The following is a 44,941-nucleotide window of genomic DNA, read 5'->3' on the forward strand; positions in this document are numbered from 1 at the left end:
GGGTGAACGAGATCCGCACGCCCTCACCTGCCGCCCATCCCAGCCCCTGTTCGATCTCCGGGGTGTGCCGGTGCCCGCCGCCGACGCCGTACGGGGACATCCCCCCCATCGTCTCGGCACCGAGCAGGTGAGGTTTCAGGGCCTTGCCCGCGCCCGAGGTCCCGGACGCGGACACGATCACGATGTCCTGGGGAGACACCAGTCCCGCCGCCAGCGCGGGTGCCAGCGCGAGCAGCGATCCCGTGGGGTAGCAGCCAGGGACGGCGATCCGGGTGGCGCCGGGCAGGTTCTCTCGCTGCTTGCGGCCGTTCGGGTCCACGAGCAGCTCGGGCAGCCCGTAGGGCCACGTGCCGGCGTGGTCTGAGCCGTAGAACGCTCCCCACGCTTCGGCGGACTCGAGCCGGTGGTCCGCCCCGGCGTCGATCACGACCGTGCCTGCGGGCAGCTGCTCGGCCAGCGCCGCGGACTGACCGTGGGGCAGGGCCAGGAATACGACGTCGTGGCCCGTGAGGTTCTGCGCGGTGGACTCGACGACGTCCCTGTCCGCGAGCGCGTGCAGGTGCGGCTGGAGCGCCCCGAGCTTCTGCCCGGCGGAGGAGTGGGCCGCCACGGTGGCGATCTCGATGTCCGGGTGCCCGCACAGCAGACGGAGCACCTCTCCCCCTGCGTAGCCGGTGGCGCCTGAGACTGCAGCGGTGTAGGTCATGGGCTCCACCATACCGTATTCCTATGCACTCCATTCAATATTTATGCATAACGCGTTCCAAATCTCTGCGCGGGTGACCGCCCGCCCCGCCGACCGCCCCGACGTGCACTGCCTTGTGCCGGGAGGTGCCGTAGCGCGAGACTGACGGGGACGCCGTCGTGCCCCTCTGCGAGCACGGCACCCCGCTGCGAGGAGGAACTGACAGTGAGCGAGACCACGATGCAGGCGATCGTCGCGCACGAGCCCGGTGGCCCGGAGGTGCTGCGCCCGGCCGAGGTGCCCGTCCCCGAGCCCGGCCCCCGGGAGGTCCTCGTGCGGACCGAGGCCACCGGTGTGAACTTCATCGAGACCTACCAGCGCTCCGGCGTGTACCCCGTGGACTTCCCGTTCACGGCAGGCTCAGAGGGCACCGGCGAGGTCGTGGCTGTGGGCTCAGAGGTCACCACCGTGCGGACCGGTCAGCGCGTGGCAACCTCCGAGGCCACCCGCACGTACGCGCAGTTCTTCACGGTGGAGGAGGACAAGGCGCTACCCGTGCCGGACGGCATGGACCCTCAGACCGCCGGTGCGCTGCCCCTGCAGGGACTCACGGCGCACTACCTGGTGCGGTCCACGTTCCCTGTGCAGCCCGGGCAGACCGCCGTGGTCACGGCGGCCTCCGGCGGTGTGGGCGGGCTGGCCATCCAGCTGCTCAAGCGCATCGGCGCCACCGTGATCGCGCTGACCTCCACTCCGGATAAGGCCGCGACGGCCAAGCGCCTCGGCGCGGACCACGTGCTCGGCTACGAGGGCTTCGCCGAGCGTGTGCGCGAGCTCACGGACGGCCTGGGCGCGGACGTGGTCTATGACTCTGTGGGCCGTACGACCTTCGACGAATCCCTCGCGGCCACCCGCGTGCGCGGGACCACCGTACTCTTCGGGGGCTCCTCCGGCCAGGTGCCCCCGCTGGACCTGCAGCGGCTCAACAGCTCCGGGGCGCTCTACGTGACCCGCCCGTCCCTGGCTTACTACACGCGGGACCGGGACGAGCGCACGTGGCGCTGGGGCGAGCTCATGGAGGCCGTGACCTCCGGGGGCCTCGAGGTCCGGGTGGGCGCCACGTACCCGCTCGACGACGCCGCCACCGCGCACCACGACCTCGAATCCCGCGGCACGCAGGGGAAGCTCCTGCTACTGCCGTGAGATGACACCGCCCCGTGGGTCCGGGAACCCACGGGGCTGTGCACCACCGGCTTGTGCCGGAGCGGAGATCCAGGTGTACTGACCGAGGACGTTGATCAAATGCGAGAACGGCGGCTGGTTCCCGCAGGCCGTGTGCGGACGGTGCTGGTTGTACTGGTGGCGCCAGTCGGACAGTGCGTCGCGGCGTTCTCGCTCGCTGGTGTAGCAACGGGCGTAGGCCACCCGTCGGCCATGGTGCGGTGGAAGCGCTCCACCTTGCCGTTGGTCTGTGGTCGGCACGGCCGCGTCCGCTTCGGGGTGATCGACAAGGCCTCCCAGGTGTCACGCCACAGGTGCGATCGGTAGGCGCCTCCGTTGTCCGACAGCACCCGTTCGATGGTGACGCCGTGTTTGCCGAACCAATGGACGGCTCGGTGCACGACGACGACGGCAGTGACGGCGGTCTCGTCATCGTGGACCTCGGTGTACGCGACGCGGGAGTGGTCGTCGATGACGGTGTGGACGAACACGTAACCGAGCTTCGGGTTGCGCCACTTGGTCTTCGGCTTCCCAGGGGTCGCCGCACGATTGCGTTTTTCTTGGCGTCGGCCGACGTAGCGCCATCCACCGCCGTCGGGGATGTTCCCGAGCTTCTTCACGTCCACGTGCGGCAAGGAGCCGGGCTGGGGGTGCTCGTAGCGCCTGATCGACTCACCAGTGGCGCGGTCGATGTAGGCCGACCGGTTGAGGCGTGCGGTGGTGAGGATGCGGTGCACGCTGGACGCGGCGACGCCGAGGCGGGCTGCGAGCTGAACTGGCCCTTCCCGCATTCGGATTCGCAGGCTGACGCATCGCTTCTTGACAGGCTTCGGCGTCTTGTTCGGCGACGTCCTCGGGCGCGACGACCGGTCGTGCATGGACTCCCCGGCCCGGTAGCGGTCGGCCCACCGCTTCACCGTTGGCCACGACACCTGGAAGCGGGCGGCGACCTCACTGATCGGCCGCCCGTCGACGACGACGAGCCGGGCCACCTTGAGCCGGTGTCGGGGTGTGAGAGCTGCGTTGGCGTGTGACATGGAAGTCCTTGTGCGTGCTCGACAGGAGGGCCGCCAGATGAGCCGACGGCCCTCCTGCCCGTTCTGATTCGTCGTCAGGCGTTGGCCCGTCGCGAAGCGAATACCTCCCTGGCGACGAACGTCGCGTTGAGTGCGCGAGGGAAGCCGGCGTAGACCGAGCTGTGGAGCAGGGCTTCGACGATCTCCTCTTCTGTGAGGCCGACGTTCAGTGCGGCGCCCATGTGGACCCGCAGTTGCGGCTCGCAGCCACCCAGCGCGGTCAAGGCCCCGATAGTGACGAGCTGACGGCTGCGCGGGTCGAGCCCGGGCCGGTCGTAAATGTCACCGAAGGCGAAAGCCGCGACGTGGTGCCCCAGGGCGGGGCTGATGTCAGCGAGGGAATCGATAACGGCTTCGCCCTGGTGGCCGTCGATGCGCGAGAGGACGTCTTGGCCGTGCTGGCGGCGAGCAAGGTTCTCATCGGAGTTGATGTCGTGCTGGGGGTCGTCATGGCTGGGGGCCTTCCTGGTAGGCGGCGAGCTTGTACTCGGTCGCGGCGAGGGCGAGTTGGAGTTGGGTGATCTGGGAACGCAGGGTGTCGCGGTGCTCAAGGAGGAGGTCGAGTCGGTCTGGAATTGTGTCTGCGCCGGCGTTGACGAGGTCGATGTATCGACGCAGGTCGGCGATGGACATGCCTGATGCGCGCATCCGGGTCAGGAAAACGAGGCGCCGTACGGTCGGGGCGTCGAACCGGCGATGCCCCGCGTGGTCCCTAGGGATGACCACCAGGCCGATGCGCTCGTAGTAGCGCAGGGTGTGAGGGCTGACGCCTAAGTGCTCGGCGGCCGCAGCAATGCCCCAGTCCTCTTCGGAATCGGCTCGGGTGAGTTCTCTAAGCGCGTCGACGTTCACGCCACCGGGCGGATCAACGGCGAGTCGCAGGGCATCTGCCAGGGCCCGGTCATTCGTCATGACCTGCACGCTAGGGGTTCGAGCACGCTCAAAGACAAGCCGCGACGTCGATCAACGTGTCCGGTCAGTACACTTTGTTAATGGTCCATCTTCTAAATGGTTGGGCGGCTGGCTTTTTCAGGATCTCGGTGCTGGTTCTGGTCCACACGCACGGGTGGCAGCGATCGTTCCAGCCGGTGACGAAGGCCCGGATCCGCTTGTTCAGCTCGGGCACCGAAACGACGTCGGCCCGATGCTGGGCCTGGCGTTCGATGAGCCCGAACCACGCCTCATGTCGACGACGGACGAATACTGGGCAAATGCGATGTTGGCACATCAACCAAGTTCGACCACGAGGCCGAGTTCGGCGTGAAGCGCATCTGGAACCGAGGGTTCTCCGCCAGCCAGGCTCTTACCTCGGGGGCCTTGTGCGCGGCGTAGTTGTCCATCACCAGGTGCAGATTCCCTGGGGGTAGGCTCGGACAACCTGCTTGAGGAAGGCCAGGAACTCCTGGCGCTGGTGCCCAGGCTTGCACGCCGCGGTGACGTGGCTGGTGGCGATCTCCAGGGCCGCAAACAGGGTGGAGGTCCCGTGTCGGTTGTAGCCGTGGATGCGCGTCGCCGGCCGGGCTGCATCGGCGAACCTGGTGCCGTGCGCTCAAGGGCCTGGATGTGTTGGTTTTCGTCCAGGGATAGCACCACCGCGTTCTCGGGTGGGGCCAGGTAGAAACCGCCCACGTCGACGACCTTGGCCACCAGCTCGGGATCGGTGGAGAACTTGAAGATGCCCGCCCGCCACGGGGCCACCCCATACTCTTGCCGGATATTGGCCACGGTGTTGTGGTCGATACCCAACCGCCCCGCGAGCATGTGCGAGGGCCAGGGGCGACGCTGAACTTCTTCGGCGGCACTCTGAGCGTGGCGGTGACATTCGCGCGGTGGTCGATCCGCCGGGGCCGGCCCGACCGGTCGTGGTCGGCCAGCCCGGCGATATCGGCCTACCCGTAGCAGGCCCGCCAGGCAATCACCGTGTTGCCGGTGGCCCCACCCTTTCGGCGATCTCGGTGTTGGAGACACCCTGGACGGTCAGCAGCACGATGCGCGCCCGCTGGGCCAGACCCCCGCACAAAGGTGGGGTGCACCAACCGGGTCAGCTTTTCGCCGCCGCCATCCCCCGTTGGCAGCGGGGCCGCAGGATGGTTTGCCATATCCCAGAATCCCACCCCCCCCACGCGCTCAGGCAGTTCGAAGATGGGCTACCAACAAGCGAAGACTGTCAGAGTCTGGTGGATCGTTGATGGTTTATGTTAGTTTGATCCGCAACACTATGTTCGAAAATGTTCGGTCTGGATCGATTCACTTTACAGGGCAAGGAGACTCGCATGGAGCTCTCAAGACGCACCGTCCTTAGGGGAGGTCTCGGTGTGGGTGCCAGCCTGGCGCTCGGCGCCTGCGGCCGCACCTCACCCGACGCTGCGGCTGGCGAGCCTGTACGCCTGACCTACTGGTCTTGGCTGAAGGGTCTCGACAAGGTCACCGATATCTGGAACGCCAAGAATCCTCACGTCCAGGTGGAGACCGTGTGGATCAAGAGCGGCAACCAGGGCGGCTACCAAAAGCTGTTTTCCGCGCTTGCCTCCGGCGGCGGTCCCGACCTCGCACATGTCGAGCTCCGGCAGGCATCGGCCTTCATGATGGTGGACGGCCTAGTCGATATGACCCAGTACGGCGCCGACGCCGTGACCGATCGATTCGAGGCTTCAGTTCTCAACCAAGTGACGTTCAACGGCGGCGTGTACGGGCTGCCGCAGGACTCCGGGCCCACCGCGTTTTTCTACCGGACCGACGTCATGGAGGCAATCGGCGCCGAGCCGCCCGCGACGTGGGAAGACTGGGCGGCCGTGGCCCGCGAGTACCGCGCCGCCGACCGATACCTAGAGTGCTTCCCCATCGCGGACGGTGGCTACTTCTGTGCCTACGCCATGCAGGCCGGTGCCAACTGGTTCCAAATCGATGGCGACTCGTGGGTCATCGACATGACAGACGACGCGACGCTTGAAGTCGCCGCTTTCTTCGACCGGGCCATTGACGAGAACCTCGTCAACGTCTCGATCAGCCCGTTCTCCCCCGGCTGGTTCGCCGCAGCCGGGACCGGACAGCTCGGGGCCATCACCTCCGCGTCCTGGGCCGACGAGCTCATCAAGGGCGTCGGCGGCACGGAGGGATTGTGGCGGGTAGCCCCGATGCCCCGCTGGACCGGCGGTTTCGGCTCCGCGCAGCTGGGCGGCTCGACGGTTGCGACGATGTCGAGCTCCCGGCATCCGCAGGAGGCGACCGACTTCGCCATGTGGATGACCACTGACCCGGAGGCGATCGACGCCCAGATCCTCCACTGCGGCATCGGCTGGTCGCCCGTCTCTGACTACATCGGCACCCCGAGGCTTCAGCAGTCGGAGTTCTTCGGTGGACAGAACTACAACACCGAGGTCTTCGTGCCGGCGGCCCAGCAGCAGAACCCGAACTGGAGCTGGGCCCCCACGGCCCAGCAGGTCTTCAACGTCCTGTCCGACGGGTTCCGGTCAAAGCTCACCGACGGCGTGCCGCTGGTCGACTCCTGCCGCGCCGCGCAGGACGCGGCCGTGCGGATGCTCAAGAACAAGGGTCTGAATGTGAGGACGGCATGAACACACAACGTCGGGCACCGTGGATCCTCATCGGCCCCTTCCTGCTCCTCTTCCTCCTGACGTTCGTCGCACCCATCGCCTACGCGGTGGTCCAGAGCTTCACGAGGGTGGATCGCGCAGGGCTCTTCGGCGAGCAGGGCACGAGCACCGTCTTCGCCGGTCTGTCCAACTACGTCCAGGCTTTCGCGGGCACCGAATTCCTCGCATCGATCGGTCGGATGCTCCTCTTCGGTGTCGTACAGGTGACGATGATGATCCTCGCGGCGACCGTGCTGGCCTTGCTGCTGGAGTCCACCTCGGCGCGGTGGCCCCAGTTCTTCCGGGCGGCGTACTTCATGCCCTACGGCGTGCCCGGGGTGATCGCGTCAGTACTCTGGTCCTTCCTCTACGTTCCGGGTCTCAGCCCGTTCATTGACGTCGCCGCCCTCGTCGGCATCGAACTCGACTTCCTCGGGCCGAACGTCGTCCTGTGGTCCATCGCGAACATCGTCACCTGGGCCTACACGGGTTATAACATGCTCATCATCATCGCCCAGCTCAAGGCCATCCCCGATGAGATCTACGAGGCCGCGCGCGTCGACGGCGCGGGCCCGTGGCGCATCGCCCGGGCGATCCAGGTTCCCCTCATTCGACCGGCGCTGATGCTGACCACCATCTTCTCCATCATCGGCACCCTCCAGCTCTTCGCCGAACCGCAGATCCTACAGACCGTTTCTCCGGCGGTCGGCAGCGAGTACACCCCCAACCTCGCCGCCTACAACTCGGCCTTCAACTACAACGACTACAACGTCGCCGCCGCCCAGGCCGTGACGATCGCGGTCGCAGCGTTCGTGCTGTCCTATGCCTTCCTGTACTTCAGCAACCGTAGGAGCAATGATGACTGACCTCTCGGCCACTACCACTGGCGCACCGGTCACCGGCCGCGACCGGGCCAACGTCTCCGGCGCCCCTCGCGCCAGGCGCCGCGGGGCAGGCCGCGGCGCCGCCTCGACCATCGTCGTCACCGGCCTTCTCACGGTCGTCGCCCTCTATTTCCTCGTGCCCGTCTACTGGGTCGTGGTCGCGGCGACGAAGAGCACCGAGGATCTCTTCGCCACGCACGGATTCCTGCTCGCGCCGACCTTCAACCTGTGGGGAAACCTCGCCCAGGTTCTCACCTACGACGGTGGGATCTTCGTGCGGTGGTTCACCAATAGCCTGCTCTATGCAGGAGTCGGCGGACTCATCGCCACCTACTTCGCAGCCGCCGGCGGCTACGCCCTGGCGAAGTACCGCTTCCGCGGACGCGAGGCGATCTTCGGACTCATCCTCGGTGGGGTCCTCGTGCCCGGCACCGCGACGGCCTTGCCGCTGTTCCTGCTCTTCAGCGAGCTCGGCCTCGCCAACACGTACTGGAGCGTCCTGCTGCCCTCCCTCGTCTCGCCGTTCGGCATCTTCCTGTGCCGGATCTTCGCCCAATCCACCGTTCCGGACTCGCTCATGGAGGCGGCCCGCCTCGACGGGGCAGGAGAGATGCGCATCTTCCACACCATCGGCCTGCGGACCATGGTCCCGGCCATGGTCACGGTGTTCCTCTTCCAGCTCGTCGGCATCTGGAACAACTACTTCCTGCCCCTGGTGATGCTCTCCGACGACGAGCTTTACCCGATCACCCTTGGCCTGAGCAACTGGAACAGCCAGACTCAGCGACTCCCGGAGTTCTACGAGCTCACCACCGGCGGGGTGCTGCTCTCGATCATCCCGCTGCTCGTCGCGATGATCGTCCTCCAGCGCTTCTGGCGCGGCGGCATGACGGCCGGCGCCGTCAAGGAGTAGTGAATCCGTCCCCCGTCGTCGCCCATCCCAGAACGCACGCGCGCCCACCGCCCTGAGAAGGAACAGAGACCCATGCCTGCCCCGACCTACCTCACCGACCACTCCCCGGGCCACGGCGCGCTCTCTCCGCGCTCCCGGCTCGACTCGGACGCCCCCGTGCTCGACCTCACCGGAACATGGCGCTTCCGGCTCTCGCCCGTCGCCGACCCGGGAACTGAGCCTTGGGAGGGCGACGACGCCGCCTGGGACACTATCGCGGTACCCGGCCACTGGGTCCTCCAGGGCGACGGCGGGTACGGCCGCCCGATCTACACCAACGTCAACTACCCCTTCCCCATCGACCCACCGTTCGTGCCCGACGAGAACCCGACCGGAGACTACCGGCGCACCTTTACGCTCCCGGGCGACGGCGCCTGGTCGGGCGCTGAACGGATCCTGCTGCGCCTGGACGGGGTGGAGTCGGCGTACCGACTGTGGGTCAACGGCACAGAGGTCGGCGTGGGCAAGGGCAGCCGTCTCGTCCACGAGTTCGACATCACCGCTCATCTACAACCGGGCGAGAACCAGCTCGCCGTCCGGGTCCACCAGTGGTCCGACGCCTCCTACCTGGAGGACCAGGACCAGTGGTGGTTGCCCGGGATCTTCCGCGACGTCATGCTCCTCGCCCGCCCCGCCGGGGGGATCGACGATGTCTGGGTGCGTGCCGACTACGATCATGTGACGGGCCACGGCGCGTTGGACCTTGAGCTCGCCGCCGCACCCGAGGCGTTCCCTGTCGCTGTCACCGTCCCCGACCTCGGGATTGAGCACCGGTGGGACGGCCCGGCCGACGTCGCCCCGATCCCCGTCGGTGACGTGGAGCCCTGGAGCGCCGAGGTACCCCGCCGCTACGAAGTCGTCCTCGCCGCCCGTGGGGAGACGGTCACCGTACGCACCGGCTTCCGGACTGTGCGCATCGTCGGCGACCAGTTCCTGGTCAACGGCCGCCAGGTGATCTTTCGCGGTGTCAACCGCCACGAGATTGAGGCCACGAGGGGTCGGGTCTTCGACCCGGAGCACGCCCGGGCCGACCTGGAGTTGATGAAGCGGTACAACGTCAACGCGATCCGCACGAGCCACTACCCGCCGCACCCGGGCGTGCTCGATCTCGCCGACGAGCTCGGCTTCTGGGTGATGGACGAGTGTGACCTCGAGACCCACGGCTTCGAGGAGGTCGGCTGGCGGGAGAACCCCAGCGACGACCCTCGCTGGCGCCACGCCTACCTCGACCGGATCGCCCGCACCGTCGAGCGGGACAAGAATCACCCCAGCATCGTCATGTGGTCGCTGGGGAACGAGGCCGGCACCGGGCAGAACCTCGCCGCCATGTCTGCCTGGGTGCACCGCCGCGACCCGGGCCGCCCCGTGCACTACGAGGGCGACCAGACCGGGGAGTACACCGACGTCTACTCGCGCATGTACCCCGCCCTGGAGGAGATCGACGCCATCGGTGGGGAGCACGGGCGGCTCATGGCGTGCAGTCCCGCGCAGGGGGCGCGGCTGCGACGTCGTCCCTTCGTCATGTGCGAGTACATCCACGCCATGGGCAACGGGCCGGGCGCGATCGCTGAGTACGACGAGCGCATCCGCGCCTACCCCCGCGTCCACGGCGGATTCGTGTGGGAGTGGCGCGACCACGGCCTGCTGACCACCACCGGGAACGGCACCCCGTTCTACGCCTACGGCGGCGACTTCGGGGAGGTCATCCACGACGGCAACTTCATCACCGACGGGATGATCCTCTCCGACGGCACGCCCTCCCCCGGTCTGGCCGAGTACGCCGCCGTCGTCGCCCCTGTCCGTCTCACGCTGACGGGCGACGCGGACGCCGTCCTCGTGACGAACGACCGGCACACTGCAGACACCACCGACCTCACCTTCCGGTGGGCGGTCGAGGTCGACGGCGAGACAATGGCCTCAGACAACCTCGACGTCCCGCCGGTATCAGCGGGCTCCACCGCACACATCGTCCTGCCCGGCCCGGTCAGGACGGCACTTTCCCGGGTGGGCGGCCAGGGAAGCGAGGTCTGGCTGCGGCTCGTCGCAGCGCTGGCCCGCCCCGCGGCGTGGGGGCCGGCCGGACACGTGATCAGTGCTTGTCAGGTCGATCTCACCGCTTCCCGGTTCACGTGGCGTTCGCCCCGCCCGGCGGCACCGCCCGCCACGGGCAGCACCGCACCCCGGCAGGCCGGCGGGGAGATCACTCTCGGCCCAGCCCGCTTCGACGCGCGCACCGGGCGGCTCACCCGGCTCGGCGGGATGGCGGTCGACGGGCCGACGCCCGAGCTGTGGCGGGCGCCGACCGACAACGACCGCGGCTCGGGTCAGGGCAGCCTCGAGGAGGCCTCGCCCGAGGAGACCGGCGGCCTCGGCGTGCCCGGACCGTCCTCCGCCGAGCGCTGGACGCGGCGCGGTTTGGATCGGCTGGTCCACCGAACCCACGAGGTCCAGGTCCTCGACGACCGACTCATCGTGCGCATCCGCAGCGGCGCCGCCGCAACATCCATGGGCATCGAGACGAACCTGACGTACCTGGCGGACGGCGACGTGCTCGTCATGCGTGTCGACATCGCCCCGCGTGGACCCTGGGAAGGGACCTGGCCCCGGGTCGGCGTGCGACTGGGCCTGCCCGGGACCCTCGACCACGCCCGGTGGTTCGGCCCTGGGCCCGAGGAGTCCTACGCCGACGTGGCCGTGGCGGCACTCGTCGCCGTGCACGAGCGCACCATCGACAAGCTCGCAGTGCGCTACGCCCGGCCGCAGGAGACGGGACACCGCCCCAACGTACGCTGGTTGCACCTGTCCGGCGGCGAGGGGCCCAACCTTGAGCTGCAGTCCTTTAACCAACTCGGCGGCGGGCAGGTCGGACGCCCTGGGTTCACAGCCTCCCGGCACACCGCCCAGGAACTGGCAGCCGCCGCCCACCCGCACGAGCTGCCCCTGAGCGAACGCGTCCACCTCTACCTCGACGCCGCCCAGCACGGCATCGGCTCGCGGGCCTGCGGACCGGACGTGCTCCCACAGCACCAGCTGTGGCCCGCGACGCACTCCTTCGTCGTCGGACTGCGTGTGCGATAGGCAACTTACTCCGACTCGAGCAGGAGGAGACCGGAATGCGTGGTCTCGTCTCTGTCAGCACAGGGCAGGTGGGATGCCCGGCGAATCGGCCGAGTAGGACGGAAGCACACCGTGTGCACACGCGGCATGGATCACGTTGCGGTTGCTGGGTCAGGATCCACGCCCCGCAGCCTTCAAGCGCGGCGAGGATCCCACTCGGCACCTATTCTGTCTTCGGTCGGACCAGGACACTAGAAAGCCTCCAGCGCCCAGGACAGTGAGTGCTCAACCCCGGGGTCGAGGACGACCAAGTCTTCGCCGGAGTTGAAAGCGTCTGGCGGGCAGTCCATCGGTTCGACAGCCAAACCGCCACGTGGGTTGTCCCGGAGGTGGTCCCCGGTGTAGATCTGCACCCACTTGGCGCGAGGGTCCCAGCTGAGCAGTGCTCCGTGACCGTCGCACGCCGTGAGGCGGGCGATACATCTTCCGCGCGACGAGACGGCCACGCCAGTAAAGGCATTGTCGATGGGCATCTGTTCGATGCCGCGCCCGGAGCGGAAGTCGAAAGGCCCTTCGGCGGTGGGGGTAAGCGCCGTCGGGAGCATACGCTGAGAAGAGACGCTCAAGTAATGATCCGCTTCCAGTTCGAGCGTCCAATCATTGACGCACCCAGACCCAGCCACCAGGTATGGGTGTGGACAAGAACCATATGGTGCTGCCGTCTGCCCCTCATTAACGCCGCGAATCTCGGCGTGCAAGCCGTCCCGACTTACCATGTATCGGGCTTCCACCCGTACGGAAAAGGGATACCCTGCGTCCGAGCCCAGTCGCAAAGCGAGTACAACTTCACTCTTACTGTTGGACAAGACCTCCCAGTCCCGGAAGACCCCGAGTCCGTGCAACGCTGTCCCTTTTTCGGGCTCATTGACAGGAACCTGATAATGCCGACCGCCGAACCGGTACTGGCCGTCAGCCAATCTGTTCGGCCAGGGGGCACACACGACGCCTCTGTAGTCTACATTGGCGACGCCCGGAGTATGGGCGACTATGAGAGGTCTGCCTTCGTACTCGAGCGAACAAAGCGTAGCTGAAAAGGTGTCGACAACCGCCGTGTAGCCGCCAGCAACCAGCATGAACGATGTCATGAGTCTCTCCTAGAATCTGTTAGGCACCGCTAATAGCATTGAATTAGAAGCCAAAGGAGCTACATGTCTAGCCGCATCGTTCGACTTAATGAGGAAAAAGCTGAAACGTCAACGTTCAGACTGGTTCCTGAGAAGAATAATGTCTGAGCATTCCCGCCATTGACCGCAAAAAATGAGGGACGATCTTCCACCGCAGACACCGCCGATGCCTGCAAGACTGCCCAGGGATTCAACCGCATGGCCAGGTTTCTTCAGGCCTCCAACCATTACGATGACGCGCAGAGTAAACGCGGAGAGGATCATCAATGCAGCCGTTGACCTGATGAGGTCTGGCAACGCGCCAACGGGCAGAAGTGCAGATCGGTCCTGTGGGAAGTGCAGGACGGTGGCTTCGCAGAGTTCGGACTGTCATAGGCAATGTGGGCGATCTACCGGTGCGCGGCGCGGGCGCCGGCGACCATGTTCTCGAGCGTGTGGCGCATCCTCCAGTCGAGGTCGCGGGCGGCCAGTGTTCCGTCGGCGACGATCCGGGCCGGGTCGCCGGGGCGGCGGTCGCACAACTCGGGCGTGAAGTCGATGCCGGTGATGCGGGCGGTGGTCTCCATGATCTCCCGCACGGAGACACCCGTCCCGGAGCCGAGGTTGTAGACCGGCTCCAGGGTGCGGCCGACTCGAGAGCCCGGCCCGCGGCCACGTGTGCTGCGGCGAGATCGCCGACGTGGACGTAGTTGCGGACGCAGGTGCCGTCTGGGGTGTCGTAGTCCGTGGCGAAGATCTTCGGTCGGCGGCCCTCGGCCAGTGCGGTCAGGACGAGGGGGAAGAGGTTGTGGGGACTGGTGTCGTGGAGCTCCAGCGTCCCGGAACTGACTACGTTGAAGTACCGCAGCGAGGTGTGACGCAACCCCCGGGCCCGTCTCTGGTCACGGATCAGCCACTCCCCGATGAGCTTGCTCTCCCCGCAGGGCGACTCCGGGAGAGTGGGAGTGCCCTCCGTGACGAGGCCGGCCCGGGGCCTGCCGTACACGGCGGCCGACGAGGAGAAGACCATGTTCCGCACCCCGACCCTCTCCATGGCGGTGAGCAGGTGAGCGGTCCCCGTGACGTTCTGCTCGTAGATCAGCAACGGGTTCCTGACGGACTCCCCGGCATACTTGTACCCGGCCAGGTGCACGACACCGCTGACGTCGTGGTCGCGAAGCGCTTGCGTCACGGTGCCGGTGTCCAGGACGTCGGCGTGGACGAACGGGATCGGGCCGGGCACGAACGCGCGGTGGCCGCTGACGAGCGAGTCGAGGGCCACGACGGCGATGCCGGCGTCGTCGAACGCCCTGAGGACGTGGGACCCGATGTACCGGCGCCGCCGGTCACCAACCAGATCACAGCCGCTGCGCGCCGTCCGCCGGGAGGACCGTGAAGATGTCGGGGGTCTTCAGGCTGCCGAAGCCGCGCAGGACGGCGTTGCGGACCTGCTCCTCCCGGTCCGCGGGGACGAGGGCGATGGCGGAGCCGCCGAAGCCTCCCCCGGTCATCCGGGCCCCGAGTGCTCCGGCGGCCAGGGCCGTGTCGACGGCGAGGTTCAGCTCGGGGCAGGAGACCTCGTAGTCCTCGCGCAGGGAGGCGTGGGAGGCCGTGAGCAGGCCCCCGACCCCGGCCACGTCGCCGTCGCGCAGGAGCTGTACCGCCTGCAGGACCCGGCGGTTCTCGGAGAGCACGTGCCGCACCCGACGGGCCACTTCCTGGTCCAGGGCGGCCAGGTCGGCGTCGGCGGGGATGTCGCGCAGGGAGGCCACCCCGAGGGCGGCGGCGGCGCGCTCACAGGCGGTACGGCGGGCGGCGTAGCCGCCATCGGCGTGGGAGTGGGCGACCTTCGTGTCGATCACCAGGACTCGCAGCCCGTGCTCGGCCACCGGCAGGGGCACGAGCTCGGACTCCAGGGAGCGGCAGTCCAGGAACAGGGCGGAGCCGGCCCGGCCCATCAGCGAGGCCGACTGGTCCATGATCCCGGTGGGCGCGCCGACGAACTCGTTCTCGGCCCGCTGGGTCAGCCGCGCCATGGCCGGGGCGTCGAGGCCCAGGCCCAGCAGGTCGTTGAGCGCCACGATCGTGGCGACCTCCACCGCGTGGGAGGAGGACAGCCCCGCCCCGACCGGCACGGTGGAGTCCAGCAGCAGCTCGAAGCCGGGGACTTCCACCCCGTCCAGGGTGCCCAGGGCGTGCACCACCCCGGCGGGGTAGGCGCCCCAGTCACCGACGGCGCCTGGTGTGAGCCCGGGGACCGTGAACCGTGCGCGGGAGAGCCGCTCCCCCTCGGGGGCGTAGGTGGAGGCCAACTCCACCGTCTCGTGATCAGGCTCCGCGGCCCGGCGCAGCCGCACGGCGACCATCGCCGTGCGGTCGATGGCGAAGGGGAGCACGAACCCGTCGTTGTAGTCGGTGTGCTCCCCGATGAGGTTCACCCTCCCGGGGGCCCGCCACACCCCGTCCGGGGCGTGGCCGTACACCTCGGTGAAGCGGCGGGCGTGCTCCTCGGCCCGGATGTGTTCGTGGTGATCGATCTGCTCATCGGTCATCGTGCGGTCCCCCTCAGGCGTGCGGCGGTCTGTTCGGCGGTGACGTCGTTGATGAACGCGCCCATGGCGGCCTCGGAACCGGCGAGGAACTTCAGTTTGTCCTCGGCCCGGCGCGGGCTGGTCAGCTGCAGGTGCAGCCACCCGGCCTCGCGGTCGGCCGCGTTCACGGGGGTCTGGTGCCAGGCGGCGATGTAGGGGGTCGGCGTGTCGTAGAGCCGGTCCACCCGTTGCACCAGATCGCGGTAGAGGACCGTCAGCTCATCGCGCTCGGCCCCGGTGAGGGCAGCCAGGTCCGGGACCTGGCGGTGCGGGACCAGATGGATCTCCAGGGGCCAGCGCGCGGCGTAGGGGACGTAGGCGGAGAAGTGCTCGCCCTCGATCACCATGCGGTCCCCCGCCGCGGCCTCGTCGGCGAGGATCTCGCCCATCAGGGCCCGGCCCGTGGCGGCCAGGTGCGCGCGGGAGCGGGCGGCCAGCCGGGCGGCATGCGGAGCCGGATAGGGATAGGCGTAGATCTGCCCGTGCGGGTGGTGCAGGGTCACCCCGATCTGCTCCCCACGGTTCTCGAAGGGGAAGACCTGGCGGATCCCGACCATTGCCGAGAGCGCCTCGGTGCGCTGGGCCCAGGCCTCCACCACGGTGCGCGCCCGTTCGAAGGGCAGGGACGCGAAGGAGCCCTGGTGCTCGGGTGTGAAAACCACCACCTCGCACCGCCCCACGGCCGGGGACGGGACACCCCACAGGGACCGCTCCCCCGCGTCCTGCGGGTCCGGCAGCACCCCCAGCTGCGGACCCAGGGAGGGGAAGCGGTTCTCGAAGACGACGACGTCGAAGTCCTCGGTGGGGATCTCGGATTCCCGCCCGCCCGTGCTCGGGCACAGCGGGCACTGGTCGACCGGGGGCAGGTAGGTGCGGGTCTGGCGGTGGGCGGCCACGGCCACCCACTCCCCGGTCAGGCGGTCGAAGCGCACCTCGCCGTGCCCGGAGCGGGCATCCAGGGGCCGGCGGTCGGTAACCTGCTCCACCGGCGGGGTGCCGCGGTCGGAGAAGAATACGGCCTCCCGGCCGTCGGCGAGGTGGTGGGTGCGGTGCGCGATCAGCGGTGCGGTGGCGCGCTCGGCGGGGGCGGGAGAGGTCATCGGACGGGCTCCAGTCGCAGATCGGGAACATATTGGCTCAGGATTTCGCGGGCCGCGGGGTCGACACCGTCGTCCATCACGACGGTGTCGACCCCGTCCAGGTCGGCGATGCGGTAGAGGCCGACCAGGCCCCACTTGGTGGAGTCGGCCAGCACCACGCTGCGGTCGCAGCGCTGCAGGAAGAGGCGGTTGATCTCGGCCTCCATCATGTTGGGGGTGGTCAGCCCCTCCCGCTCGCTGATCCCGTGGACGCCCATGAAGCACACGTCCACATGCATCGTGAGCAGTGCGGTCGTGGCCAGCGGACCCACCAGCGCGTCGGAGGGGGTCCGTACGCCGCCCAGCAGCACCACGGTCTGCCCCGTGGCCGGCGCGTCCTGGAGCGCATCGGCGATACGCGGAGAGTTGGTCACCACCGTGATCTCGGGAATCCGGCGCAGGGCACGGGCCAGGGCGTAGGTCGTGGTCCCCGAGTTCAGCGAGACTGACATCCCCGGCTCCACCATCGACTCCGCGGCCGCCGCGATCGCCGCCTTCTCTGGCAGCTGCAGCTCGGACTTGTGCATAAAGCCGGGCTCGACGGCGGAGGACCCCGCGGGCAGCTTGGCCCCGCCGTGGACCTTCTGCAGTTCGCCGTCACGGGCCAGCCGGTCCAGGTCGCGGCGCACCGTCATGTCGGACACGCTCAGTTCGGCGGCTAGGTCGGCCACCCGCACGGCACCGGCCGCACGCACCCGGTCGAGGATCTTCCGCCGTCGGCGGTCGGGAAGCATCTCGGACATGAGTCCTCCTGGATCGGGGACGGCGCGGAGAGGCGCGTCGTGGTGGCAAACCCCACCATTCAAACAATTTTGTGTTTATTTTAACATACTTGATGTTCGTCCATGTTGCTTCTAATATGGCGTGAACCACACAAGAACAATCTGTCCGGAGCCGACGTGACCGTTGCGACCCTGAAGCCAACGACCGTTTCCGACCCGACCGGGCCGTTTCGGTTGCACCTAGTCAGGGAGAACGTGTCTGCCCTCGGCCAACTCTCGAAAAGTCAGGTGCCCTCCATGGTGCACCGGGGAACGTCGCTCGGCGGTCCCGACGGCTTGACCGTCGAGTTCGCCGAGACCACCCACGCCCACTCCACGGCCAGCGACCAGGAAGTGCCGGTGCGTGCCGACGCGTTTGGGTCGCTGCCCAGTAACCGGACGGACGCTCCGAGCTTGGTTAGCAATCGGGATGGAGCAAGTACGGACACCGCTCTTCCGCGTCCCGGAGGCCCGCCTTGAGCCGATGAACCATTGAGATGCCGTCACCAACGGTGCACAGGTGAGCGGTGGGCCGGACCTGCTAGTTCCGGTGTTCGAAGATATCTGGGCCAACCACCGCCCGCGTCGATCCGCATCAAAACCAACGAGTCCATCAACGTTCTTTTCGCGGCGGACAAACGACCGACAGGGCTGCGAGTTGTCCCCGGCTCCGCCGCGCCGTCCGGCTCTTCGTCACACCACACCTCTCGGCGCCATCCGGTGCCGCTCCACATCCCACTATCCCGCAGGGCCACCTGGGGAGACTCGGAAGGAAATCCACTATGTCCTCTGTTCGTTATGACCGTGTCACCTGTCAGTACCCCGGCGCCGAACGGCCCTCGGTGACCGGTCTGGACCTGTCCATCGCCGACGGGGAGTTTCTCGTGCTCGTCGGACCTTCGGGATGCGGGAAGTCCACGACCCTGCGCATGCTCGCTGGGCTGGAGGAGGTCACCGACGGGCGGATCCTCATCGGCGACCGCGACGTCACCGACGTCCCCTCCCGCGACCGCGACATCGCGATGGTCTTCCAGAACTACGCCCTCTACCCGCACATGACCGTGGCCGAGAACATGGGCTTCGCCCTGAAGATCGCCAAGGTCCCCGCCGCCGAACGCCGGGCCCGGGTCGAGGAGGCCGCCAAGATCCTGGACCTCACCGACTACCTCGACCGCAAACCCAAGGCTCTCTCCGGCGGCCAGCGCCAGCGCGTGGCCATGGGAAGGGCCATCGTGCGCTCCCCTCAGGTGTTCCTGATGGACGAGCCGCTGTCGAACCTGGACGCCAAGTTGCGGGTCCAGACCCGCACCCAGATCGCCTCACTCACCCGCCGACTCGGGGTCACCACCGTCTACGTCACCCATGACCAGGTCGAGGCGATGACCATGGGCGACCGGGTGGCGGTGCTCAAGGACGGGCACCTCATGCAGGTCGACACCCCCCGGGCGCTCTACGATGCCCCGGCCACGGAGTTCGTCGCCGGGTTCATCGGCTCGCCGACCATGAACCTCTTCCGTGCCCCACTCACCGGCGGCACCGTACAGCTGGGCACGGTGAGGATTCCGCTGACCGATGCCCAGCGGAATGCGCTGACCGAGGCCAAGGTCACCATCGGCATCCGCCCCGAGGACCTCCACCCCGCCCCCGAAGGCGAAGGGCTGCCGATCGTGGCCGACGTCGTTGAGGAACTCGGCGCCGACGCTTTCGTCTACGGCCACCTCGCACCCGTCACCGCCGCCAACATGGTGGTGCCGGTGGACAACACCACCGGGGCCGAGGACGACCCGGGCGCCCACGAGTTCATCGTCCGCGTCGAGGGCCGCACCCCACCGGCACCCAACACCACAATTTGGGTCGTTCCGACCCTGGAGCACGTCCACCTCTTCGACGCCGCCACCGGCCGGCGTCTGCCCGACTAAGCCAGGCACAGGACCTGCCATCGGCACCCAGCGCCCGTGGAGCCGCCCGCTCTGTTCGACGGGCGGCTCCACCGATGCCGAGCGTCCCACCCGCGCTGACTCCTTCAAAAAATCGAATACGAACGTCCACCTCACCAACACACAGTGACAGCCCCAGCACGGCCACCAAAGGGTGGTCCACCCTGTACCGCCACCACATCGGCGTCGACATGGGCGGCACCATGATCAAGTACGCGGTCGAGGACACCGCCGACGGCACACCTATCACCCCGATTCTCCAACTGCCCACTCCCGTGCCCATCACCCCGCAGGCGGTCGCTGAGGTACTCGGAGTTCTGCTCCACCAGCTGTCCTCCCGGCCCCAGGCCCCACATCAGGAGGCCAACGTGGGGTGGCCCTGCCCACCATCGCCCGCGAGGGCGTAGCGCGTTCGGCCGCGAACATCGACAGCACCTGGATCGGCCTGGAGGTCGAGTGCTTCCTCACCGACCGGCTGGGCCGGCCCGTGCACGTGCTCAACGACGCCGACGCGGCCGGGCTGGCCGAGGTCCGCTACGGCGCCGGCCGCGGACCCGAGGGCCGCCCCGCCCGCGGCACCGTGCTGGTCCTGCTCCTGGGCACCGGGATTGGCTCGGCCCTGTTCGTCGACGGATGGCTGGTCCCGAACCTGGAACTGGGCCACCTGGAGTTCCTGATCTCCCCCGACCTGATCGTCGTCGGGGGCGCGATCTCGGCCCGGCACGAGGACTTCCTCCCCCACCTGCACCTGGATACCCCCATCGTGCCCGCCCAGCTGTCCAACGCCGCCGGGATCATCGGCGCTGCCCGCCAATGCCTACTGCACGGCACCGCCCTTGCCGTAGCCGGATCACCGACCGCAGATCACCGAGCTCACGAGGTGGCCAGGTCCACCCCGCCTCAGCGGCTCATGCCCGCCACCCTTGCCCCTATCCCCCAGGAGACCCTACGGATGAAGATCGGAGTACTGACCAGCGGCGGGGACTGACCCGGACTCAACGCCGTGATCCGCGCCGCGGTGCTGCACGGGATCAAGACCTACGAGTACGAGTTCGTGGGCTTCCGCGACGGCTGGCGCGGGGTCGTGGACGGCGACACGATGGACCTGCCCCGCACTCGGGTCCGCGGCCTGGCCCGGGAGGACGGGACCATCCTGGGCACCTCCCGCACCCACCCCTACTCCGGTCCCGGCGGCGGACCCGGGAGCATCGGGGTGATGCTCGAACGCCACCACATCGACGCGATCGTGGCCACCGGCGGGGAGGGCACTCTCGCCGGGGCCGCACGGCTGGCCGAGGCCGGCCTGCCCGTGGTGGGGGTGCCCAAGACCATCGACAACGACCTGCAGGTCATCGACTACACCTTAGGTTTCGACACCGCCGTGTCCATCGCCACCCACGCCATGGACCGGCTGCGCACCACCGGGGAGTCCCACCACAGGTGCATGGTCGCCGAGGTCATGGGCCGCGACGTCGGGTGGATCGCCCTGCTCTCGGGGATGTCCGCCGGGGCCCACGCGGTGCTGATCCCGGAGCAGAAGGTCTCCATGGACCAGGTCTGCGCGTGGGTGCGGGAGGTCTACGACCGGGGCCGGTCCCCGCTGGTGGTCGTCGCCGAGGGCTTCGTCCCCGAGGATCACGAGGACGTGCTGGCGGGGAAGGGCACCGAGGCCGACGGCCCTCCCCGGCTGGGCGGGATCGGGGAGTACGTCACGCAGGAGATCGAGCGCCTCACCGGCATCGAGACCCGCAACACCACGCTCGGGCACATTCAGCGCGGAGGCGCCCCACGGGCTTCGACCGGGTGCTGGCCACCCGCTTCGGGATGGCCGTGGTCGACCTCGTGCACGAGAAGCAGTGGGGCCGGATGGTCGCCATCCGCGGCACGGACATGGTCCGCATCGACTTCGCCGAGGCGCTCGAGGGGCTCAAGACCGTCCTCCAGCACCGCTGGGACGAGGCCAAAGTCCTCTTCGGCCGCTGAGAGTAACCGTGCACGTCCACCCCGGAGCAACAGTGCGACCCCTCCCCCTTCCCTGATCCCTTATCCCTCAGTACTGACGACATGAAGCCCCCATGCGACGAGCAAAGATCGTGGCCACGATAGGCCCGGCCATCTCCTCGTACGAGAACCTCTCCGAGGCGATCCGGACCGGCATGAACGTGGCCCGGCTCAACATGAGCCACGGCGACCGCTCCGTGCACGACACCTCCTACGAGAACCTGCGGCGCGCCTCTGCGGAGCCGGGGCGACGGTCGCGATCCTCGCGGACCTCCAGAGACCCAAGATCCGGCTCGCCCGCTTCGCGGACGGCCCGCACGAGCTGCTCCCCGGCGTTGAGAACCGCGACGTCCGGCGGGCGGGCAATGGCTTCAACCTGATCCCAAAGCTTTTCCATGTTCTCGTAGGTGCGCAGGTCCGCCCGCACTGGGTAAACGGTCGCGCCAAGCGCACGCAGTTGCTCAGCGACGGTATCGATCGAGTCGCTGCGTCCGGTGCCGATGATGTCGTAGCCGCGAGTGGCCAGCTCGCGGACGATGTCGGTGCCGATGCCGTTGGAGGCGCCGGTGATGAAGGCCAGAGGCCGGGTGCGGGTGGAAGGCGTGGGCACGGTGACTCCCTTCACGATGACGGTGGTTCAGGGCACGCTGGAGCCCCTAGACCGCGGGTGCGGCCGGGGCGGGGGTGAGGGTGGTCCGGGCGGGCAGTGCGCGGGCGGTGTTCGCAGATGTGTCAGCGTCCACGGATGCCTCCGCTATGGCGCGCGGGATGCTGGAGGGGATCGCTGGTTCCTACCGGAGGGTGTCGGACGAGCTGGAACGGGCCGCCACGGACGTGGAGCGGATCGTGGCGGCGGGCCGGGTCACCCAGGAGTTGCCGTCCTGGTTGCAGATCCTGGGCGACTACCTGGGCACCCCCGTGATCCACCAGACCATCAAGCGGTCCACGTGCCGCGGCAATGCCCTGCTCATGCTGGAGTCACTCGCACCGGACGTGGAGTGCTCATCCCCGGAACCCGCGGGGACGTACACCCCTCGCGATTCCGCGCAGGAGTACTACCGGGGTGTCCACGACCGTTTCGAGCGGCTCTACGGGGCGGCGGTGGAGGGCTCGTGAGCCCCGTCCATGTGCCGTCTTCAGCTCACGCCGACGTTCCATCCCGCGGGGACCGCGCCCAGTAGGGGGATGTGGTGGCCGCTCACATCCGGCAGGTCCGCCAGGTAGTCCCGATTGGATTCCTGCACCGGATCGGGGTGAGCCGGCCAGGATCCCAGCACGACCCCCGACACCCGCACGCCCCGGTGGTGCAGGGCCTCCAGGGTCAGCAGGGTGTGGTTCAGGGTTCCCAGGTCCGGGCGGGTCACCACGACCGTCCCGACGTCCTCCCCCGCGCGGCCTTGCAGCTCCCGCGCCAGATCCGCGATCGTGTGCTGCTGCCCGTCCAGTTCCACGAGCACTCCCCCGCTGCCCTCCACCAGCACGAGGTCGTGGGATTCCTGTAATTCCATGACCCGCTCCACGTGCGCGGTGATCGACAGAAGGTCCACCCCGTCGATCGCCGCCGCGGGAGGCGGGGCCATGGGCTCGGTGAGCCGCTGTCCCTCCGCCACGGTGAGCGCCGCGGACGGCACGCCGACGGTATGAGCCAGCCGAGCGACGTCGTCAACGTCCCCCGGATCGTCCCCGCGCACGCCTGTCTGTTGGGGCTTGTAGACCGCGATCCGTTGGACTCCGGAGGACCATGCGGCCACCGCGAGCGCCGCGGTCGTGTAGGTCTTGCCCACGTCCGTGTCCGTCCCCGTGACGATGGTGATACGGGGAAGGGACGCATGGGCGAGTGGGTTGTGAGTCATGCGGTGACCTCCTGGACGGATGGCGTACCTCTATCGGCGCCGGAACCCGGGGCCGGAACGGGTCGCGACGGCGCGATCCGGCCGAGGCCGGCGCCCATTCCCGGCGTGGACGGCTCCAGAGCGCGCAGAACCTCCCGCACCCGATCCACCGCCCCTGACAATTCTTGTAATTCCATGTTCGCGCGCGCCGTGAGACGCAGCCTGCTGATGCCGTCCGGCACCGACGGCGGGCGGAAGCATCCCACCGCCACCCCACGCTCACGCAGGGTCCGGGCGGCGTCCACGGCGAGTTCCGCCGATCCCACGGGCACCGACTGCACCGCAGCCTGCGCGAGAGGCACGTCCAGCGCGCGGGCCACGAAGGCCGCGCGCTCGTGCAACCGGTCCGCAAGCTCGGGCCGCCCGAGGACGATCCGGGCGGCCTCCGCGGCGGCCGCGGCACTCGCCGGTGCGAGGGCGGTGTCGTACACGAACGGGCGCGCACGGTTGAGCAGGTGGTCGCGCAGCAGCTCGGACCCGAGCACCGCCCCGCCCTGCGCGCCGAGCGCCTTGGACAGCGTCACGGTCAGGACCACGTGCGGCGCGCCCGCGAGACCGAGTTCGTGCACGAGCCCGCGACCACGGCCGGCGACCCCGATCCCATGGGCCTCGTCCACGAGTAACAACGCATCGTGCGCGCGACACACCCGCGCCAGCGCCTCGAGCGGTGCGCGATCCCCCCACACCGAGTACAAGGATTCGACGACGACGATCGCCCGCGACTGCGACCGCTCCGCCAGCAGCTGCTCCACGTGGGCCACGTCCGAGTGCCGCGCGATCCGCACGGGCGAGCGGGACAACCGGGCACCGTCCACGAGGGAGGCGTGCACGTGGGCGTCCGAGACGATGAGGGTGTCCACATCTCCCAACGCCGTGAGCACACCCGTGTTCGCCGCGTACCCGCTCGAGAAGACCAGGGCCGCGGGCTGACCCGTGAGCTCGCACAGGGCGCGCTCGAGCTCCTCGTGCACGGGCAATGTGCCCGTGACGAGCCGCGACGCCCGTGAACCGGCCCCGTACCCGTCCAGTGCGCGGTGCGCCGCGGCCACGACGCGGGGGTCCCGCGACAGGCCCAGGTAGTCGTTGGACGCGAGGTCCACACACGGCCCTCGCATGGGCCGCAGTTCACGCCGCAGTCCCAGTTCGTCGCGTTCCCGCGCCCGGTCGTGAAGCCAATCGTCAAGGGGTCCCGCGGCGGTTCCGGCCGCGGCCGCTTCCGTGTGCGCGTTCATGCTCCGGCCTCCCTTGTCACGTCCCGGGCCGCGTGCACCACGGCGTGGGCGATGCGGCGGGCGTCGTCGTCCGAACAAATGTAGGGCGGCATCGCGTAGAGCAACCGACCGAAGGGCCGCACCCACACACCGTGCTCGAGGGCTGCGCGCGTCAACCGTGCACTGTCCGGGGCCCGATGGAATTCCACGACACCCACCCCTCCGATCACCCGCACGTCCTCTACCGCGTCGAGTTCGGCGGCCGCGGGGAGGATCTCCCGGAAGGCGGTTTCCAGTCGGGTGATGTCCCGGCGCCACGTGTCCCGGAGCATCCGCACGGACTGCAGGGCCACCGCGCACGCGAGCGGGTTGGCCATGAACGTGGGCCCGTGCATGAGCGCACGCTGCGGTGACGCCGTGATGACCGTTCCCACGGATCCGGACACCAGCACAGCGGCGAGGGTCATGTATCCGCCGGTCAGGGCCTTGCCCACGCACATCACGTCCGGGACCACCCCGGCCCACTCGCACGCGAACCACCGCCCGGTGCGTCCGAACCCCGTGGCGATCTCGTCCGCGATGAGCACGAGGTCCAGCTCGTCCGCGATCTCCCGCAGGGCTCGCAGACAGCGCGGGTCGTACATGCGCATCCCGCCGGCTCCCTGCAGAACGGGCTCCACGATGACGCCCGCGAGCTCGTCCCGGTGCGCCCGGGCCGTGGCGCGCACGTCCGCGATCCACCGCGCGACGTCCTCGTCCGGCCCCACCCACTCGTGATCCTCCCCCGACGACGACGCCGCGGGAGGCGGTGCCACGAACAGCTGCTCCGCCACCAGCCCGGAGAATTCGGCGTGCATCCCGCCCTCGGGGTCGCACACGCTCATGGCGCCAGTGGTGTCCCCGTGGTAGCCGCCGCGCACCGTGAGGATGCGCCGACGCTGCGGCCGGCCGCGCGCCGCCTGGTACTGCACCGCGAGCTTCAGCGCGACCTCCACGCTCACGGAGCCCGAGTCTGCGAAGAACACGTGCTGCAGCTCGGGCGGGGTGACCTCCACCAGCAGCTCCGCGAGTTCTACGGCCGGGCGGTGCGTGAGCCCCCCGAACATCACGTGGGAGAACTCGGTGATCTGGTCCACGGCGGCGCGGTCCAGTTCCGGGTTGCGGTAGCCGTGCACGGCGCACCACCACGAGGCCATGCCATCGATTGCCCGGATCCGGTCCCCCTCAGGAGTCTCCAGGGTCAGGGTCACGCCCTCCGCGGCCAGCACCGCGTGGGGTGCGGGTCCGTCCAGCGGTGCGTAGGGGTGCCAGAGCAGCCCGCGGTCACGAGCGGCGAGGCGGGTGGGCTCCACGGCGTTGTCACCCTGTTCTGCCGTCTCTGCCACGGCACCCGCGGCGGGGCAAGAAGCCTCCCCGCTGCTCTCGGCGGGCGCGGTGCCGTGCGTGATCTGCGGTGCCGGTTCAGGCATTCGGCGCCACCGAGGTCCCCGCACCACGACGCCGCACGGTCGGGCTCAGCTCGATCCTCACCCGGGTGTCGTTCTCGTCGCGTTCGGGCCCGTCGCCCGAGCTCAACAGGGCGGCGAGCGCCGCGGAGACCGGGGCAGCTGACCGAGTAGGGACCGGGCCCTGCGCGGTCGAGGGCAGCGCGGCGTCGTCACCCTGATCGGAAAAGACGGGGTCGAAGGGGGCCGGACCGCCGCCCGAGGTTGCATCGGGACCGGCAGCTCCACCGGTTCCGCACGTGGCCCCGCAGGGCGTGCTCGCCGGGCCTGCCGAGCCCGTCTGACCTGCCTGGCCCGCCGCAGCCTGCTCGGGAGCCGCGCCGCTCGAGGCGTGGGCGGGCACCGCGGCGTCGTGCTCACGGGAAAGGTCTGGCCCCGCACCAAGGACGGTGAAGCCGGCGTCCGCGATCATGTCCAGGTCCGCCTTGGCCGCCTGCCCTTCGGAGGTGAGGTAGTCGCCCAGGAACAGGGAGTTGACCACGTGCAGGGCGAGCGGCTGCAGCGAACGCAAGTGCATCTCGCGGCCACCGGCCATGCGGATCTCCTTGTCCGGGCACACGAAGCGCACCACGGAGAGGATCTTCAGGCACTTCTGCGGGCTCAGCTGCCACGTGCCTGCCAGGGGCGTGCCGTCGAAGGGCATGAGGAAGTTCACCGGCACGGAATCCGAGCCCAGCTCCCGCAGCGCGAAGAGCGCCTCAACGAGCTGCTCGTCCGTCTCCCGCATACCCACGATCAGCCCGGAGCACGGCGAGAGCCCGGCGTCCTTCGCGCGCTCCACGGTGTCCACGCGGTCCTGGTAGGTGTGGGTGGAGCAGATGGACTCGTAGTGGGACTCGGCGGTGTTGAGGTTGTGGTTGTAGGCGTCCACGCCCGCTCCGCTCAGCGTCTCCGCCTGGCCGTCCTTGAGCAGGCCCAGGCATGCGCAGACCTCCACATCCGGGTGCTGTTCCTTCAGCGCCTCGACCGTGCGGGTCACGTTGCCCACCTCACGGTTGGACGGGCCGCGACCGCTCGCCACGAGGCACACGCGGCTCGCACCACCGCGGATGCCGTACTCGGCCTGCTCCACCGCCTTTTCGGGGCTCAGCCACGAGTACTTGAGGATGTCTGTCCCGGAGTTCAGGCGCTGGGAGCAGTAGCCGCAGTCCTCGGCGCACAACCCGGACTTCAGGTTGACCAGGTAGTTCACCTTCACGGTCATCCCGAAGTGTTCGCGGCGCAGCCGTGCGGCGGCGGCCACGAGGTCCAGCATGCCGGGGTCGTCGGTGTGCAGCAGCTCGAGGGCTTCGTCCGGGGTCACTGGGTCGCCGGCGAGGACGCGCTCGGCCAGCTCGGCAGGGTTCTTGAACATTGTTCAATTATTGAACGCCGTTCAAGAAAGTCAATTCTCCAACGCCCGCCCCGCGCCACACCGGCCGATCGGTAGAGTCACACGCAGCACCCGACCGAGCACCCCGAGAGGAGCACCGTGGCCCTGAACCGCGATGACGTGGTGGATGCCGCGTGGCACATCCTGCAGAGCTACGGCCTGGGTGACCTCTCCATGCGCCGCCTCGCCAAGGAGCTCGAGGTCCAGCCCGGCGCCCTCTACTGGCACGTGGCCAACAAGCAGGAGTTGCTGGCGGTGCTCGCCCAGCGCATGGTCGCGCCGCTCGCCGCCGACCGCGCGGTGCACGACGACGCCATTCCCCGCGCCGTCCGCTCGGCCGGTCACGACGGGGCGGGTCCGGGGCACTCCGATGACGGCCGCACCGAGCCCGGCCACCTCGACCCCGCTCGGGTTGCCGCGGAGTTCCGTCGGCTGATCCTCGCGGTGCGCGACGGCGCGGAGGTCGTCGGCGTGGCCCACGCCCTCGATCCGCTCGACCTGCCGCCGGTTCCGCTACTCGTGGCGGCCCTGTCCGCCACGGGTCTCACGCAGCGGACCGCCGAGAACACGGCCCTGACCCTGGTCCGGTTCACACTGGGCTCCGTCACCGCTCAGCAGACCCGCGAGGCCATGGGGCTACCCACCACTGACAGCGCTCCGCGGTTCGAGGCCGGACTGGCCCTGATCCTCGGTCGTGAGGCAGCGCCCCTCGAGAGGTCCGACCCATGACACGGCCCGCCTTCACCATCCGTCTCCCCGAGCCCGACGACGCTCCCGCCCTCGCGGCCGTCCACGTGCGTTCCTGGCGTGAGACGTACGCGGGCATGCTCCCGGAGCGCTTCTATGACGAGACGGCGCAGCGGCGTCGTCGCACCATGTGGGACGGACTCCTGCGCGATGAAGCTGGCCGGAGCGCGGTGCGCGTCGCGGAGGTGGCCGGACGGATCGTGGGCTTCGCCGCGGTCGGTGCACCGGAGGAGGCGCAACCGGCGCGGGAGACCGCGCTGCGCATGATGTACGTTCTGCGCGAGCACCACGGCGGCGGAGCGGGACAGGCGCTGCTGGACACCGCACTGGGGGCCGAGCCCGCGCAGCTGTGGGTCGCCGCGGCCAATGCGCACGCCATCCGGTTCTACAAGCGCAATGGCTTCCGCGCGGACGGGACCGAGACGGTGGACCCGCGACTGTCGGACCTGCGCGAGCTCAGGATGGTGCGCTAGCGAGCGAGTGCGTTGGCGCGCGGACCCTGGCGCGATCGGCCAGGTAGCACGGCAGCAGGCCGATACCCGCCCCGGACCGGGTCAACTCCACGTGCACCATGGAGGACGTGGCCCCGATCGACTGGTGCATCCGCGGCAGATGCCGCACGGGATCGATCAGCTCCGGGACGTCCTGCATGGACTCGATGGAGTAGAGCAGAGGGTGCTCCTGCAATTGGGCGGGGGACTCGAGGGCCGGGTGGCGTTCCACGTACGCCGCGGACGCGTAGAGCCCCAGGAAGTAGTCCGCCGAGTGGAACGACTCGTTCCGGGAGACCTCTGGGCGCCCCACGACCACCGCGACGTCGATCCCCACGAGGTTGGCGCTCGGGCGGCGCGCCGCGTTGATCATCTCGAGCCGCACACCGGGGTGGGTCTCGGACAGCCTGCGCATGGCCTCACCCACGGCGATCCCGCCCAGGCCGTCCGGGGCCAAGACCCGCACGAGCCCCTTCACCCCGCCTCCCGCACCGCCCGATTCCAGGGCGAGGGAATCCAGGGCCCTCTCGATGCCCTCGGCGGCACTCACGAACTGTCGACCCAGATCCGTGGGCTCCCACGCCCCGTCCGATCGGACCAGGGCGTCCTGGCGCTCGCCCCGAAGGACGCCCTCCTCATCGACAGTTCCACGATCGACGTGGAAACCGCCCTGGAGCTGCACAAGGCCGTGGCGGAGAAGGGTTTCGCGTTCGTGGACGCCCCGGTCTCGGGCGGGATCAGCGGTGCTGCGGCGGGAACACTCACGTTCATGATCGGGGGCGACAAGGACACCGTGGCCCGGGCCGAGCAGGTCATCACTCCCATGGCGGGTCGGATCGTGCACACCGGCGGGCCGGGCATGGGGCAATCGGCCAAGATCGTGAACAACATGATGCTCTTCGTCAATCTCGAAGCGTGTGCGGAGGGTTCCGTCCTGGCCGAACGACTGGGTCTGGACCCGCGAGTGTTCTGGGACATCGCGTCGGTGTCCTCCGGCGATTCCTGGGCCCTGCGGACGTGGTACCCCGTCCCGGACATCGTCCCCTCGGCCGCCGCCAACAACAATTTCGAGTCCACGTTCTCCGCGGTCCTGGCCGCCAAGGACGTGGGGCTCGCGCTGTCCGCCGGTGAGCAGACGGGCGTGGACCTCCCCGCGGCCGAACTCGCGGCCCAGCGCTTCCAGCGCCTGATCGACGAGGGGTACGGGGATCTGGACTGCACCCTGATCGTGAAGTACGCGGCCCCGGACGGCAAGGCCCAGGGCTGGAACCCGGACGAGGTCTGACACCCCGGCCACCTCAGCGAGGTGACATCGAGCGCCGTCGTGCTCCGAGACCGCGGTGCGCCCGGAACACGACACGCGCTCAGACCCCCGCGCCCACGACCAGCATGGTGGCGGCGAAGACGATTCCGGAGACCAACAACACCACGGTCGTGTAGCCCAGGATGTCCCGGATCTTCAGTCCCGCGATGGCCAGCAACGGCAGGGCCCAGAACGGCTGGATCATGTTCGTCCATTGATCGCCGTAGGACACGGCCATGATCACCACGGCGGGGTCCACGTCCAGGCGGGGGGCGGCGTCCAACAGGATGGGTGCCTGGATGGCCACCTGCCCGCCGCCGGACGGGACGAAGAAGTTGACCAGCCCTGCGGACAGGAAGGCCAGCAGGCCCAGCGTCTGGGGCGATGCCACGGCGACGATCGAGTCGGAGAGCACCTGGATCAGCCCCGTGGCGGTCATGATGCCCATGATCCCGGCGTACAGGGGGAACTGCAGCAGGATGTCCCCCACGTTCGACGCGGCGTTCTTGACCAGGCCCATGACCTCGAACGTGTTGCGGGACAACAGGAAGATCAGCCCCAGGAACATCCAGTTCACGATGTTCAGGGTGACCGTTCCACCCCCGGCGAAGTGGATGACCAGGTAGGCCACCAGTGCCAGGCCCACGAGAGTCGTGGGGATGCGGGAGGCATCCAACCGGTCGGCCGGGGCCTCTATGACCGGACGCTCGATCTCCTGTTCGGACTGGGCGAGCGCCTCGGCCGTGACCGTGTGGGACTCGGGAACGCTGCGCGGTGCCACGAGCCAGAGCGCCAGGGCCACCAGGATCAGGGTGACGACGATCGCGCTGATGTTCCATTACGAGAAAATGGTCTCCCTGATGGGAATGATGTGGCCCACCTGCTTCTCGATGAACGAGCCCGGGGTCGCGGCGGTCAGTGGGCCGGAGCCCGAATACCCCATGTGCCACACCACGAACCCGGAGAACCCGGACGCCACGAGCATCGGGAAGCTCACGGCCTGGCGCCTGCGCGCGAACTCCGCGGCGACCTCCCGGGCGAGCAGACCGCCGACCACCAGGCCGAAACCCCATGTGATGAGGGAGGCCACCGCAGCGATGACGAACACGAAGATGTAGGCGCGCAGGGGTGAGCGGGGCACCGAGGCCAACTTGCCGAGACCGGCGCGCACGGGCCGGGTACTGGCCAGGGCATGACCGAGCAACAGCACCAGCGCCATCTGGGTCATGAACTCCAGCAGCCCAGACAGTCCCGTGCCCCATCCCTGGATCACGGCCACGGGCCCGGAATCGGTCAGCAGCAGGGCCATGAGGGCCACCAGGACGGTGAGGACTATGGCGAAGATCAGCGCCGAGGGGATGAACCTCTCCACGGCGGTGTTGAGCGGCCGCATCACGCGGGCCAGCGGCGGTTCGGACCGGGCGGCGGTGGCCTGCGGGGTTCCCGGGGTGCTCATGACAACGGCTCTCGATGGTGGCGGGACACGGGTGGTTCTCCGATCTGGGTCAGGGTTGGGGACATGCGATCGGTTGCCGGGCGCGGGCGCGTGGCCCGGTGGTGGTCCAGGAACAGCAGGACGATCAGCAGGACGTCCACGACGTCGCCGCCGTAGTACATGACCTGCGCGCCCACGTGGGCGTCGTGGGGCGCGACTCCCGCGGGCGGATGCGCGTAGAGCCACTTGGCCAGGACCGAGTGCGCCGCGATGAAGAGCACCAGGACCACGGCGCGCACCCGGAAGGACGAACGATGCGGATCGGGGTCCGGTCCGGCGATGGCCGCCGTGAACACGTAGCCGGCCAGGAAGATGTGGGTGTGGACGAGCGCGTGGCCCCACGCGGAGGCGTGCATCCAGTGGAACAGCGCGGTGCTGTAGAGCAACCACAACCCGCCGGCATTGAGGATCGCGGCCACCACGGGGTGCGTGACCCAGCGGACGACCGGGAACCGCAGCACCCGCGAGACCCGGCGCGCCCCGGCGGTGGACAGCCCGCGCAGCGCCACCCGCACGGGCGCGCCCAGGACGAGCAGCAGGGGTCCGAGCATCCCCACCAACAGGTGCCCCACCATGTGAGCGGTGAAGCTGGTGTGCCCGGCGTGGGCGAGGGGCCCCACGAGGCCCACCCCCACGCCCAGCAGGCCGACGTAGAAACTCACGGGACGCCACGGACTCGGGCCCGTCCTGTGACGGCCCGACCACAACAACCACCCGTACCCCGCGGCAGCCAGTACCAGCACCACCACGACCAGCCACTCGAACACAGGCCATCCGACAGCAGCGGTCTCCGAGTGGTGGGTGTGATCCGCATGGTGGGCGTGGTCCGAGGACATCAGCGGGTCCGATAGGCCCGCGCGCCGCGCCGCAGCACCACGAACCCGATGAGCATGAGGATCACCGCGGTGCCGTTCCACACGAGGTCGTACGGCAGGATGTCCACCCCGTAGCGGATCTGGTGGATGCCCAGCAGCTTGTGGTCCACGATGCCATCGAAGAGCTGGAAGGTCCCCACACCCAGGATCACGGCCCCGATCCAGTGGGGCCAGTGCACCCCACCCCGTCGGCGCACGTCAGCGAGCAGGAACAGACCCCAGATGGTGATGAACCACCCGAAGGCGTGGAAGAACCCGTCCGTCACGAGGGCCACCTCGTGCGTGGAGAGGTCGTAGAAGTGATGCCACTGCAGGCCCAGGTGGAAGATGAACAAGTCGATCATGGAAGCGGCGATACCGCATCCGAACAGGAACCCGGACAGCGCCGCCCGCTTGCGGGTGCGCCGCGGGTCCGGGACAGGCCCGCCCCCTGATCCAGGGCCCTCCAGCGATGTCGAGTCCGGTGTGGATGCCGTGTGCGCCATAGTTCCTCCTGAATCCATTCGATCAACCCGGCCGCCCGCCCCCGGGGACCACACGGGCCGGTCAGCCGGCTCGAGCCGGGCCGCCCCTGGTGCGGGTCACGCCCGCCCCGGGTCCGGGACGGGCGTGACCCACCTGCAAGGCTCAACGGCTCAACAACAACGCCTCACCCTGACCGCCGCCACCGCACAGGGACACGGCGGCCTTGCCGGAGCCACGCCGCGCCAGTTCCAAAGCGGCATGCAGCGCGATCCGCGCGCCCGAGGCCCCCACGGGGTGGCCCAGGGCGATCGCACCACCGTGGATGTTGACCTTCTCGGGGTCCACGCCCAGGTCGCGCACCGACTGCACGGCCACGGCCGCGAACGCCTCGTTGATCTCGATGAAGTCCAGATCCTCCAGGGTCCAGTCGGACCGCGAGAGCGCGTGCTCGATGGCCCGGGAGGGCTGGGAGTGCAGGGAGGTATCCGGACCGGCCACCTGACCGGGTTTGCCCACCACGGCGAGCCACTCGAGTCCGTGCTCCTCCGCGTAGCCGCGCGTGGTCAGCACGAGGGCCGCAGCGCCGTCGGAAATGGGGGACGAGTTGCCCGCGGTGATGGCGCCGTCCTTCGTGAAGGCGGGGCGCAGCTTGCCGAGGCCCTCCGCGGTGGAATCCGGGCGCACGCCCTGGTCCTCTGACACCGTGATCGGATCGCCCTTGCGCTGGGGCACCTCGATGGGCGCGATCTCGTCCGCGAAGATCCCGTCCTGCTGGGCCTTGCCCGCGAGCTGGTGGCTGCGCGCGGCCACCGCGTCCTGCTCGGCGCGGTCGATCTGACGCTCGCCGTTGCCGGACTCGGTGAGCTCACCCATGGGCACGCCCTTCTCGACGTCCACGAGCCCGTCGTGGGCGAGCGAGTCCGCGAGCCGCATGTCCCCGTAGGACTTGCCCTTGCGGGCGCCCAGGGCCAGGTGCGGCGCGTTGGTCATGGATTCCATCCCGCCGGCCACGACGACGTCCGCCTCACCCAGGCGCAGCATTCGCGCCGCTTCCGTGACGGCCACCAGACCGGACAGGCACACCTTGTTCAGGGCCGCCGCCGGGACGGTCTTGGGCAGTCCGGCCTTCACCGCGGCCTGCTTGGCCGGGTTCTGCCCGGTGCCCGCCTGCACCACGTTGCCCATGTAGACGTAGTCCACGTCCTCGGGGGAGACCCCCGCGCGCTGCACGGCGTGCTTGATCGCGTGCGCGCCCAGGTCCACGGCGCTCAGGTCCGCGAGCGCGCCCAGCAATTTGCCCTGGGGTGTGCGTGCTCCGTTGACGATCACCACGTCATTGGCGTTCTCTGTCATTTCTCCTCCTGTACGGGCACGGAGTCCGGGGTGACGTCCACGAGCTCAACCCGGTATTCGGCCTCGGTCTTGGCTGCTACTTCTTCTTCGGTCACACCCGGGGCGAGGGTCCGCAACACCAGCCCGTGTTCCTCCACGTCGAAGACGCACAGGTCGGTGATGATACGGTCCACGACCCCGACACCGGTCAGGGGCAGATCGCACTCCCGCTTGAGCTTGGCGGAGCCGTCCTTGGCGACGTGTTCCGTCAAGACCAGCACACGAGGTGCTCCGGTCACAAGGTCCATGGCCCCGCCCATTCCCTTGACCATCTTGCCGGGAATCATCCAGTTGGCCAGGTCGCCGCGCTGCGAGACCTGCATGGCCCCCAGGATCGCCATCTTCACGTGTCCACCGCGGATCATCGCGAAGGACATCGCGGAGTCGAAGATCGCGGCCCCCGGCTGCAGGGTGATCGTCTGCTTCCCGGCGTTGATCAGGTCCGGGTCCTCGTCCCCCTCGTACGGGAACGGGCCCATGCCCAGCGCCCCGTTCTCGGTCTGCAGCACCACGCTCACGCCCTCGGGCAGGTTGTTCGCCACGAGGGTCGGGATCCCGATGCCCAGGTTCACGTAGTCGCCGTCATGCAGTTCCGACGCCGCGATGGCCGCCATCTCATCACGCGTCCAACTCATGCCACCGTTCCTTCCGCTCCGCCGTTGCCCGCGCCCCGGGCGGCACCACCGCCGGTCCGCACGTCCGTTCCGCCCTCCGACGACGACGCCGCGCCGCGGGCCTCGGTCGCGTGGTGCGCTGCTCGATCTCCTTGGGCGCCCCCGAGTACTGCACCACGTGCTGCACGAAGACCCCGGGGGTCACGATGTGGTCCGGGTCCAGCTCACCCGGGGCCACGACCTCCTCGACCTCCGCGAACGTGATCCGCGCGGCCGTGGCGCACACCGGGTTGAAGTTGCGCGAGGTCCTCCGGTAGATCAGGTTGCCGTCCGTGTCCCCTCGCCACGCGTGCACCAGGGCGATGTCCGCGACGATCCCGCGTTCCAGGATGTAGGTGCACCCGTCGAACTCCGCGGTGGGCTTCCCCTCCGCCACGCGCGTGCCCACACCGGTGGCGGTGTAGAACGCGGGGATCCCCGCACCGCCCGCGCGCAGCCGTTCGGCGAGCGTGCCCTGCGGGTTGAACTCGACCTCGAGCTCACCCTCCAGGTACTGGCGGGCGAACTCCTTGTTCTCCCCCACGTACGAGGACAGCACCTTACTCACCTGCTTGTTCTCCAGCAGCAGACCGAGCCCTTTGCCGTCCACGCCCATGTTGTTGGACACCACGGTCAGGTCCTTGGCTCCGTTGTCGCGGACCGCTTCGATGAGGTCTCGCGGGATCCCGGACAGTCCGAAACCGCCCACCGCCACGGTCATCCCGTCCCGCAGCGTCTCGGCGAGCAACTCGGCCACGTTGTCCCTGAGTTTGGACATGGTCACCCCTCCAGTGCGTGATCTGCCTCTCAGGCTAGAAAGTGACCACATCTTGGTCAATGCTTCACCCGTAATCGTCGGTGAAGGGATCACAATCTGAAAAACTGTCGCTAGTCTGTCCATATTGTGAACGTCCCGACGCAGGAGCGTGTATGACCCCGCAGAAATCCCGGAACCCGCAGTCCTCCCCGCAGGGCACGCAGGTGGTCTCCCGGATCGCCGCGATCCTGCAGGCCGTGGCATCCGGGGAGTCAGCCGGATCCACCGCGGCCATCGCCCACCGCACGGGGCTGACCCGGCCCACCGCGCACCGATTGCTCGCAGCGCTCGCCGCCGAGGGGTTCGTGGACCGCACGGAGGACGGCAACTGGGCCCTGGGTCCCGAACTGCACATCCTGGGCACGGTGGCCGCCCAACGTTATCCCGCCCAGGACCTCGCGACCCCGTGCCTGCAGCGGCTCGCCGAGGCCACGGGCGAGTCCGCGTTCTTCTCCGCTCGCCGCGGCAACGAGGTCATCTGCCTGGCCCGGGTGGAGGGGGCGTTCCCGGTGCGCTCGCACGTGCTCTACGAGGGCCTGCGGTTGCCCCTGGGCGTGGCCTCCGCGGGACTCGCGATCCTCGGTCACCTACCCCCGGACCAATTGGAGACCGCCCTCGCGGACACCCGGGAGGAGCGGACGCGCCTCGGTCCACAGCACGACGACGCTCACGTCCGCCGCCTCGTCGCCCAGGTCCGGGAGGACGGCTGGTCCCTGAACCCCGGACGTATTGTGGAGGGCTCGTGGGGCATGGCGGCCGCGGTGTTCGACGCGACCGGCCAACCCCGCTACGCACTCTCCCTGACGGGGATCGAACCCCGGTTCACCGCGGAACGCAGACCCCGCCTCGGGGCGGCTTTGCTGGACCAGGCCCACAGGCTCTCCACGGCGCTGCGCGCGGGGGCCACGACCGTGTGAACCGGACGCAGCGGCGTCGTCCCGTACCGTCAGACCCCGCGTTCTCGCACCCCGGAACATCTGTGTCCCGATACCGCATGCGTTGTGCGACTGCGGGTGTTTTTTCGGGACGCAGATGTTCGGGCCCTTGGCCGGAGAGGGGCCGTGGAACGCGGGCCATTGCCTCGACACCGAACGGCAGCGAGGGTGGACGCGGCGACGTCGCCCCGCACTCAGAACGCCGTCCAGCCACCGTCCATCGTGTAGGACGCACCCGTGACCATGCCCGCGGACGGGCCGGCCAGGAACGCGATGAGCTCGCCAACCTCCTCGGGTTCCACGAGGCGCTTGATCGCGGACTCGGTGAGCATGATCTTCTCGATCACCTGGTCCTCGGGGATCCTGTGGGTCGCGGCCTGGTCCTTGATCTGCTTGTCCACGAGCGGGGTGTGCACGTAGCTGGGGTTGACGCAGTTGCTGGTCACACCGTGCTCAGCGCCCTCCAGGGCCACGGTCTTGGACAGCCCTTCGAGCCCATGCTTGGCCGTGACGTACGCGGATTTGTACGCGGACGCGCGCAGACCGTGGATGGAGGAGACGTTGATGATCCGGCCCCATCCGCGCTCGTACATGTGCGGCAGTGCGGCACGGATCAGCAGGAACGGAGCCTCGAGCATGAGCGTGAGGATGCGGTGGAAGTCCGCGGGGTCGAAGTCCTGCACGGGGGCCACCTTTTGGATCCCCGCGTTGTTGACCAGGATGTCCACGTCCAGGCTCAGTTCGGCGAGCGCGGCGGTATCCGAGAGGTCCACGACCCAGGCTTCCCGCCCACCTCGGAGGCCGTCGTCTGAGCGGCTTCTTCATTGATATCCGCGACGACCACGTGGGCGCCGCGGTCCGCGAACGCCTGCACGGCGGCGCGGCCGATCCCGCTGGCCCCACCGGTGACCAGGGCCTTCTTCCCCCCGAGTGATTGCTCCATGACAGCCTCTTTGCGCGTGGACGGTTCTCCTACCGCGTCACGCTACGCCCCGAGGGCCGCCGGGTCACGATCCGGAACGGACCACCCCGGACCAGCTACGAGTCACGGCCCGCACCGGAGTCCGCCGGGTCACGGAAGCCCCGGTGACCCCAGCCCGAGGGGCCGGGGCAGGAGGAACCCGGGGAGCGGCGTCGTCGTCCGACACGCCACAACTGGCGTCCACTCCTCGCGATGCTGTTGGATGGAGCAGTACCCATCCAGAGCGGCCGAGAGATCTGGCTCGTGGAAGCCGCAGCAACCGGGGTGACACCGGTGCTAACGCCAGGACCGATGGAAAGGAACAGCACAGCCATGCCCTTGAACACCGATCGCATCCAGACCACCCACGTGGGCTCCCTGCCTCGCACGCCCGAGCTGCTGAAGGCCAACAACCGTTTCCAGGCGGGCGAGATCGACCTCTCCCAGCTGGGCGAGGCGCTCGACGAAGGCGTCGCAGAGATCGTGCGCACCCAGCGCGAGATCGGCATCGACATCGTCAACGACGGCGAGTACGGCCACACCACGTCCGGCGCCGTGGACTACGGGGCCTGGTGGAACTACTCGTTCCACCGCCTGGGCGGGCTGACCCCCACGGACGAGGACCGGTGGAACGAGGGCGAGAAGCACCGTTCCAGCCCGGGACACATCGTGCTCACGAGCTTCCCCGACCGCCGCGACCGGGAGCGCTTCCGGGACGCCTATGAGGACCCCACAGCGGGCGTGCTCGTGCACCGCAACACGGTCTCCCAGCCCAAGATCACGGGCCCGCTGACCTACACGGGTCAGGAGGCTGTGGCCGGGGACATCCGCCGCGTGAAGGACGCGATGGCCCTGAACGGTGCCACGCAGGGCTTCGTCGCGGCACTGTCCCCCGGCTCCTGCGCGCGCGTGAAGAACGAGTACTACGCCACGGACGAGGAACTGGTCTACGCGTGCGCGGACGTGATGCGCGAGGAGTACAAGGCCATCGTAGACGCCGGACTGACCGTGCAGATCGACGACCCCTCGATCGCCGAGTCCTGGGACCAGATCAACCCCGAGCCCACCGTGGAGGACTACCTGGCCTTCACCCAGCTGCGCGTGGACGCGCTGAACTACGCACTGCGCGACCTCCCCGAGGAGCAGATCCGCTTCCACCTGTGCTGGGGTTCGTGGCACGGCCCGCACACCACGGACCTCGAGTTCAAGTACCTCGTGGACCTCATGCTCACCATCCGCGCGCAGGGCTACAGCTTCGAGGCGTCCAGCCCGCGCCACGGCCACGAGTGGAAGGTCTGGAAGGACCACCAGCTGCCCGAGGGCAAGGTGGTCTACCCCGGTTTCGTCTCGCACTCGACCAACGTGGTGGAGCACCCCGAGCTCGTGGCGGACCGGATCGAGCAGTACGCGTCCGTGGTGGGCAAGGAGAACGTGATCGCCTCTACGGACTGCGGTCTGGGCGGGCGGTTGCACCCGCAGATCGCGCTGGCCAAGCTCGAGTCCCTCGTGGAGGGTGCGCGGATCGCGTCCGAGCGCCTGTTCTGATCAGGCCGCGCGGCTGGTCCTGCAGCTTTTAGTCCCACCGCGTCGCTGACCGTTCCGGTTCCCCGATCTTCCCGGACGACGCCGCCCGCCCCCTTCCGCTGCGCCCGCACCTTCCACGGTGCGGCACGGCGGGAGGGGGCGTTGCCGTGTCATGAACGCGTCACAACGGCCGACATGCTGCCCGCCCGGGTGAACGGCCCGGGAAAAATATACGATTTAGTACACGAAACGTGTGGTGCGCTTCACATTCTTTCGTACACTTATTTCGAGGCCAATCGGTCGGTTATTCCCCTGATCCACCCCGCCACTGGCACCCCACGGACCCCGCGTCCGCCGATCCTGGAGACCCACATGGCATCCACCACCTCAGCGCCCGCTCAGCCGGCGCACACCATGACCCGAGAAGAGCGCAAGGTCCTTGCGGGCACCCTCGTGGGCACCACCATCGAGTGGTACGACTTCTTCATCTATGCGCAGGCGGCCGCCTTCATCCTGGCCACCCACTTCTTCAACCCGGCGGGCGAGCAGAACGCCACGCTGGGACAGATCGTCGCCTGGGCGTCCCTGGGCATCAGCTTCCTCTTCCGTCCCCTGGGTGCGATCGTGGCCGGTCACATCGGTGACAAGTACGGGCGCAAGATCACCCTGGTCATGACCCTCTTCGGGATGGGCGCGGCCACCACGCTGATCGGCCTGCTGCCCACGTACGAGCAGATCGGTATCGCGGCCCCCATCATCCTGCTGGTCCTGCGTATCCTGCAGGGCTTCTCCGCCGGTGGTGAGTGGGGTGGTGCGGCCCTGATGTCCGTGGAGCACGCGCCCGCGAACAAGCGCGGCTTCTTCGGCGCCTACCCCCAGATCGGTGTGCCCCTGGGCGTGCTGATGGCCACCCTGTTCATGTTCGGTCTGAGCACCATCCTGACCCCCGAGCAGTTCGAGGCCTGGGGCTGGCGCGTTCCGTTCCTGTTCTCCATCGTGCTGATCTTCGTGGGTTGGCTGATCCGCCGCTCCGTGGACGAGTCCCCCGTGTTCCTGGAGATGCGCCAGCGCGCCAAGGAGTCCTCCGCTCCCCTGGACCAGCTGTTCCGGACCAACTCCCCGCAGGTCATCCTGGCCGCGCTGATCTTCGCCGCGAACAACGCCGCGGGCTACCTGGTCATCGCGTTCTTCGCGTCCTACGGCACCAAGACCCTGGGGATGTCCCGCCCCGAGACGCTGATCGCCACCCTCGTGGGCGGCGTCGGGTGGCTCATCTTCACGATGTTCGGCGGGTGGATCTCGGACAAGATCGGGCGCAAGCTCACGTTCCAGATCGGCTACGGCATCATCATCCTGTGGGCCATCCCCATGTGGTGGATGCTCAACACGGCGTCCCTGCCCCTGTTCGCGGCCGCGATCTTCATCCTGACGATCGGTCTGGGTCCGTCCTACGGTCCGCAGTCCGCCATGTACGCCGAGATGTTCCCGGCCCGCGTCCGCTACTCCGGTGTCTCGATCGGTTACGCCCTGGGGTCGATCATTGGTGGCGCGTTCGCCCCCATGATCGCCCAGCTGCTGCTCAACCGCACCGGCGCCGCGTGGACCATCGGCCTGTACATCTCCCTGATCTCGCTCGTGTCCTTCATCGCGGTCTCCTTCGTCAAGAAGTCGGACCAGGGCAAGGACCTGCACGTCGCGGAGGTGCACCAGGAGTACGTCCGGGCGCATCCGGACGAGATCGTTCCCCCGGTGGCCGGCGAGCCCGAGACCACCGCTCCGGCGCGCATCCGCCGCCACTGATCCCCGGCACACGAACCAACCGTCCCGGCCTCTGATTCGTCGGAGGTCACGACGGCGCACGGCGGGCCCCGCAGCCATACGGTTGCCGGGCCCGTCGCGCTCTTCCCCGCGTGACCGTCATCGATTGACGTGGCTCACATGATCGGGGAACCTTTACAGTGAACAATCGGTCGGTTATTGCCCCACTTAGGAGTTGCCATGTCCTCGATGCCGCAAGCCTTCCTCGTCGGAGGGGCGCGAACCCCCGTGGGTCGTTACGGCGGTGCCCTGTCCTCGGTACGCCCGGACGACATAGCCGCACTGTGCATCCGTTCCGTCGTGGAGGACGCCGGCATCGATCCCGCGCTCGTGGACGAGGTGATCCTGGGCAACGCCAACGGCGCCGGTGAGGAGAACCGCAACGTGGCCCGGATGGCGTGGCTGCTCAACGGGTACCCGGACACGGTCCCCGGGATTACGGTCAACCGGCTGTGCGCGTCGGGGATGTCCGCGATCACGATCGCGTCCCAGATGATCAAGTCCGGGGCCGCGGACATCGTGGTGGCCGGTGGAGTGGAATCCATGTCCCGCGCGCCGTGGGTCATGGAGAAGCCCCGTACGGCGTTCGCCAAGCCCGGGGAGGTCTTCGACACCTCGATCGGGTGGCGGTTCGTGAACCCCGCGTTCGTGGAGGGCCCGCTCTCGCGGGACGGCAAGGCCACCTACTCGATGCCCGAGACGGCCGAGGAGGTCGCCCGGGTGGACGGAATCTCCCGCGAGGACGCGGACGCCTTCGCCGCGCAGTCGCACGAGAAGGCCCTGGCCGCGATCCGCGCCGGTCATTTCGACGCCGAGATCGTGCCCGTGGAGGTCCGCGGCCGCAAGGGTGCGGTCACGGTCGTGGACACGGACGAGGGCCCCCGCGAGGGCTCCACCCCGGAGGTGCTCGCCAAGCTGCGCCCCGTGGTCAAGGGCGGGTCCGTGGTCACGGCCGGTAACTCGTCCTCGCTCAACGACGGCGCGTCCGCCGTGATCGTGGCCAGCGAACGGGCCGTGACCAAGTACGGGCTCAACGCCCGAGGCCGCGTCGTGGACGGTGCTTCCGCCGGTCTCGCCCCCGAGATCATGGGCTTGGGCCCGGTGCCCGCATCCGAGAAGGTCCTGGAGCGCGCCGGCTGGAGCGTGGGCGATCTGGGCTCCGTGGAGATCAACGAGGCGTTCGCGACCCAGTCGCTCGCATCGATCCGCCGGCTCGGCCTGGACCCGGAGATCGTGAACCGGGACGGCGGGGCGATCGCCCTGGGCCACCCCCTGGGTTCCTCGGGCTCGCGCATCGTCATCACCCTGCTGGGCCGGATGGAGCGGGAGCAGACCGCCAAGGGCCTGGCCACCATGTGCATCGGCGTGGGCCAGGGTGCAGCACTGCTCGTGGAGCGGGTGTGATCCGGCCATGACGCAGCACGACACCCCCGAGTGGGCCGCGCAGTTCACGGCCCTGCGCATCACCGACACCCCGGACCGCCTGCACGTGGCGCTGGACCGCCCCGCGGTGCGCAACGCCATCGACGAGGTCATGGTGGACGAGTTGCACGCTGTGTGCGCCCGTCTGGAACGCGATCCCCGGATCATGATCCTGAGCGGCACGCACGTGAACGGGAAAGGGATCTTCGCCTCCGGTGCGGACATCGCGCAACTGCGCGAGCGGCGTCGTGAGGACGCCCTGCGCGGCGTGAACTCGCAGCTGTTCGACCGGATCGCCAAGCTACCCATGCCCGTGATCGCGGCCCTGGACGGCTACGCGCTGGGCGGGGGCGCGGAACTCGCGTGGGCCGCGGACTTCCGGATCGGCACGCCGCGGGTCAAGGTGGGCCAACCCGAGACCGGCCTGGGCATCATCGCCGCCGCGGGGGCCCTGTGGCGACTGCGGGAACTGGCCGGTGAGGCGCTCGCCAAGGACATCCTACTGGCCGGTCGGACCCTCTCCGCGCAGGAGGCCCTGGAGGCCCACCTGATCACCGAGATCCACGAACCAGACGAGCTACTGGTCGCGGCGGATGCCCTGGCCGATCGCATCGCCGCGCAGGACCCGCTGGCCGTGCGCGTGTCCAAGCGTGTGTTCGCCATGCCGCGCGAGGCGCACCCCCACGTGGACGAGCTCGCGCAGGCCATCCTGTTCGAGTCGCAGGCCAAATTCGACCGTATGCAAGCGTTCCTGGACCGCAAGAAGGAGCCCAAGACATGACCGAGAACACCACCGCAACCGTCCCGTCCCGCGTGGGAGTCCTGGGAGGCGGGCGCATGGGCGCGGGGATCGCCCACGCGTTCCTGATCTCCGGAGCGCGCGTGACCGTGGTGGAAGTGGACGGGCCGGCCGCGGAGAGCGCCAAGGAGCGGGTGGAATCGGACCTCGTCAAGTCCCTCGAGCGCGGGAAGATCGACGGCAACCTGGACACGTGGACCCAGAACTTCTCCGTGAGCGTGGACTACGCGGACTTCGCGGACTGCGAGCTCGTGATCGAGGCCGTTCCCGAGACCTGGGACCTCAAGGTCTCCTCCCTCCAGCGGGTCGAGAAGAACCTGTCCGAGACGGCGTGGCTGGCCACCAACACGTCCTCGCTGTCCGTGGACGGGCTCGCCGATGAGCTCCAGCGCCCCGAGCGGTTCTGCGGCATGCACTTCTTCAACCCCGTCCCGGCTTCCAAGCTCGTGGAGATCGTGATCGGGCGCAAGACCCGTCAGGAGCTGAAAGAGCTGACCCTGCAGTGGGTCGCGGGCATCGGCAAGACGCCGGCCACCGTGAACGACGCCCCCGGCTTCGCGTCCTCCCGGCTCGGGCTGGCCCTGGGCCTCGAGGCCATTCGCATGGTCGAGGAGGGTGTGGCGTCCGCGGAGGACATCGACAACGCCATGGTCCTGGGCTACAAGCACCCCGTGGGTCCGCTCGCCCTCACCGACATCGTGGGTCTGGACGTGCGCCTGGGGATCGCGGAGTACCTCGAATCCACGCTCGGCCCCCGCTTCGCCCCGCCCCAGCTCATGCGGGACATGGTCGAGCGCGGCGAACTGGGCCGTAAATCCGGCAAGGGGTTCTACGACTACTCCTGAGCGCGTGCACGGCCGTACTCGTGGCGGGTCGGGTGCGCATCGGCTGTTCCGCGCGTCGAACCCCTTCTGACTTGGGGTTCGACGACGCCGCGGGGTTGTTCCCCACCCCCGGCCCGGTCACCGCTGCGAACACCGCGGGTGCGGGCAGCACCCCGGCCGCGTCAGCCACCGCTACGGCGCCGTCCCTGCCGGCCGTCGCGGACCCCTGCGCGGGGCCGTGCGACAAGACCGCAGCGATCCCGGTGCACCACCCCGTCTTCGGCGCCATGGAGATCGTGAGCTACGAACGTGTCGTGGAACCCGGCAGCGCCCCCGCGGGCAAGCAGGCCAGCTACGCCGTGTACCAGAACGGTCAGGCCGTGGGGTACGTGCCGCCCAGGGAGGGCACCACGGTGGTCTCCTTCGGCCCCGCTCCCGTGCTGGGAGCTCAGGAGTGGGATCTGCGCACCAACTCCACCGTGGACAAGTACGGCAACGTGTACCTGACGGACGGCCAGGAGTTCGTGGCCCAGAAGTAGTCACGACACCCGGCCCCCACCGGAACGACGACGGCGAACCCCGCGGGTGCGGGGGGTCGCCGTCGTATATCCGTCCAGCGGAGGTGGCGGGTTCAACGCTCTACCAGGACCCCGTCCTCGTCCGCCCACAGGGTCCTGCCCGGGCGGAAGGTTACGCCGCCGAAGGTGACGATCACGTCCACTTCCCCGGAGTCGTTGGGTTCGGACTTGCGGGGATTCGTGCCCAGCGCCTTGATGCCGATGTCCAGGGTGCCCAGTTCCACGCGGTCCCGCACGGGGGCGTTGATGATCAGCCCGGCCCACCCGTTCTCCATGGCGGTGCGGGCCACGTTGTCCCCGAGCAGCGCGCGGTTCATGGATCCCTGCCCGTCCACCACGAGCACCGCGCCCTCACCGGGGGTGGCCACGAGCTTCTTGACGTCCACGTTGGACTCGAAGCAGCGCACCGTGCGGATGGGTCCGGTGAACCGGTGGACACCACCCACCGAGATGAACTGGGTGGTCACGGACTGCAGGTCCTCGCCGTGTTCGTCGTACAGGTCGGCGGTCGCGAAGCTCATGGGTCACCTTTCGTGCCTACGGATCGCCGACGACGCTCGGGGCCCGGGCACGTGGCGTCCGGACACGGACGGTCCGGGCGCGTAGGGGTGGCGCGGCGTCGTCGGCGGGAACGTGATGGAGGTTACGCGAGGTCGCCAGATGAGGCAACGGGGGCGTGTCGCTGCAGGAAGCGGTAGACCTCGGTCTCGTCCACCCCGGGGAACGCGCCGGCGGGCATGGCGGCGAGCATGTGGGACGCAGGGCGGGCGGAGGGCCAGGACTGGCCGTCCCACTGCTCGGC

Annotated in this window: 35 protein-coding genes, 8 pseudogenes and 1 riboswitch; of the genes and pseudogenes, 20 read left to right on the plus strand and 23 right to left on the minus strand. The window is 68.8% G+C overall.

Features of this window, described 5'->3' with window-relative positions:
• A partial coding sequence (locus J1M36_RS04285; RefSeq protein WP_206478737.1) for an Asd/ArgC dimerization domain-containing protein occupies positions 1 to 706 on the minus strand: 706 nt, incomplete at its 3' end.
• A gap of 219 nt (positions 707 to 925) precedes the next feature.
• Between J1M36_RS04285 and J1M36_RS04290 the strand changes: the two genes are divergently transcribed.
• Positions 926 to 1,888 carry a quinone oxidoreductase gene (locus J1M36_RS04290; protein ID WP_064845982.1) on the plus strand — a complete coding sequence of 321 codons (963 nt, stop codon included), beginning with the start codon at positions 926 to 928 and terminating at the stop codon, positions 1,886 to 1,888.
• Here the strand turns inward: J1M36_RS04290 and J1M36_RS04295 are convergent.
• The 3 genes and pseudogenes from J1M36_RS04295 to J1M36_RS04305 all read right to left on the minus strand — a co-directional run bounded on the left by J1M36_RS04295 (position 1,877) and on the right by J1M36_RS04305 (position 3,894).
• Positions 1,877 to 2,943, minus strand: a pseudogene (locus tag J1M36_RS04295) (IS481 family transposase). The gene J1M36_RS04290 and the pseudogene J1M36_RS04295 sit on opposite strands and share 12 nt — an antisense overlap.
• A gap of 74 nt (positions 2,944 to 3,017) precedes the next feature.
• The gene (locus J1M36_RS04300; RefSeq protein WP_156523385.1) at positions 3,018 to 3,533 is read right to left on the minus strand and encodes a carboxymuconolactone decarboxylase family protein; all 516 of its coding nucleotides are present in this window, start codon (positions 3,531 to 3,533) and stop codon (positions 3,018 to 3,020) included.
• The gene (locus J1M36_RS04305) at positions 3,430 to 3,894 is read right to left on the minus strand and encodes a MerR family transcriptional regulator (RefSeq protein WP_064845984.1); all 465 of its coding nucleotides are present in this window, start codon (positions 3,892 to 3,894) and stop codon (positions 3,430 to 3,432) included. The genes J1M36_RS04300 and J1M36_RS04305 overlap by 104 nt, the downstream gene beginning before the upstream one ends.
• Before the next feature lie 1,316 nt (positions 3,895 to 5,210).
• Here J1M36_RS04305 and J1M36_RS04315 point away from each other — a divergent pair.
• From J1M36_RS04315 to J1M36_RS04330, 4 genes are all read left to right on the plus strand, one after another.
• A complete protein-coding gene (locus J1M36_RS04315; protein WP_241246856.1) occupies positions 5,211 to 6,557 on the plus strand; it encodes a substrate-binding domain-containing protein in 1,347 nt (448 codons plus the stop codon).
• Positions 6,554 to 7,441, plus strand: coding sequence for a carbohydrate ABC transporter permease (locus J1M36_RS04320; protein WP_064845930.1), 888 nt, complete (start codon positions 6,554 to 6,556; stop codon positions 7,439 to 7,441). Before J1M36_RS04315 ends, J1M36_RS04320 begins: the two co-directional genes overlap by 4 nt.
• Positions 7,434 to 8,372 (plus strand): carbohydrate ABC transporter permease, encoded by a 939-nt coding sequence (locus J1M36_RS04325; protein WP_206478829.1) that lies wholly within the window; start codon positions 7,434 to 7,436, stop codon positions 8,370 to 8,372. The genes J1M36_RS04320 and J1M36_RS04325 overlap by 8 nt, the downstream gene beginning before the upstream one ends.
• Positions 8,373 to 8,444: 72 nt before the next feature.
• Complete coding sequence (locus J1M36_RS04330) at positions 8,445 to 11,489, plus strand: glycoside hydrolase family 2 TIM barrel-domain containing protein (protein WP_064845932.1); 3,045 nt, start codon at positions 8,445 to 8,447, stop codon at positions 11,487 to 11,489.
• Positions 11,490 to 11,719: 230 nt separating this feature from the next.
• Here J1M36_RS04330 and J1M36_RS04335 read toward each other — a convergent pair whose 3' ends face one another.
• From J1M36_RS04335 to J1M36_RS04355, 5 genes and pseudogenes are all read right to left on the minus strand, one after another.
• Positions 11,720 to 12,613 carry an aldose 1-epimerase family protein gene (locus J1M36_RS04335; protein ID WP_064845933.1) on the minus strand — a complete coding sequence of 298 codons (894 nt, stop codon included), beginning with the start codon at positions 12,611 to 12,613 and terminating at the stop codon, positions 11,720 to 11,722.
• 428 nt (positions 12,614 to 13,041) lie between these two features.
• A pseudogene (galE, locus tag J1M36_RS04340) lies at positions 13,042 to 13,993 on the minus strand (UDP-glucose 4-epimerase GalE).
• On the minus strand, positions 13,990 to 15,183 hold the full coding sequence (galK, locus tag J1M36_RS04345) for a galactokinase (protein WP_039102264.1): 1,194 nt from the start codon (positions 15,181 to 15,183) through the stop codon (positions 13,990 to 13,992). The pseudogene galE and the gene galK overlap by 4 nt, the downstream one beginning before the upstream one ends.
• The gene (galT, locus tag J1M36_RS04350) at positions 15,180 to 16,322 is read right to left on the minus strand and encodes a galactose-1-phosphate uridylyltransferase (RefSeq protein WP_064845934.1); all 1,143 of its coding nucleotides are present in this window, start codon (positions 16,320 to 16,322) and stop codon (positions 15,180 to 15,182) included. Before galT ends, galK begins: the two co-directional genes overlap by 4 nt.
• A complete protein-coding gene (locus J1M36_RS04355; RefSeq protein WP_052239393.1) occupies positions 16,319 to 17,104 on the minus strand; it encodes a DeoR/GlpR family DNA-binding transcription regulator in 786 nt (261 codons plus the stop codon). Before J1M36_RS04355 ends, galT begins: the two co-directional genes overlap by 4 nt.
• Before the next feature lie 800 nt (positions 17,105 to 17,904).
• Here J1M36_RS04355 and J1M36_RS04360 point away from each other — a divergent pair.
• From J1M36_RS04360 to J1M36_RS12670, 4 genes and pseudogenes are all read left to right on the plus strand, one after another.
• On the plus strand, positions 17,905 to 19,041 hold the full coding sequence (locus tag J1M36_RS04360) for an ABC transporter ATP-binding protein (RefSeq protein ID WP_039102262.1): 1,137 nt from the start codon (positions 17,905 to 17,907) through the stop codon (positions 19,039 to 19,041).
• Between the two features lie 209 nt (positions 19,042 to 19,250).
• A pseudogene (locus J1M36_RS04365) lies at positions 19,251 to 19,873 on the plus strand (ROK family protein); the annotation flags it as partial.
• A 189-nt stretch (positions 19,874 to 20,062) separates the two neighbouring features.
• Positions 20,063 to 21,042: pseudogene (locus tag J1M36_RS04370) on the plus strand (ATP-dependent 6-phosphofructokinase).
• Between the two features lie 92 nt (positions 21,043 to 21,134).
• Positions 21,135 to 21,385 (plus strand): annotated as a pseudogene (locus J1M36_RS12670) (pyruvate kinase); the annotation flags it as partial.
• Positions 21,386 to 21,424: 39 nt separating this feature from the next.
• On the opposite strand, the pseudogene J1M36_RS12675 reads toward J1M36_RS12670, so the two are convergent.
• Positions 21,425 to 21,685: pseudogene (locus J1M36_RS12675) on the minus strand (SDR family NAD(P)-dependent oxidoreductase); the annotation flags it as partial.
• Between the two features lie 131 nt (positions 21,686 to 21,816).
• On the opposite strand from J1M36_RS12675, the gene J1M36_RS04380 reads away from it, so the two are divergent.
• On the plus strand, positions 21,817 to 22,176 hold the full coding sequence (locus J1M36_RS04380; protein ID WP_241246879.1) for an FGGY-family carbohydrate kinase: 360 nt from the start codon (positions 21,817 to 21,819) through the stop codon (positions 22,174 to 22,176).
• A 20-nt stretch (positions 22,177 to 22,196) separates the two neighbouring features.
• Here the strand turns inward: J1M36_RS04380 and bioD are convergent, their stop codons facing one another.
• From bioD to bioB, 4 genes are all read right to left on the minus strand, one after another.
• Positions 22,197 to 22,913, minus strand: coding sequence for a dethiobiotin synthase (bioD, locus tag J1M36_RS04385; protein WP_206478739.1), 717 nt, complete (start codon positions 22,911 to 22,913; stop codon positions 22,197 to 22,199).
• Positions 22,910 to 24,184, minus strand: coding sequence for an 8-amino-7-oxononanoate synthase (locus J1M36_RS04390; protein ID WP_206478740.1), 1,275 nt, complete (start codon positions 24,182 to 24,184; stop codon positions 22,910 to 22,912). Before J1M36_RS04390 ends, bioD begins: the two co-directional genes overlap by 4 nt.
• The gene (gene bioA / locus J1M36_RS04395) at positions 24,181 to 25,548 is read right to left on the minus strand and encodes an adenosylmethionine--8-amino-7-oxononanoate transaminase (protein WP_342358282.1); all 1,368 of its coding nucleotides are present in this window, start codon (positions 25,546 to 25,548) and stop codon (positions 24,181 to 24,183) included. The genes J1M36_RS04390 and bioA overlap by 4 nt, the downstream gene beginning before the upstream one ends.
• A gap of 76 nt (positions 25,549 to 25,624) precedes the next feature.
• Complete coding sequence (bioB, locus tag J1M36_RS04400) at positions 25,625 to 27,022, minus strand: biotin synthase BioB (RefSeq protein ID WP_206478742.1); 1,398 nt, start codon at positions 27,020 to 27,022, stop codon at positions 25,625 to 25,627.
• 117 nt (positions 27,023 to 27,139) lie between these two features.
• Here bioB and J1M36_RS04405 point away from each other — a divergent pair, with 117 nt between their 5' ends.
• Both J1M36_RS04405 and J1M36_RS04410 read left to right on the plus strand, forming a co-directional pair.
• Complete coding sequence (locus J1M36_RS04405) at positions 27,140 to 27,769, plus strand: TetR/AcrR family transcriptional regulator C-terminal domain-containing protein (RefSeq protein ID WP_206398715.1); 630 nt, start codon at positions 27,140 to 27,142, stop codon at positions 27,767 to 27,769.
• Positions 27,766 to 28,260, plus strand: coding sequence for a GNAT family N-acetyltransferase (locus J1M36_RS04410; RefSeq protein WP_206478743.1), 495 nt, complete (start codon positions 27,766 to 27,768; stop codon positions 28,258 to 28,260). The genes J1M36_RS04405 and J1M36_RS04410 overlap by 4 nt, the downstream gene beginning before the upstream one ends.
• Here J1M36_RS04410 and J1M36_RS04415 read toward each other — a convergent pair.
• On the minus strand, positions 28,244 to 28,828 hold the full coding sequence (locus tag J1M36_RS04415; protein ID WP_286738741.1) for a LysR substrate-binding domain-containing protein: 585 nt from the start codon (positions 28,826 to 28,828) through the stop codon (positions 28,244 to 28,246). The genes J1M36_RS04410 and J1M36_RS04415 overlap by 17 nt on opposite strands.
• Positions 28,829 to 28,915: 87 nt before the next feature.
• Here J1M36_RS04415 and J1M36_RS04420 point away from each other — a divergent pair, with 87 nt between their 5' ends.
• Entirely contained in the window at positions 28,916 to 29,563 is a 648-nt protein-coding gene (locus tag J1M36_RS04420; protein ID WP_342358292.1) for an NAD-binding protein, read from the plus strand.
• A 79-nt stretch (positions 29,564 to 29,642) separates the two neighbouring features.
• Here the strand turns inward: J1M36_RS04420 and J1M36_RS04425 are convergent.
• From J1M36_RS04425 to J1M36_RS04450, 6 genes and pseudogenes are all read right to left on the minus strand, one after another.
• A pseudogene (locus J1M36_RS04425) lies at positions 29,643 to 31,037 on the minus strand (short-chain fatty acid transporter).
• Positions 31,034 to 31,843 (minus strand): cytochrome c oxidase assembly protein, encoded by an 810-nt coding sequence (locus tag J1M36_RS04430; protein ID WP_312797648.1) that lies wholly within the window; start codon positions 31,841 to 31,843, stop codon positions 31,034 to 31,036. Before J1M36_RS04430 ends, J1M36_RS04425 begins: the two are co-directional and overlap by 4 nt.
• Positions 31,844 to 31,911: 68 nt before the next feature.
• Positions 31,912 to 32,436, minus strand: coding sequence for a DUF2243 domain-containing protein (locus J1M36_RS04435; RefSeq protein WP_082943323.1), 525 nt, complete (start codon positions 32,434 to 32,436; stop codon positions 31,912 to 31,914).
• Between the two features lie 142 nt (positions 32,437 to 32,578).
• On the minus strand, positions 32,579 to 33,769 hold the full coding sequence (locus tag J1M36_RS04440) for an acetyl-CoA C-acetyltransferase (RefSeq protein WP_064846513.1): 1,191 nt from the start codon (positions 33,767 to 33,769) through the stop codon (positions 32,579 to 32,581).
• The gene (locus tag J1M36_RS04445) at positions 33,766 to 34,443 is read right to left on the minus strand and encodes a CoA transferase subunit B (protein WP_064846512.1); all 678 of its coding nucleotides are present in this window, start codon (positions 34,441 to 34,443) and stop codon (positions 33,766 to 33,768) included. The genes J1M36_RS04440 and J1M36_RS04445 overlap by 4 nt, the downstream gene beginning before the upstream one ends.
• On the minus strand, positions 34,427 to 35,239 hold the full coding sequence (locus tag J1M36_RS04450; protein ID WP_082943333.1) for a CoA transferase subunit A: 813 nt from the start codon (positions 35,237 to 35,239) through the stop codon (positions 34,427 to 34,429). Before J1M36_RS04450 ends, J1M36_RS04445 begins: the two co-directional genes overlap by 17 nt.
• A gap of 152 nt (positions 35,240 to 35,391) precedes the next feature.
• Between J1M36_RS04450 and J1M36_RS04455 the strand changes: the two genes are divergently transcribed.
• Complete coding sequence (locus J1M36_RS04455; protein ID WP_064846511.1) at positions 35,392 to 36,195, plus strand: IclR family transcriptional regulator; 804 nt, start codon at positions 35,392 to 35,394, stop codon at positions 36,193 to 36,195.
• Between the two features lie 212 nt (positions 36,196 to 36,407).
• Here J1M36_RS04455 and J1M36_RS04460 read toward each other — a convergent pair.
• A pseudogene (locus tag J1M36_RS04460) lies at positions 36,408 to 37,156 on the minus strand (3-hydroxybutyrate dehydrogenase).
• A 250-nt stretch (positions 37,157 to 37,406) separates the two neighbouring features.
• A riboswitch (SAM riboswitch) is annotated at positions 37,407 to 37,493 on the plus strand.
• A 14-nt stretch (positions 37,494 to 37,507) separates the two neighbouring features.
• On the opposite strand from J1M36_RS04460, the gene J1M36_RS04465 reads away from it, so the two are divergent.
• From J1M36_RS04465 to J1M36_RS04490, 6 genes are all read left to right on the plus strand, one after another.
• Complete coding sequence (locus tag J1M36_RS04465) at positions 37,508 to 38,719, plus strand: cobalamin-independent methionine synthase II family protein (RefSeq protein ID WP_064846510.1); 1,212 nt, start codon at positions 37,508 to 37,510, stop codon at positions 38,717 to 38,719.
• Positions 38,720 to 39,070: 351 nt separating this feature from the next.
• On the plus strand, positions 39,071 to 40,498 hold the full coding sequence (locus J1M36_RS04470) for an MFS transporter (RefSeq protein ID WP_064846509.1): 1,428 nt from the start codon (positions 39,071 to 39,073) through the stop codon (positions 40,496 to 40,498).
• Positions 40,499 to 40,696: 198 nt separating this feature from the next.
• Positions 40,697 to 41,920, plus strand: coding sequence for a thiolase family protein (locus J1M36_RS04475; protein WP_064846508.1), 1,224 nt, complete (start codon positions 40,697 to 40,699; stop codon positions 41,918 to 41,920).
• A gap of 7 nt (positions 41,921 to 41,927) precedes the next feature.
• Positions 41,928 to 42,719 carry an enoyl-CoA hydratase/isomerase family protein gene (locus J1M36_RS04480; protein ID WP_064846507.1) on the plus strand — a complete coding sequence of 264 codons (792 nt, stop codon included), beginning with the start codon at positions 41,928 to 41,930 and terminating at the stop codon, positions 42,717 to 42,719.
• Positions 42,716 to 43,582, plus strand: a complete 867-nt coding sequence (locus J1M36_RS04485; protein WP_064846506.1) for a 3-hydroxyacyl-CoA dehydrogenase family protein — start codon at positions 42,716 to 42,718, stop codon at positions 43,580 to 43,582. Before J1M36_RS04480 ends, J1M36_RS04485 begins: the two co-directional genes overlap by 4 nt.
• A 71-nt stretch (positions 43,583 to 43,653) precedes the next feature.
• Complete coding sequence (locus J1M36_RS04490; RefSeq protein ID WP_064846505.1) at positions 43,654 to 44,100, plus strand: hypothetical protein; 447 nt, start codon at positions 43,654 to 43,656, stop codon at positions 44,098 to 44,100.
• Between the two features lie 92 nt (positions 44,101 to 44,192).
• On the opposite strand, the gene rraA is transcribed toward J1M36_RS04490, so the two are convergent.
• Positions 44,193 to 44,660, minus strand: coding sequence for a ribonuclease E activity regulator RraA (rraA, locus tag J1M36_RS04495; RefSeq protein ID WP_064846504.1), 468 nt, complete (start codon positions 44,658 to 44,660; stop codon positions 44,193 to 44,195).
• Positions 44,661 to 44,941 lie beyond the last annotated feature (281 nt).

The sequence above is a fragment of the Kocuria sp. KRD140 genome (assembly GCF_017168375.1).
Lineage (GTDB): Bacteria > Actinomycetota > Actinomycetes > Actinomycetales > Micrococcaceae > Kocuria > Kocuria marina.

Coding starts and splice junctions, on each gene's coding strand:
- bioB (WP_206478742.1), bottom strand. CDS start 27,022: ATGTTCAAGAACCCTGCCGAGCTGGCCGAGCGCGTCCTCGCCGGCGAC.
- J1M36_RS04330 (WP_064845932.1), top strand. CDS start 8,445: ATGCCTGCCCCGACCTACCTCACCGACCACTCCCCGGGCCACGGCGCG.
- J1M36_RS04380 (WP_241246879.1), top strand. CDS start 21,817: ATGGCGCGCGGGATGCTGGAGGGGATCGCTGGTTCCTACCGGAGGGTG.
- J1M36_RS04435 (WP_082943323.1), bottom strand. CDS start 32,436: ATGGCGCACACGGCATCCACACCGGACTCGACATCGCTGGAGGGCCCT.
- J1M36_RS04290 (WP_064845982.1), top strand. CDS start 926: ATGCAGGCGATCGTCGCGCACGAGCCCGGTGGCCCGGAGGTGCTGCGC.
- J1M36_RS04485 (WP_064846506.1), top strand. CDS start 42,716: ATGACCGAGAACACCACCGCAACCGTCCCGTCCCGCGTGGGAGTCCTG.
- J1M36_RS04325 (WP_206478829.1), top strand. CDS start 7,434: ATGACTGACCTCTCGGCCACTACCACTGGCGCACCGGTCACCGGCCGC.
- J1M36_RS04470 (WP_064846509.1), top strand. CDS start 39,071: ATGGCATCCACCACCTCAGCGCCCGCTCAGCCGGCGCACACCATGACC.
- galT (WP_064845934.1), bottom strand. CDS start 16,322: ATGACCTCTCCCGCCCCCGCCGAGCGCGCCACCGCACCGCTGATCGCG.
- rraA (WP_064846504.1), bottom strand. CDS start 44,660: ATGAGCTTCGCGACCGCCGACCTGTACGACGAACACGGCGAGGACCTG.
- J1M36_RS04480 (WP_064846507.1), top strand. CDS start 41,928: ATGACGCAGCACGACACCCCCGAGTGGGCCGCGCAGTTCACGGCCCTG.
- J1M36_RS04355 (WP_052239393.1), bottom strand. CDS start 17,104: ATGTCCGAGATGCTTCCCGACCGCCGACGGCGGAAGATCCTCGACCGG.
- J1M36_RS04445 (WP_064846512.1), bottom strand. CDS start 34,443: ATGAGTTGGACGCGTGATGAGATGGCGGCCATCGCGGCGTCGGAACTG.
- J1M36_RS04450 (WP_082943333.1), bottom strand. CDS start 35,239: ATGTCCAAACTCAGGGACAACGTGGCCGAGTTGCTCGCCGAGACGCTG.
- J1M36_RS04410 (WP_206478743.1), top strand. CDS start 27,766: ATGACACGGCCCGCCTTCACCATCCGTCTCCCCGAGCCCGACGACGCT.
- J1M36_RS04475 (WP_064846508.1), top strand. CDS start 40,697: ATGTCCTCGATGCCGCAAGCCTTCCTCGTCGGAGGGGCGCGAACCCCC.
- J1M36_RS04335 (WP_064845933.1), bottom strand. CDS start 12,613: ATGACATCGTTCATGCTGGTTGCTGGCGGCTACACGGCGGTTGTCGAC.
- J1M36_RS04320 (WP_064845930.1), top strand. CDS start 6,554: ATGAACACACAACGTCGGGCACCGTGGATCCTCATCGGCCCCTTCCTG.
- J1M36_RS04315 (WP_241246856.1), top strand. CDS start 5,211: ATGTTCGGTCTGGATCGATTCACTTTACAGGGCAAGGAGACTCGCATG.
- J1M36_RS04465 (WP_064846510.1), top strand. CDS start 37,508: ATGCCCTTGAACACCGATCGCATCCAGACCACCCACGTGGGCTCCCTG.
- bioD (WP_206478739.1), bottom strand. CDS start 22,913: ATGACTCACAACCCACTCGCCCATGCGTCCCTTCCCCGTATCACCATC.
- J1M36_RS04440 (WP_064846513.1), bottom strand. CDS start 33,769: ATGACAGAGAACGCCAATGACGTGGTGATCGTCAACGGAGCACGCACA.
- J1M36_RS04305 (WP_064845984.1), bottom strand. CDS start 3,894: ATGACGAATGACCGGGCCCTGGCAGATGCCCTGCGACTCGCCGTTGAT.
- galK (WP_039102264.1), bottom strand. CDS start 15,183: ATGACCGATGAGCAGATCGATCACCACGAACACATCCGGGCCGAGGAG.
- J1M36_RS04390 (WP_206478740.1), bottom strand. CDS start 24,184: ATGAACGCGCACACGGAAGCGGCCGCGGCCGGAACCGCCGCGGGACCC.
- J1M36_RS04455 (WP_064846511.1), top strand. CDS start 35,392: ATGACCCCGCAGAAATCCCGGAACCCGCAGTCCTCCCCGCAGGGCACG.
- J1M36_RS04360 (WP_039102262.1), top strand. CDS start 17,905: ATGTCCTCTGTTCGTTATGACCGTGTCACCTGTCAGTACCCCGGCGCC.